The 51,420-nt window shown below is 64.7% G+C and carries 43 protein-coding genes, 3 tRNA genes and 1 CRISPR repeat array; of the genes, 21 read left to right on the forward strand and 25 right to left on the reverse strand.

Features of this window, described 5'->3' with window-relative positions:
• From JNK99_RS01630 to JNK99_RS01640, 3 genes are all read right to left on the reverse strand, one after another.
• Positions 1-90, reverse strand: a tRNA-Ser gene (locus JNK99_RS01630).
• 113 nt (positions 91-203) lie between these two features.
• Positions 204-1,487 carry a serine--tRNA ligase gene (serS, locus tag JNK99_RS01635; protein ID WP_291847670.1) on the reverse strand — a complete coding sequence of 428 codons (1,284 nt, stop codon included), beginning with the start codon at positions 1,485-1,487 and terminating at the stop codon, positions 204-206.
• Positions 1,488-1,584: 97 nt separating this feature from the next.
• Positions 1,585-2,901, reverse strand: coding sequence for a replication-associated recombination protein A (locus JNK99_RS01640; protein WP_291847673.1), 1,317 nt, complete (start codon positions 2,899-2,901; stop codon positions 1,585-1,587).
• Between the two features lie 334 nt (positions 2,902-3,235).
• Here JNK99_RS01640 and JNK99_RS01645 point away from each other — a divergent pair, with 334 nt between their 5' ends.
• Positions 3,236-3,454, forward strand: a complete 219-nt coding sequence (locus tag JNK99_RS01645) for a hypothetical protein (RefSeq protein ID WP_291847676.1) — start codon at positions 3,236-3,238, stop codon at positions 3,452-3,454.
• Positions 3,455-4,046: 592 nt separating this feature from the next.
• A complete protein-coding gene (locus JNK99_RS01650) occupies positions 4,047-5,762 on the forward strand; it encodes a hypothetical protein (RefSeq protein WP_291847679.1) in 1,716 nt (571 codons plus the stop codon).
• 119 nt (positions 5,763-5,881) lie between these two features.
• Here the strand turns inward: JNK99_RS01650 and JNK99_RS01655 are convergent, their stop codons facing one another.
• The 3 genes from JNK99_RS01655 to JNK99_RS01665 are packed head-to-tail and all read right to left on the reverse strand — an operon-like array spanning position 5,882 to position 8,451.
• Positions 5,882-6,631: an arginyltransferase gene (locus tag JNK99_RS01655; protein WP_291847682.1), complete on the reverse strand. Its 750-nt coding sequence runs from the start codon at positions 6,629-6,631 to the stop codon at positions 5,882-5,884.
• Between the two features lie 6 nt (positions 6,632-6,637).
• Complete coding sequence (gene aat / locus JNK99_RS01660) at positions 6,638-7,345, reverse strand: leucyl/phenylalanyl-tRNA--protein transferase (protein ID WP_291847684.1); 708 nt, start codon at positions 7,343-7,345, stop codon at positions 6,638-6,640.
• On the reverse strand, positions 7,342-8,451 hold the full coding sequence (locus JNK99_RS01665) for an ABC transporter ATP-binding protein (RefSeq protein ID WP_291847686.1): 1,110 nt from the start codon (positions 8,449-8,451) through the stop codon (positions 7,342-7,344). The genes aat and JNK99_RS01665 overlap by 4 nt, the downstream gene beginning before the upstream one ends.
• A 113-nt stretch (positions 8,452-8,564) precedes the next feature.
• On the opposite strand from JNK99_RS01665, the gene JNK99_RS01670 reads away from it, so the two are divergent.
• Positions 8,565-10,199 (forward strand): iron ABC transporter permease, encoded by a 1,635-nt coding sequence (locus JNK99_RS01670; protein ID WP_291847688.1) that lies wholly within the window; start codon positions 8,565-8,567, stop codon positions 10,197-10,199.
• A 22-nt stretch (positions 10,200-10,221) separates the two neighbouring features.
• Here the strand turns inward: JNK99_RS01670 and JNK99_RS01675 are convergent, their stop codons facing one another.
• Positions 10,222-11,247 (reverse strand): Fe(3+) ABC transporter substrate-binding protein, encoded by a 1,026-nt coding sequence (locus JNK99_RS01675; protein ID WP_291847690.1) that lies wholly within the window; start codon positions 11,245-11,247, stop codon positions 10,222-10,224.
• Positions 11,248-11,397: 150 nt separating this feature from the next.
• The gene (locus JNK99_RS01680) at positions 11,398-11,865 is read right to left on the reverse strand and encodes a C40 family peptidase (protein WP_291847694.1); all 468 of its coding nucleotides are present in this window, start codon (positions 11,863-11,865) and stop codon (positions 11,398-11,400) included.
• 390 nt (positions 11,866-12,255) lie between these two features.
• Here JNK99_RS01680 and JNK99_RS01685 point away from each other — a divergent pair, with 390 nt between their 5' ends.
• Genes JNK99_RS01685 through JNK99_RS01695 form a run of 3 tightly spaced genes read left to right on the forward strand, consistent with a single transcriptional unit; the run spans position 12,256 to position 16,368 of the window.
• Positions 12,256-13,251, forward strand: coding sequence for an oxidoreductase (locus tag JNK99_RS01685; protein ID WP_291847697.1), 996 nt, complete (start codon positions 12,256-12,258; stop codon positions 13,249-13,251).
• A 32-nt stretch (positions 13,252-13,283) separates the two neighbouring features.
• A complete protein-coding gene (locus JNK99_RS01690) occupies positions 13,284-14,426 on the forward strand; it encodes a diguanylate cyclase (RefSeq protein ID WP_291847700.1) in 1,143 nt (380 codons plus the stop codon).
• A 43-nt stretch (positions 14,427-14,469) separates the two neighbouring features.
• The gene (locus JNK99_RS01695; protein ID WP_291847704.1) at positions 14,470-16,368 is read left to right on the forward strand and encodes a propionate--CoA ligase; all 1,899 of its coding nucleotides are present in this window, start codon (positions 14,470-14,472) and stop codon (positions 16,366-16,368) included.
• A 68-nt stretch (positions 16,369-16,436) separates the two neighbouring features.
• Here the strand turns inward: JNK99_RS01695 and menD are convergent, their stop codons facing one another.
• From menD to JNK99_RS01715, 4 genes are all read right to left on the reverse strand, one after another.
• Entirely contained in the window at positions 16,437-18,152 is a 1,716-nt protein-coding gene (gene menD / locus JNK99_RS01700) for a 2-succinyl-5-enolpyruvyl-6-hydroxy-3-cyclohexene-1-carboxylic-acid synthase (RefSeq protein WP_291847708.1), read from the reverse strand.
• A complete protein-coding gene (locus JNK99_RS01705; protein WP_291847711.1) occupies positions 18,149-19,564 on the reverse strand; it encodes an isochorismate synthase in 1,416 nt (471 codons plus the stop codon). The genes menD and JNK99_RS01705 overlap by 4 nt, the downstream gene beginning before the upstream one ends.
• Complete coding sequence (locus JNK99_RS01710; protein WP_291847714.1) at positions 19,561-20,934, reverse strand: AMP-binding protein; 1,374 nt, start codon at positions 20,932-20,934, stop codon at positions 19,561-19,563. Before JNK99_RS01710 ends, JNK99_RS01705 begins: the two co-directional genes overlap by 4 nt.
• 115 nt (positions 20,935-21,049) lie before the next feature.
• Entirely contained in the window at positions 21,050-22,330 is a 1,281-nt protein-coding gene (locus JNK99_RS01715) for a DUF4384 domain-containing protein (RefSeq protein WP_291847717.1), read from the reverse strand.
• A 350-nt stretch (positions 22,331-22,680) separates the two neighbouring features.
• Between JNK99_RS01715 and JNK99_RS01720 the strand changes: the two genes are divergently transcribed.
• The gene (locus JNK99_RS01720) at positions 22,681-23,037 is read left to right on the forward strand and encodes a cupin domain-containing protein (protein ID WP_291847720.1); all 357 of its coding nucleotides are present in this window, start codon (positions 22,681-22,683) and stop codon (positions 23,035-23,037) included.
• A 167-nt stretch (positions 23,038-23,204) separates the two neighbouring features.
• Entirely contained in the window at positions 23,205-25,124 is a 1,920-nt protein-coding gene (locus tag JNK99_RS01725; protein WP_291847723.1) for an HDOD domain-containing protein, read from the forward strand.
• A 79-nt stretch (positions 25,125-25,203) separates the two neighbouring features.
• On the opposite strand, the gene fghA is transcribed toward JNK99_RS01725, so the two are convergent.
• The 6 genes from fghA to JNK99_RS01755 form a co-directional block, all read right to left on the reverse strand.
• Positions 25,204-26,061, reverse strand: a complete 858-nt coding sequence (gene fghA / locus JNK99_RS01730; RefSeq protein ID WP_291847726.1) for an S-formylglutathione hydrolase — start codon at positions 26,059-26,061, stop codon at positions 25,204-25,206.
• Positions 26,062-26,067: 6 nt separating this feature from the next.
• On the reverse strand, positions 26,068-27,180 hold the full coding sequence (locus tag JNK99_RS01735; protein ID WP_291847730.1) for an S-(hydroxymethyl)glutathione dehydrogenase/class III alcohol dehydrogenase: 1,113 nt from the start codon (positions 27,178-27,180) through the stop codon (positions 26,068-26,070).
• Positions 27,181-27,289: 109 nt separating this feature from the next.
• On the reverse strand, positions 27,290-27,739 hold the full coding sequence (locus JNK99_RS01740; RefSeq protein ID WP_366518682.1) for a DUF1178 family protein: 450 nt from the start codon (positions 27,737-27,739) through the stop codon (positions 27,290-27,292).
• 41 nt (positions 27,740-27,780) lie between these two features.
• Positions 27,781-27,867, reverse strand: a tRNA-Leu gene (locus tag JNK99_RS01745).
• A 69-nt stretch (positions 27,868-27,936) separates the two neighbouring features.
• Positions 27,937-28,012 (reverse strand) — tRNA-Gly (locus JNK99_RS01750).
• Between the two features lie 157 nt (positions 28,013-28,169).
• The gene (locus JNK99_RS01755; RefSeq protein ID WP_291847736.1) at positions 28,170-28,745 is read right to left on the reverse strand and encodes a hypothetical protein; all 576 of its coding nucleotides are present in this window, start codon (positions 28,743-28,745) and stop codon (positions 28,170-28,172) included.
• A gap of 256 nt (positions 28,746-29,001) precedes the next feature.
• Between JNK99_RS01755 and JNK99_RS01760 the strand changes: the two genes are divergently transcribed.
• From JNK99_RS01760 to JNK99_RS01770, 3 genes are all read left to right on the forward strand, one after another.
• Entirely contained in the window at positions 29,002-29,874 is an 873-nt protein-coding gene (locus JNK99_RS01760) for a CsgG/HfaB family protein (RefSeq protein ID WP_291847739.1), read from the forward strand.
• 327 nt (positions 29,875-30,201) lie between these two features.
• Positions 30,202-31,671, forward strand: coding sequence for a DUF1800 domain-containing protein (locus tag JNK99_RS01765; RefSeq protein WP_291847741.1), 1,470 nt, complete (start codon positions 30,202-30,204; stop codon positions 31,669-31,671).
• Between the two features lie 9 nt (positions 31,672-31,680).
• On the forward strand, positions 31,681-32,844 hold the full coding sequence (locus tag JNK99_RS01770) for a DUF1501 domain-containing protein (RefSeq protein ID WP_291847744.1): 1,164 nt from the start codon (positions 31,681-31,683) through the stop codon (positions 32,842-32,844).
• Here JNK99_RS01770 and JNK99_RS01775 read toward each other — a convergent pair.
• The 3 genes from JNK99_RS01775 to JNK99_RS01785 are packed head-to-tail and all read right to left on the reverse strand — an operon-like array spanning position 32,841 to position 34,721.
• A complete protein-coding gene (locus JNK99_RS01775; RefSeq protein WP_291847747.1) occupies positions 32,841-33,257 on the reverse strand; it encodes a biopolymer transporter ExbD in 417 nt (138 codons plus the stop codon). The two genes, JNK99_RS01770 and JNK99_RS01775, sit on opposite strands and share 4 nt — an antisense overlap.
• Positions 33,258-33,272: 15 nt before the next feature.
• The gene (locus JNK99_RS01780) at positions 33,273-34,004 is read right to left on the reverse strand and encodes a MotA/TolQ/ExbB proton channel family protein (protein ID WP_291847750.1); all 732 of its coding nucleotides are present in this window, start codon (positions 34,002-34,004) and stop codon (positions 33,273-33,275) included.
• Positions 34,005-34,016: 12 nt separating this feature from the next.
• Positions 34,017-34,721: an energy transducer TonB gene (locus JNK99_RS01785; protein WP_291847753.1), complete on the reverse strand. Its 705-nt coding sequence runs from the start codon at positions 34,719-34,721 to the stop codon at positions 34,017-34,019.
• Positions 34,722-34,960: 239 nt separating this feature from the next.
• On the opposite strand from JNK99_RS01785, the gene thpR reads away from it, so the two are divergent.
• Both thpR and JNK99_RS01795 read left to right on the forward strand, forming a co-directional pair.
• Positions 34,961-35,551 (forward strand): RNA 2',3'-cyclic phosphodiesterase, encoded by a 591-nt coding sequence (gene thpR, locus JNK99_RS01790; RefSeq protein ID WP_291847756.1) that lies wholly within the window; start codon positions 34,961-34,963, stop codon positions 35,549-35,551.
• Positions 35,552-35,690: 139 nt separating this feature from the next.
• Positions 35,691-36,611: a DMT family transporter gene (locus JNK99_RS01795; RefSeq protein WP_291847759.1), complete on the forward strand. Its 921-nt coding sequence runs from the start codon at positions 35,691-35,693 to the stop codon at positions 36,609-36,611.
• 148 nt (positions 36,612-36,759) lie between these two features.
• On the opposite strand, the gene JNK99_RS01800 is transcribed toward JNK99_RS01795, so the two are convergent.
• From JNK99_RS01800 to JNK99_RS01815, 4 genes are all read right to left on the reverse strand, one after another.
• The gene (locus JNK99_RS01800) at positions 36,760-37,176 is read right to left on the reverse strand and encodes a GFA family protein (RefSeq protein WP_291847762.1); all 417 of its coding nucleotides are present in this window, start codon (positions 37,174-37,176) and stop codon (positions 36,760-36,762) included.
• Between the two features lie 205 nt (positions 37,177-37,381).
• Positions 37,382-38,686: a HipA domain-containing protein gene (locus JNK99_RS01805; protein ID WP_291847764.1), complete on the reverse strand. Its 1,305-nt coding sequence runs from the start codon at positions 38,684-38,686 to the stop codon at positions 37,382-37,384.
• Positions 38,683-39,036, reverse strand: coding sequence for a helix-turn-helix domain-containing protein (locus JNK99_RS01810; RefSeq protein WP_291847767.1), 354 nt, complete (start codon positions 39,034-39,036; stop codon positions 38,683-38,685). Before JNK99_RS01810 ends, JNK99_RS01805 begins: the two co-directional genes overlap by 4 nt.
• A 6-nt stretch (positions 39,037-39,042) precedes the next feature.
• Positions 39,043-39,270 (reverse strand): hypothetical protein, encoded by a 228-nt coding sequence (locus tag JNK99_RS01815; RefSeq protein ID WP_291847770.1) that lies wholly within the window; start codon positions 39,268-39,270, stop codon positions 39,043-39,045.
• 23 nt (positions 39,271-39,293) lie between these two features.
• Between JNK99_RS01815 and csm6 the strand changes: the two genes are divergently transcribed.
• From csm6 to cas6, 8 genes are all read left to right on the forward strand, one after another.
• Positions 39,294-40,445, forward strand: a complete 1,152-nt coding sequence (gene csm6, locus JNK99_RS01820; protein ID WP_291847773.1) for a CRISPR-associated ring nuclease Csm6 — start codon at positions 39,294-39,296, stop codon at positions 40,443-40,445.
• A gap of 61 nt (positions 40,446-40,506) precedes the next feature.
• Entirely contained in the window at positions 40,507-41,676 is a 1,170-nt protein-coding gene (csx2, locus tag JNK99_RS01825) for a TIGR02221 family CRISPR-associated protein (RefSeq protein WP_291847776.1), read from the forward strand.
• A gap of 18 nt (positions 41,677-41,694) precedes the next feature.
• On the forward strand, positions 41,695-44,349 hold the full coding sequence (gene cas10 / locus JNK99_RS01830; RefSeq protein ID WP_291847779.1) for a type III-A CRISPR-associated protein Cas10/Csm1: 2,655 nt from the start codon (positions 41,695-41,697) through the stop codon (positions 44,347-44,349).
• A gap of 80 nt (positions 44,350-44,429) precedes the next feature.
• Positions 44,430-44,801 carry a type III-A CRISPR-associated protein Csm2 gene (csm2, locus tag JNK99_RS01835; protein ID WP_291847782.1) on the forward strand — a complete coding sequence of 124 codons (372 nt, stop codon included), beginning with the start codon at positions 44,430-44,432 and terminating at the stop codon, positions 44,799-44,801.
• Positions 44,802-44,820: 19 nt separating this feature from the next.
• Positions 44,821-45,531, forward strand: a complete 711-nt coding sequence (gene csm3 / locus JNK99_RS01840; protein WP_291847785.1) for a type III-A CRISPR-associated RAMP protein Csm3 — start codon at positions 44,821-44,823, stop codon at positions 45,529-45,531.
• A gap of 3 nt (positions 45,532-45,534) precedes the next feature.
• Positions 45,535-46,488 carry a hypothetical protein gene (locus JNK99_RS01845; protein ID WP_291847788.1) on the forward strand — a complete coding sequence of 318 codons (954 nt, stop codon included), beginning with the start codon at positions 45,535-45,537 and terminating at the stop codon, positions 46,486-46,488.
• The gene (gene csm5, locus JNK99_RS01850; RefSeq protein WP_291847790.1) at positions 46,485-48,125 is read left to right on the forward strand and encodes a type III-A CRISPR-associated RAMP protein Csm5; all 1,641 of its coding nucleotides are present in this window, start codon (positions 46,485-46,487) and stop codon (positions 48,123-48,125) included. Before JNK99_RS01845 ends, csm5 begins: the two co-directional genes overlap by 4 nt.
• The gene (cas6, locus tag JNK99_RS01855; RefSeq protein WP_291847793.1) at positions 48,122-49,150 is read left to right on the forward strand and encodes a CRISPR system precrRNA processing endoribonuclease RAMP protein Cas6; all 1,029 of its coding nucleotides are present in this window, start codon (positions 48,122-48,124) and stop codon (positions 49,148-49,150) included. The genes csm5 and cas6 overlap by 4 nt, the downstream gene beginning before the upstream one ends.
• A gap of 5 nt (positions 49,151-49,155) precedes the next feature.
• Positions 49,156-51,419: direct repeats of the CRISPR family, unit length 24 nt; unit sequence GTCAGTAACCAGCCCTGAAATCAA.
• Position 51,420: the final 1 nt, after the last annotated feature.

The following is a 51,420-nucleotide window of genomic DNA, read 5'->3' on the forward strand; positions in this document are numbered from 1 at the left end:
TGGCGGAGAGGGAGGGATTCGAACCCTCGGTAGGCTTCCACCTACGCCTGATTTCGAGTCAGGTACATTCGGCCACTCTGCCACCTCTCCGTCGGGCGCGAATATTAGCACAAGAACGTCTTTACACGCGCAGAGAGAATTGCCTTGTCCACCTGACGTGACCTTCCGCCGCAGCCAGCCGGCAATTCGACACGACCGCTTGATCAGCCGACGCCGATCCGCTCGAGCCCACTGAAGTATGCGCGCAGCACGTCGGGAATGGCGATACTGCCATCAGCGTTCTGGAAGTTCTCCATCACCGCGACCAGTGTGCGCCCGACAGCCAGACCCGAGCCGTTGAGGGTGTGCACCAGTTCCACCTTGTTGCGCTCGTTGCGGTGACGCGCCTGCATCCTTCGCGCCTGGAAGGCCTCGAAATTGGAACACGAGGAGATCTCGCGGTAAGCGTTCTGGGCTGGCAGCCAGACTTCGAGATCGTAAGTCTTGGCCGACGAGAACCCCATGTCGCCGCTGCACAAGGTGACTCGCCGATACGGTAGTTCGAGCATCTCGAGGATTTGCTCGGCATGGCCGGTGAGTTCCTCGTGTGCCGCCACCGAGTCGGCTGGCGCCACGATCTGCACCAGTTCGACCTTGTCGAACTGGTGCTGACGGATCATGCCACGTGTATCGCGACCATAGGAACCTGCCTCGGAGCGAAAGCACGGGGTGTGGCAGACGAGTTTGAGCGGCAGCTCCTCGGCATTGAGAATTTCGTTGCGCACGATGTTGGTGACCGGAACTTCGGCGGTCGGAATCAGGTACAGCGGCTCCGCGTCTGGGCGGAGAATCTTGAACAAGTCCTCTTCGAACTTCGGCAACTGCCCGGTACCGGTCAGGCTGGCGGCGTTGACCAGGTAGGGCGAGTAGACCTCCGTGTAGCCATGTGCCGCGGTATGTGTATCGAGCATGAACTGGGCAAGCACGCGATGCAGCCGGGCAAGCTGTCCTTTCATCAGTGAAAATCGTGTGCCGGCCACCTTCGCGGCGGTGGCGAAGTCAAGCTGCGCGAGTCCCTCGCCGAGATCGACATGGTCCTTGACCGGAAAATCGAAGGATCGTTGCGTACCCCAGCGCTTGACCTCGACGTTGTCGGCGTCCGACCGGCCGAGCGGAACATTCTCCTGCGGCAAATTCGGCAATACGGCAAGGAAGGCGTCGAACGTCTTGAGCAGTTCGCCCAAACGCACCTCATTGGCATCGAGTTCATCCTTCAGCGCCGCCACCTGCGCCATCACCGGCCCAGCATCTTCGCCACGACCCTTGAGCACACCGACCTGCTTCGAAAGGCTGTTGCGACTGGCCTGCAATTCCTGGGTACGCGTCTGTAACCGCTTGCGCTCGCTCTCCAGCCTATGGAACATCGGGCGGTCGAGGACAAAACCGCGCGTGGCAAGTCGGTCGGCCACCGCACCGATGTTGTTGCGCAGCAGTTGGATGTCGAGCATGCTCAGTCCTCAGGTTGATGGTCGCCCGGCGACCTGGATATCGGCGCATCCCGCCTTCCCGTTGGCAGACCCGGGGACGGGGGGAGTTTCCCCTCTCTCAATCCTTCTTTTTCCCTGCCAGGCGATCAAGCTCGCGCAGATGCGCAAGTTTCTCGCCAATCCTTATCTCCAGGCCTCGCGCTACCGGTCGATACCACTCGACCGGCGGCATGCCTTCCGGAAAATAGTTCTCGCCGGCGGCATAGGCCGCCGCCTCATCGTGCGCATAGCGGTAGTCCCTGCCGTAACCGAGATCCTTCATCAGTCGCGTCGGCGCATTGCGCAAATGAACCGGAACCGGCCGCGAACCATCCCCCCCGATGAAACTGCGCGCCGCATTATACGCGAGGTAGCCGGCGTTCGACTTGGCCGCCATCGCCAGGTAGAGAATCGCTTCAGCAAGCGCCAGCTCACCTTCCGGCGTACCGAGGCGCTCGTAAGTCTCTGCAGCATCGAGCGCAATGCGTGCGGCACGGGGATCGGCCAGGCCGATGTCCTCCCAGGCCATGCGCACGATGCGGCGCGCCAGGTAGCGCGGATCGGCGCCACCGTCGAGCATGCGGCAGAACCAGTACAGGGCGGCATCCGGCGAGGAGCCGCGCACCGCCTTGTGCAGCGCGGAGATCTGATCATAGAAGGCGTCACCGCCCTTGTCGAAACGGCGCAGGCTCTGTGCCAGAGCGTGGTCGATAAAATCACCGTCAATGCCGCGCAGCTCGCTTGCCCGCACTGCCGTGGCAACCTGCTCGACAAGGTTGAGCAGACGTCTGGCATCACCGTCGGCGAAACCGATCAGCCGCGCGCGTGCATCTTCCTCGACATCCAGGCCGGGCAGTGCCTGCCGGCAGGCTCTTTCCAGGAGCTCGCCCATCTCGGCGGGCGAAAGCGGTTGCAGCACGTATACCGCAGCGCGCGAGAGAAGTGCCGAATTGACTTCGAAGGACGGGTTCTCGGTCGTTGCGCCGACCAGCGTGAGCAATCCCGCCTCGACGTAGGGCAGGAATGCATCCTGCTGCGCCTTGTTGAAACGATGCACTTCATCGACGAAGAGAATGGTCCGCCGACCATTGTGAGCACGACTGCCCTGCGCCCGGGCCACCGCCTCACGAATGTCCTTGACCCCCGAAAAGACGGCCGACAAGGCGATGAAGTCCGCCGCAAAGGCGTCGGCCATCAGGCGGGCCAGAGTCGTCTTGCCAACGCCGGGCGGTCCCCAAAGAATCATGCTGTGCAGCTGCCCGGACTGAAAAGCCATCGCCAGTGGCTTTCCCGGCCCGAGCAGATGCCTCTGCCCAATCACTTCGGCCAGCGTCCGCGGACGCAATCGCTCGGCAAGTGGCACAGCCAAATAGTCTTCGGTGGAAAGGCCGTTCATTCTTGTTTCTTCCCTGAAGCAGCAGACTGGGCGGCCTGCGACAAGGCTCTTCGACGCATCAGCCAGCCATCCTGTTGCTTCGAATGCTAACAGCTTTCCCGCTCTCTGCCGGCAGCGAAGCGCGCCGGAACGCGCCAGGCGACGCACTACCGTCCGCCGTGACGGCCTGGTACGGCGATCCGGCAACACAGAGTGCCGGCTGCGCCCGCGGTTCATGGTGGCCAGCACACGGTTGCAATTGATCGGCAACGTGAAGTTCGACACGGAAAACATGACCGGTTGAGGCTATTCTGTATTCGTTGTTGCAGGGCGCATCGTGAGGAGGGCTCAGGAATTGAAACAGGCGCTGAAACAGGAAAGCGTTAGAAGCGGAGTCGACCGCCGCCAGCTCGACACCGGTCCGCGCGGCAAGCTTCCGGAACGTCGACGTCAACCGGAACGTCGCCTGCCCGAACTGACCGAGATACACGACATCTCGTTCGAAGGCTTTCAGCTCCTTCTGGCGGGTACTGGCAAAGCTGCACCAAAATCGCCTTCACCCTCGACCGGCTGAGCCAGCACACCGCGCGCCCATGACCCGCTCTGACGCGTCAGATTGCTGCCGATGGTCGGGTCGACAGACGCACAGGACACCTTCGGTCCCTCCTGCAGCCGAGAGGCCGGACGTTCGACCGGGTGGTACACCCGGTCTTTTTTTCGACGCTCATCCGCCGGCTCCAGATCCCGGCCAGGGCACGGCCGTCACCGCCCGCTGCCGGCGAGACGCCATCTGCCGCACCTCTTCATCGCCGGTTCGGGCTGGTCGCTCTCGTGATCGGGTGCAGGTCGGCGCCAGCGCAGATGCTCCAGAGGCCGGCCCCAGAACTTGATCCACCCAACGGTCTTGCTCGACGACCGCGATCTCCGGCAAGACATGGTTTGGATCGTCCCCTCTCCTCCCGTTGCGTGGTCTGCCACTTGCCGGGAAGCGGCTCCGTCTTCACTCACACAAGGGCGTTCGACAAGCCGTCGGCCCTCCAGATATACTCCACTCACAGGTCTGCGCGGCGCGCCGGACAGCGGCACCGGCAAGCTTTCTTCATCCGTACCGCCCGGCCCCGCTGCCCGATCCGGGTGAGAGCAGGTTTCCATAGCAGGAGAGCGACGTGGGCAGAGTTTCCAGCAGCTTGCGCATCGGGGAAAAAATCGGCGCCGGTTTTGCCGTGGTCGGTCTGCTGTTGATCGGCGTCATCTGGCACTATCAACTGACCCTGAAGTCGGTCCTTGCCGACCATCAGCAACTGCAACAAGTGTATGAAGTGCGCAAGTCACTGGCGCTCGAAATCGAGGTCGAGATGGCTGCCATACGCGATGCCGAGAAGAACTTCCTGCTGCGGCATCAGGAGCGCTTCGCCGACGAAGTCGATCGCCATCTGCAGAGCATGCACGATAAAGTGACGAGACTGGCAACGGTGGATCAGCAGTCGGGCCAGACGGCCAACCAGTTGCAGGCTCTGATGAACAGCTACGAGCAGAGTTTTCGGGCAGTCGCCGACGCTTGGCGGGCCATGGGGCTGGACGAGAACTCGGGTATCCAGGGCGCCTTCCGTCAGAAGATTCATCGCCTGCACGAGTTGTCCGCCCAGTACGACGTCGATCATCTGTTCACCGTCCTGCTGCAGATTCGCCGCAACGAAAAGGACCTTGCCCTGCGCCGCGATCCTGCTTACCGGGAGCGAGTTCGCAAGTTGCTCCCCGAGTTTCGCCAACTGATCGAGCAATCCCGGCTACCGGCTGCGGTGCGACAAAAACTGCTTGCCGAACTGACCATCTACGCCAGGGCCTTCGAGGACTACGCTGACAATGCCCTCGAGGCCGGCTACGATGGTGGCGGCAAGGGGCCGTTCCGTGATGCGGCACAGCGTATCGAAGCCATGCTCAACGCCCATTACGTGCCCCATCTGGAAACCAGCGTTCTCCAGCTACGCCGTCGGGAGAAGGATTTCCTGTTGCGCGGCGACGAATCCTACCCGCCCATGGTGGCCGAACTGGCACGGACGATTCGTTCGCAGATCGCCGAATCAGCCCTGGCTCAGTCCGATAAAGAGCTTCTCCTCGGGCTGCTGCGCGACTACCAGCGCAGTTTCCTGGTTCTTGTGTCGCAACGTGCCGACATCACCATCAGGACCGGCGAAATGAATGCCGCCGCCGATCAGGTTGCGCCACTGATCGAGGCCAACGTGGCACAGGCGAACCAGATGATGGCCAGCCGGGTCGCCGGGATCGAGCAAGCCTCCCGGGCCAGTGTGCGACTGGGCATCATCGTCACGGGCTGCGCGATTGGTCTCGCCGTCGTCCTGGCGGTCGTCATCACCGCCCGCATCGTCCGCCCCGTCCGGCAGATGGCCGGGCTGCTCGACGATCTGGCTTACGGCACACCGACCGGGCGGGTCCCGACGGTGCGCGGTGGACGCAACGAAATCAACGCCATGGGAGAATCGCTGAACGCCCTGCTCGATCATCGCGCCAGCTTCCTCGGTTGGTGGAAGGCATCGATGGAAGAGCTGCGTGCCCGGCGTGACGTGGAGAATGCGACCAACGACAATCAACGCGACAGCGCCATCATCGAGCTGCGCGCTGCCAGTATCGCGAAGATTCAGCAACTCAACGCACTGCGTGGCCGCCTGATGCTGCATGCGCAACGCATGGTCGAGCTGGCGCAGCGCTGGCGCACGAGCGGCAAACTGACCGCCGAAGACGCCCGGGCGCTCGAACACGCCACGCAGGGAATGGAAACGTTGTGCGCCGTCCTGGCGGTCGAGGAAGAGGCCCCCGTGCCAGCGGCTGCGACGGATGCCATCGAGCCGATGATCAGCCGATGATCCGGCGGCGACTACCTGCCGGCCGCCAGGCGCACGCGGCTCGGGCCGTCGCCACCGCACAGCCGGTTCGCGCGAGCGCCACGGCCTGACTGGAATGCACCGCATCTCCGGCCACACCGTCAGGCCATCGACCGAGTCCGAGTATCCAGATCAGTCCATTGCCCCGCGCTGAAACCTTCGATCGGTCTGAAGTTCGCCTTGTAGGCCATCTTCCGGCTATTGCGAATCCAGTAGCCGAGATACAGGTAGGGCAGATCGTTGGCGACGCACTGGGCGATCTGCCAGACGATGTTGTAGGTGCCCAGACTCGCCGCCGGCAGTGCAGGATCAAAAAACGTGTAAACCGAGGACAGACCGTCATTCAGCACGTCAAGGATGCTCACCATGCGCAGGACACCACACTCACTGAACTCGATCAAACGCGTGTCCACCCGGCTTTGCAGCAGGAAGTGGGTGTACTGTTCGTGGCTGTCCTGATCCATCCCGCCGCCGGCATGCCTGACCGACTGGTAACGCAGATAAAGCTGATAGTGGTCGTCGCGAAAGCAGAGCGGCAGCTCGCGCGCCTGCAGCCCGGCATGCATCCTGATGCTGCGGCGCTGACTGCGCGAGGGTTGAAACCGCTCAACCGGGACACGAACCGGAACGCAGGCCTGGCAGTGGTCACACTTCGGCCGATAGGTAAACACGCCGCTGCGCCGAAAGCCGCTGCGCACGAGTTCGCCATAAACCTCGGTGTTGATCAGGTGGCTGGGCGTCGCCACCTGCGAACGTGCCCACTCTCCCGCCAGGTAGCTGCAGTTGTAGGGTGCCGTGGCGTAGAACTGCAACAGGGAGAACGGCAGCTCGGAGTCGTTGAGTCGCGACATTGTCAGCTAGTTCCAGGGTTGGCTGGCAGCATCGGTCGGCCAGCGGCCGGGCTGCCAGGCTTGCACCACCAGCACGCGCAGGCGATCCATGAACAGCGCGCGCGGAATCTCCCGCGCGCCGAGCGAGGCGAGATGCGGAGTGCTCATCTGGCAATCTATCATGCCGAAGCTTTCCTCTTCAAGGAAGCGGGCGAGATGAGCAGCGGCGACCTTCGATGCATCGGCGGAGCGTGCGAACATCGACTCGCCGTAGAACATGCGGCCGATCGCCAGGCCATAAAGGCCGCCGACCAGCCTGCCCTCGAACCAGGTCTCGACCGAGTGGGCAATCCCTTGCTGGAACAGCTTCCAATAGGCATTCTGCATCTCGCTCGTGATCCAGGTACCGTCCTGGCCGGGACGTGGCGCCTCGGCACAGGCGCGGATGACGGCCGGAAAATCACTGTCCAGCCTTACCTCGAAACAGCCCGAGCGCAGGCGACGGCGTAGCGAGCGCGCAATGCGGAATTCCGCCGGAAACAGCACCATCCGCGGGTCGGGACTCCACCAGAGGATGGGTTCGCCGCTCGCATACCACGGGAAGATGCCACGCTGATAGGCGTCGAGCAAACGTCGGGGGGACAGGTCGCCGCCGGCACAGAGCAGGCCGTTCGGTTCGCGCAAGGCCCGCTCCAGTGGCGGAAAGGGTGCACCGCGTTCGAGCCAGGGAATCATCGATGGAACTGAACGGTCCGTGGCGTCACGGCAGGGCTACGCACCGGCGTCTTGAAGGCGACGACGTGGTCCACATCGAGACGAATGCCGATCCTTTCACCGATCGCGTGGTTGTGATGCGATGGAACCAGCGAAAGCACTTCGACACCGCTGGCCAGACGCAGGGTATAGAGAATCTCGGCACCCCGGAAGGCCTTGTGCCGTACTTCGGCCAGCAATCCAGCCTGGTCGTCGTGGATGATGTCGTCCGGGCGCAGCAGCACCTCAACGCCGCAACCCTTGCCGCAAGCCTCGCATCCCTGACTGCATTCGAGCGGCAAGCGCGATTCGAGAAGACCCAGTTCCACCTCCACACGACTTTCGTCGATCACCACTCCCGGCAGGAAGACGCCCTGGCCGACGAAATCGGCTACGAAATGGTTGGCTGGCTGATGATACACCCGGTACGGCGTATCCCACTGCTGAATGCTGCCACCCGCCATGACGCCCACTTCGTCGGCCATGGCAAAGGCCTCGTGCTGATCGTGGGTGACCAGCACCGCGGTGATCCTCTGACTCTTGAGGATGGCGCGCACTTCCAGCGACAGGCGTTCGCGCAGATCGACGTCGAGATTGGAGAAGGGCTCGTCGAGCAGGATCAGTTGCGGCTGCGGCGCCAACGCTCGAGCCAGCGCGACGCGCTGCTGCTGGCCGCCGGAGAGTTCGTGCGGATACTTGGTGCCCTGACCGCTGAGACCAACGGTGTCCAGCAATTCGCTGACCCGGCTGCGTCGCTCGCTACCGCCCAGGCGGGCAAGCCCGAAACCGATGTTGGCGGCAACCGTCAGGTGCGGGAAGAGCGCGTAGTCCTGAAAGACCATGCCGATCCGTCGCTGCTCTGGTGGGAGGCGCAGGCCGGCGCTGCTGACCAGACGGCCATCGACACGAATCTCCCCGGCGGCGATCTCCTCGAAGCCGGCGATGCAGCGCAGCAGGGTTGTCTTGCCACAACCCGAAGGCCCGAGCAAGCAGGCGATGCTGCCCGACTCGACGGCAAAGCTCACCCCATCGACCACGGTGTGTGTACCGTAGCGCTGAACGATTCCCTGCAGTTCAAGGTGTGCCATCGTGGTTTGCTCGTCAGGCATGGGCGGTCGACAAACCCTGTTTGCAACTCCGGCGACACAGGGGGCCGCGAATCCCGGCACGCCAATTATAATTCTCATTTACCCGTCCAGCCATGATCAGCCTGCGCCTCAATCCCCTGCTCCTCGTTTCGGTCACCATCGCCGCCCTGGTCGCCCTGCCGGTGGTCAGCGTACTGACCAACATCCTGAGCGGCGGCACCGGGGCAACCTGGTCGCATCTGGCGGCCACCGTCCTGCCGGACTACGTTGCCAATACCTTGCTGCTCTGCTTCGCGGTAGGTGCCGGCGTACTGCTCATCGGAGTCGCCACGGCCTGGCTGACGGCAATGCACGATTTTCCGGGACGCCGGGTTTTCGAATGGGCACTGGTCTTGCCGATGGCCATGCCGGCTTATGTTCTGGCCTACGTCTATACCGATTTTCTGCAGTTTGTCGGCCCGCTGCAGACCTTTCTGCGCGAGTTGTTCGGCTGGAACAAGGCAGATTACTGGTTTCCCGAGGTGCGCAGCCTCGGGAGCGCAGCGGCCATGTTCGTCTTCGTCCTCTATCCCTACGTCTATCTGCTGGCCCGTACTGCTTTCATCGAACGCACCAGCGGCATGCTGGAGGCCTCGCGAACGCTCGGCCTCGGACCCTGGCGCAGCTTTTTCCGGGTTTCGCTGCCGCTCGCCAGACCGGCCGTGGCAGCGGGTGCGAGCCTGGCCCTGATGGAAACACTGGCCGATTACGGGACCGTTTCCTACTTCGGCGTGCAGACCTTTACCACCGGCATTTATCGCGCCTGGTTCTCGCTCGGCGATCGCATCGCTGCCGCGCAACTGGCTGCCGCCCTGCTCGCCTTCGTCGTCCTTCTACTGCTTATCGAATGGCACTCACGCGGTCGCGCTCGCTTTAACGACACTACCGCGCGTCACCGTCAGTTCCCCGGTCGTCGACTGACCGGCGGGCGTGCCTGGCTGGCCACGGCGACCTGCGCCCTGCCGCTGGGGATCGGCTTCCTGCTGCCGGCCTGCCTCCTGCTGCGGCTGGCCCTGACCGACAGCGAGACGCCTCTCGGCGGCCATTTCGCCGCCCTGGCGCGCAACAGTTTCCTGCTTGCCGGCCTGACGGCGCTGCTTGCCTTGGCCCTGGCCGTACTGCTGGCGTATGGCGCGCGACTCTCGCGAGGAATGTTTGCCCCGGCACTGAACCGCCTGGTCGGTCTCGGCTACGCGGTGCCTGGTTCGGTGATCGCCGTGGGTGTGCTGATTCCGGTGACCCGCCTTGACCACTGGCTAGCCGAGCAGTGGCAGCACTGGTATGGCGACAACCCCGGACTGCTGCTCACCGGCGGCATCGCGGCGCTGGTCTACGCCTACCTCGTGCGCTTCCTGGCGGTCGCCCTGCAAGCCGTAGGCACCAGCTTGGCCAAGATCACGCGGAGCATGGATGACGCTGCGCGCAGCCTGGGGCTCGGCCAGACGGCGACCCTGCGCCGCGTCCACCTGCCGATTCTGCGCGGCAGTCTGTTCACCGCCTGCCTGCTGGTTTTCGTTGACGTGATGAAGGAGTTGCCGGCGACGCTGGTCATGCGCCCCTTTGACTTCGACACGCTGGCGACGCAGGCCTACACCCTGGCCTCCGACGAGCGCCTGGCGGAAGCGGCCAGCGTGTCGCTGGCCATTGTCGCCGTCGGCCTGCTGCCGCTGATTCTCCTGTCACACCAGATCTCGCGCCAGCGCCGCTGAGCAGCATGCGCCTGCCTGCTGCTCAACGATAGCCGGCCCGGTCGAAGATCATCTGCGCCTTGGCGCGATACGTCGCCAGCGACCCGACCGGCAGCGTGTCGGCCTTGAACTTGCCGAGTTCTTCCAGCGCCGGATTGGCCAGTTTGACACCGGGTACCACGGGCCACTCGTTGTTGCCGTCGGCAAAATAGCGTTGCGCCTCGTCGCTGGACAGGTACTCCAGGAACTTCACTGCTGCTTCCCTGTGCGGCGCCGTCTTCAGCACGCCGCCTCCGGAGACGTTGACGTGCGTGCCACTTCCTTGCTGGTCGGGCCAGATTACCCCGACTTTCTCCATCGTCTTGCGGTCCTCGGGCTTGTCCGAACGCATCAGACGGGCCAGATAATAGGTATTCGAAACCGCCACCGCACACTCGCCCGCCGCCACCGCCCGGATCTGATCGGTATCACCGCCCTTTGGTGCGCGTGCGAAGTTCGCTACGACCCCCCTGGCCCACGCCTCGGCTTTGGCCTCTCCCCGATGGGCAATGATCGATGCGAGCAGTGACAGGTTGTAGGGGTGTGAACCCGAGCGCGAACAGACCTTGCCCTTCAGCCGCGGATTCGCCAGATCATCGTAGGTCCTGAGTTCGTCCGGATTGACCATCTCCTTGGCGTAGATGATGACGCGGGCGCGCAGCGAAAATGCATACCAGTCGGCGGTCCGCAGATGCGCCGGGATGCGCGTCTCGAGCACGCGCGACTGAAGCGGTGCGAGCAATCCCATCTCGTGCGCGGCGGCCAGACGGGCCGCATCGACGGTCAACAGAACATCGGCCGGGCTGTTCGCCCCTTCGTTGCGTATCCGCTCGAGCAGTTCGTCCTCCTTGCCCTCGATACGCTTGACGGTGATGCCCGTCTGGCGGGTAAACCCGCTGTACAGGGCTTCGTCGGTCTGATAGTGGCGAGCCGAGTAAAGATTCAACACCTTTTCCTGAGCCTGGGCACTGGCCAGCGGCGCGGCAGCGAGAGCCAGGAGGAACAGCGAGCCGGGAAATCCAAAATTCATGGTCTTACCTCCAGTGGTAGCGTCGGATCATCGAGCTTCAGCTGGAGATGATAGCAAGCAGGCACCATATTGTAAATGCGAATCGTTCCTTTTTTCCGACAAAAGAAAGGCGACGCGATGCGTCGCCTGGAGCGTGCCCGAAAAGCTGTGTCAGCGTGCCAGCAGACGTCGTGCGCCGTTGTAGCGTTGCATCCAGTAACTCTGGCGCATGTCCTCCACGCGAATTTCGGCACCGGTGCGCGGTGCGTGCAGAAAACGGTTGTCGCCAAGATAGATACCAACATGCGAGAAGGCGTGGCGCATCGTGTTGAAGAAAACGAGGTCGCCAGGCTTCAATTCGTGACGGTCGATCACCGCACCAATCTCACTCTGTTCCCGCGCGCTGCGCGGCAGGAGGATGCCCATGGCTTCCTTGTATACGATCTGGACGAAACCGCTGCAGTCGAGACCCGTATCGGGATTGGTTCCACCGAAGCGATAATTGATGCCGATCAGTTCGAAACCCTTGAGGATCAGATCCTGAACGCTGTTGCTGTAGCGTTCAAGTAGCGAAGGTTCCTCACTGATGACTGGCGGTTCGCTGGCGTTGATCGGGCCAACCCATGACATGGCAATCATGGCGGCGCTCGCGAGAGCGCGGAGGAGTTGATTTCTGAGCATGGGGACGAAATTTATGTGAAAAATGTCACGCTGTAAACCCCCTGTCGAGTGATGCATGATCAAGAAGATGGATCAACTGAGCATTACAAGGCCATAACTTAAATGGGAAAATAACGCCAGACGAGGCTTCGGGCCGATGGTGCACCGCACATGGGATTGCTCCGCCAAACACGGTATAGTCGCCAGCCTCGCGACTTTTGGTGCAAGCGACCGGCTCGACCGGCCTTCGGCGCCGGGCGGCATGGCCAGAAAGCCCGGCCTTTGTGTTTATAATCGTTCCCTGGTTCATGGGCTGGAGCCCGGTCGCGACGGGTACTGCCCTTGTCCGATCCACAGTATGGAGTGCGCATGAGTCCCTTCAAGGCTTATCTGATCGAAGACCACGGTGGTCTGGCGCGAGGCGGCATGGTCACCTTCGACCCAGCCCGACTGGATCCGGGAGAGGTAGACATCAGGGTTGCTTTTTCCAGTGTGAACTACAAGGACGCCCTGGCGGCCACCGGTGCGGGGCGCATCATCCGCCGCTTTCCCTGTGTCGGCGGCATCGATCTCTCGGGAACCGTCACCGCCAGCCGCGACCCGCGCTTCCAGCCAGGCGACGCAGTCATCGCGACCAGTTTCGATATTGGTGTGGCGCACCACGGCGGCTACGCCGAGTACGCGCGAGTTCCTGGGCGCTGGGTGGTGCCGCTTCCTGCCGGACTGTCGCTGCATGATGCGATGGCCCTCGGGACGGCCGGGTTCACGGCGGCGCTCGGCGTCGTCCGGATGGAAGAGAATGGCCTCAGGCCGGACAGGGGTCCGGTCATCGTTACCGGAGCGACAGGCGGCGTTGGCAGTCTGGCGGTAAACATGCTGGCGGCACGGGGCTACCGGATCACCGCGCTGACCCGCAAGGAGAGCGAAGTCGATTATCTCAAGAGCCTCGGTGCAGCGGAGGTAATGTTCCGTTCGACGCTCGATCTGGAGCGCATCAGACCACTCGACCGGGCACTCTGGGCCGGCGCCGTCGACAACCTCGGTGGCGACGTACTGGCCTGGATCGCCAGCACCATGCAACAGGCTGGGACGATCGCCAGCATTGGACTGGCCGCCAGCCCTACCCTCAACACTACGGTCATGCCCTTCATCCTGCGCGGCGCCAGCCTGCTCGGAATTGATTCCGGCTATATTGGCGAACCGTATCGCAGTGGCGTCTGGCAACGCCTGGCCGGCGACCTCCGAGTGCCACACCTGCCAGCGATGACGCGCACCATCACCTTCGACGACCTGCCTGACATCTTCCATGACTATGTCGAGGGGCGTGCGCACGGCCGCGTCGTCGTCGCCATCGCCGGCGCCTGAAGCGGGCCGGACCGACGGAAGCGCGAGACTCGATGGACGACCCGGCTCAGCGACCCCGCATCCTGATCGTCGACGAATCGCGCATGGCACGCGCCGCCTTGATCAAGCGCGTTCGCGAGCATTACAGCTTTCGCGAGGAGGTCGATGGCGAGGCCGGCTGGCAAGCCCTGGTCCTCGATCACTCGATACAGTTGGTGATCTGTGCTCTGGCACTGCCGATGCTCGATGGCGACGGTCTGCTGGCCAGGGTTCGCTCATCGAGACTGACCCGGCTGCGCCAGATGCCGGTGTTGATCATCGCCGGCGACAATGAGGAAGCCAACGAACGAGCGCGAGCGCTGGGCGCTTCCGACTTCATCAGCCGCAGCGTCGGCACGGCCGAACTGTTGACCCGCATTGCCTCACTGCTGGCCCGCACCCAGGCGCAGAACGATCTGGCAGAGAGCGTCAACCGTACGGCGCAGCATCCCGCAACCGGGCTGCCAACCCGCCAGCACATCGAAGTACAGGCGGGGCAGGCGCTGGCCTATGCCAATCGCCATAATGCTCCGGCCAGCATCCTGGTCCTGGGTTTCGACCGGTTCGACGAGCTGCGGACGGAACACGGCGACGAGGTGGTGAGCAAGTTGCAGAGCAAACTGATCAGCATCCTGGCCCAGAAAGTGCGCAAGGAGGACACCCTGGGCCATTTTTCGGACAGCGAACTGGCAATCGTCTCGCCCGGCACGCCCTACCCCGCGTGCGAGGCTTTTGCCAACCGGCTGCGCGAGGCGTTTGCCGTCGCCCACATTGCGGTGCATGGCCAGCGACTGGATCTGTCAGTCAGTCTCGGCGTGGCGAGCAGCCCGAACGATCAGGTGACTTCGGCGGCCACACTGATCACCCTCGCCGGAGATCGGCTGAGAGCTGCCCAACAGGCCGGAGGCAATCGGGTGCTGGCCTGCGTCGACCAGGGGCTGAGCGAAATTCCGGTACCCCGGCTTGGCCACGCCATCGACCTGATCAGGGCCGGCCATGCGAAGGTGGTGATTCCGCATCTTGTGCCGCTCGGCAAGGAAATGCTGCCTCTCCTGGAATTGCTGGAAAGGGAGTGGAAGTTGGGTCTGCCTTTGGCAGATATTCGAAAACGAACGCTGGACCGGGAGCACGAAATCGAAGACACTCGGCAGGCCTAGTTTTCACTGGTGCAGGTGGTTCAATTTTTGAAGAGAGAGTCTTATGACGACAGTTCAAGAGTTTCACAAGAAATCAATAGAAGATCCGGACGCCTTCTGGGGTGAACAGGCCAAACTCATCGACTGGCACAAGCCGTTCACCAAGGTACTCGACTTTTCCCGCCCGCCGTTCGCCAAATGGTTTGTCGGTGGTGAAACCAACCTTTGCTACAACGCGGTTGACCGGCACGCAGCCAAGCGTCCACACGACCGTGCCCTGGTCTTCATCTCCACCGAGACCGACCAGGAAGTGGTCTACTCCTTCGCCGAACTGAAGAAGGAAGTGATGCGCACCGCGGCGATCATGCAGAGCCTCGGCGTCGGCAAGGGCGACCGGGTTCTGATCTACATGCCGATGATCGCCGAAGCGCTGTTCGCCATGCTCGCCTGCACACGCATCGGCGCCATCCACTCGGTGGTCTTCGGCGGTTTTGCTTCCGGCTCGCTGGCCACCCGTATTGACGATGCCGCGCCCAAACTGGTGGTATCCTCGGATGCCGGCATGCGCGGCGGCAAGGCGGTGCCCTACAAGGATCTGCTCGACGAGGCGATCTCCCTGGCGCAACACAAGCCGGCCAAGGTGCTGATGGTGGACCGGGGTCTCGACAAGAACTTCAACAAGGTCGAAGGTCGCGATGTCGATTATGCAAGCCTGCGCGCCCAGTTCATGGACGCCGAGGTCCCGGTCACCTGGCTGGAGTCATCCGAGCCATCGTACATCCTGTATACCTCGGGAACGACCGGCAAACCGAAGGGGGTGCAGCGTGACACCGGCGGTTACGCGGTTGCACTGGCGTCGTCGATCAAGAATATCTACTGCGGCAACGAAGGCGAAACCTATTTCGCGACCTCGGACATCGGCTGGGTGGTCGGCCACTCGTACATCGTTTACGGACCGCTGATCGCCGGCATGGCAACCATCATGTACGAGGGAACACCCTTGCGCCCCGACCCCGGCATCTGGTGGCAGATCGTCGAGAAGTACAAGGTCAGCGTCATGTTCTCCGCACCGACGGCAGCCCGCGTGCTGAAAAAACACGACACCTCGTACATGCACAAGTACGACCTGTCGACCCTGCGCCACCTCTTCCTCGCCGGCGAACCGCTCGATCAGCCGACGCACGAGTGGATCATGAACGAACTCGGACGGCCGGTGATCGACAACTATTGGCAGACCGAAACCGGCTGGCCCATCCTCTCGGCCATGCCGGGAGTCGAAAAGACCGAGATCCGCTACGGCACGCCGAGCTTCCCGGTATATGGCTACAACCTGAAGATCTTCCGCGAGGACGGCACGATCTGCGACCCGGACGAAAAGGGCATCGTCGGCATCCTGCCACCACTGCCGCCCGGTTGCCTGTCCACCGTCTGGGGTGACGACGCGCGCTTCGTGTCGACCTATTTCTCGCTCTTCCGCGAGCCGCAGGTATACTCCTCGTTCGACTGGGGCATCAAGGACAAGGACGGCTACCATTACATCCTTGGTCGCACCGATGACGTGATCAATGTCGCCGGCCACCGGCTCGGTACGCGCGAGATCGAGGAAGCCATCCAGGGCCATCCGGCGATCGCCGAAGTGGCCGTCGTGGGAGTTGCCGATCAACTCAAGGGACAGATGCCGATGGCCTTCGCCGTCGTCAAGAGCGTCGACAGCATCGCCACTCCGGAACTCGCAGCCGCACTCGAGAAGCAGGTCATGAAGCAGGTGGACGACAGCCTCGGGGCAATTGCCCGGCCGAGCCGGGTACACTTCCTCACCGTGCTCCCCAAGACCCGCTCGGGCAAACTGCTGCGGCGCTCGATCCAGGCACTCGCCGAAGGGCGCGATCCGGGCGACCTGACGACCATCGAGGATCCGACCGCCCTCGAACAGTTGCAGCGCGCGCTGGGCACCAAGGCCTGAGCCAGCGCAGAACCAACTGCTGCGCGTCGCATGCGCCTGCCGCCCCGCAACGGGCGGCAGGCGTTTTTCTAGCTCACCAAAGCCGCGGCCGCTGCCCAGAAAGCCCGCTGCCTGGCGACGCTCACCCGGCGATCGAGCACCAACTCAAGCAACCAGGGCCCGCCCTCTTGCAGAGCCTGGGCAAGCCCTGCCCGCAGTTCCACGAGGGAACACGTGCGCCGGTAAGCCAGGCCGAAGCATTCGGCGGCAGCCCTGAAATCAAGCCGCTGCGGCGTCAGCCAAGCGCGTTCGAATTCCGGCAGATTGGCCATCGGCAAGTACTCGAAGATGCCACCTCCCCCGTTGTTGATCACCAGCACGATGATGTCGTGCCCACCGGCAACGGCCAGTGCGGTCAGATCATGCTGCGCCGTCAGATCCCCGAGCAGTGCCAGACAGGGACCCTCGGTGGCAATGCCCAGCGCGGTTGATAGATTGCCGTCGATACCGCTCGCACCACGGTTGCCAAAGATGCGCAGCGGTTTGTCGCCGCTCCCCGAGAAGGCATCGAGCTCGCGAATCGGCAAGGAGTTGCCGCAAAACAGGCGATGACCGGCCGGCAACTGCTCGATCAGCGCCGGAATCAGTGCCGCGGCAGAGTTTTCGTGCGCACGGTGGCCGGCGGCCATCGCTTCCACCCGGGCTTCCGCCCGGGCAAATGACGCCCGCCAGGACGCGGGGCCGGGCTCCGGTGCAGCGGCCAGCAAGGCCGTGCAGACAGCAAGCGGATCGGCCTGGATCAACGTCGCCGTACGGTGCAGAGGATCCGGCCAGCGGTGATCGGGAGCCACCAGCATGTGCTGTGCCCCGGCCAGTGTGTTCAGCCAGTCCTGCAGCGAACGAGCCAGCGGAAAGGCACCGAAGCGCAGCACCCATTCCGGTTGCGCCCCGGCCAACCAGCCCGGCTGACGCAAGAAGGCATCGTAGCGCACGCACAGGCGGCTACGGTCGTGCTTGCCGAAACGCAGATTCGACAGCGCCTCGGCGAAAACCGGACAATCGAGCTGGCCGGCCAGGGCGGTCACCGCCTCGGCAAAAGGTGGGGAAAAATCGGCCCCGCCACAGACAATGACGCCCCGCCGGCGGCTGATCGCCGCCGCCGTGTGCGCCACCAGTGGCGCATCCGGCTGCACGAGCGGCGCTGCCAGACGAACCGCGGCGGCGGGCGGGGTACTCGGACCGGCTACCGCCACAGACGGGAGCAGCGGTTCGCGAAATGCCAGGTTGAGGTGCACCGGCCCCGGCGATGGCCAGCGGCTGTCGCGACACGCACGCGCTGCCAGATGCTGCATCTGGCTGACCGAGAAATCGGCGCCGGGTGGACCCGGTGCGAAAAATGCGCGCACGTGCCGCCCAAACAGTTGCAACTGATCGATCGTCTGGTTGGCGCCCCAACCGAGCAACTCCGGTGGGCGGTCCGCCGACAGCAGAAGCAGGGGAATGCCAGCGTAATCGGCTTCGATCACCGCCGGATACCAGTTGGCCGGCGCCGAGCCCGAGGTGCACAGCACCGCCGCCGGGAAGCCGCTGACCTTGGCCACACCCAGAGCGAAAAAGGCGGCGCTGCGCTCGTCGAGCACGACGTGACAGCGAATCGCCGGTTGCCGCAGAAAAGCCAGCGCCAAGGGGCTGGAGCGCGCCCCCGGTGAAAGGATCAACTCGCGCAAGCCAGCCATCGCCAGACCGTCGACCAGCGCCTGCGACCAGCACAGGTTGAGCCGACCGTCATCGGGCGTTGCACTCATCGGGTTCCGGTGCGCCCGGCGAGCGGAGGCCGGGCGTACCGTGCATGTTGCAGGGCATCGGCGATGACCGCCAGCTTGGCCTCGGTCTCAGCCAGTTCCTGCGCTGGCTGGGAACCGGCAACGATGCCGGCGCCGGCAAACAACTCCGCTCGCGTCCTCTCGATTCGCGCACAACGCAGGACGACGACCGCTTCGCCGTCGCCACAGCGGTCGACCCAGCCCAGGCCACCGCTGTACCAGGCGCCACGCTGCTCGCCGTGTGCCTGCAGCCACTCGCCCGCGACCGCTGCCGGCCAGCCGCCAACCGCCGGCGTCGGATGCAGTGCAGCGAGCAGGTCGAAGAAACCCACCCCCTGCCGCAGCCGACCACACACCGTCGTCCGCAGATGTTGCAGGCCGCGCAACTGCATGACCTCGGCGGCCTGCGGCAGCGCCAGCGAGGCGCAGAGGGGCACCAGCGCGGCGTGTACGGCATCGACCACCAACTGCTGTTCGCGCCGATTCTTCCCGTCCTGCAGCGTCAGCGAGCCAGGCTGATCAGTTGCCGCCGCACCCAGCCAGGCAGTACCCGCCAGAGCGTCTGCCTGCACCCGATCACCGCGCAGCGCCACCAGGCGCTCCGGCGTCGCGCCAAACAGGCCTTGTCCCTGATGGCCAACGCCATAGATCGTGCATTCGGGGTACCTGCGCAAGAGCAGCGCGAGTAGCGGGGCAACGGCAATCGTCTCGTCGGCATCGATGTTCAGGCTGCGCGCAAGGACCAGCTTGTCCAGCTTGCCGCCCGCAATGTCCGCCAGGGCAGCGCGTGCGCGCGCCAGAAAAACCTGCTCCGCCAGCACATTGGCCCGACGCCGCAAGGCGGATACGGGCGGTGAATCGTCCAGTGGTCTGCTGGCCGCCTGCAGTTCGCCAAGCCAGCGTTTGACCGCTCCCTCCGCCTCGGCTCCGACACAACTGAAGGTCGCCGTACGCCGGCCGCCGCGATTCTGCAGCAGGATGGCAGGTACCAGCAGGCGTGCATTCGGCCACTGATCGACGCTTTCCGGAGCAAAGGCAAAGCCGACATGCGCCAAGGGCTGGACATCCGTGCGCGCCTGATCGTCATGCCGCCAGACCGCAGAAAGTCCGGCGAAGGCGGCCTGCAGTGCCGGGAAGCGTGCCGCGCCGGCCGTGCAGAAACTCATCGCGCGCCCGATCGCCAGCCGGCATTCGCCAGACCCGCTGGTGGGCGCCCGCGCCCACCAGTTGACATGGTTGCGCGTCAGGTCGACACCCAGCCAGTCATCGCCGCCCTGACCGAGGTCGAGCGTAATGCTCAGCAGACCACTCGCCGGTGTGCCGGCCAGGCCGGCGACCAGACGGCGCTGCAACAGGCCGATCAATCGCCTGTCGAGCAGTTGCCCCAGGCTCATGACAGGCCCAGTGCCAGGCGCTGCAGATGCGCGCGCTCGAGCTTGCCCATGCTGTTGCGCGGCAGGCAGCCGATCCGGCGAATTCGCCGCGGCCGCTTGGCTGCCGGCAGGTGTTGCCGCAGCCACTGGTCGACAACGTGTGATTCGGCCGGCCCGACGATCAGTGCGACCAGCGCGTCACCCCACACCGGATCGGCAACAGCCGTCACGGCCACGTCGCTGACGCCGGGACAGGCGGCCAGACAGTTCTCCACCTCGTGCGGGTGGACATTGACCCCGCCGCTGACCAGCACGTCATCGGCGCGACCAAGAACCGTGAGCCGGCCGGCCGCATCGAAGCGACCGAGGTCGGCGGTGGGCAACCAGCCATCGTCAAGCCCGTAGCCGCGACGGCGTTGCGGATTGAGATAGCCGGCCATCACCTGCGCGCCCTTCAAATGGATACGTCCGTCGGCGGCGATCCGCCCCTCCAGTCCCGGCAGAAATTCGCCGACCTGACCCGGCTGCCAATCGTTGCCGGGGCACGTCAAGGTTGCCGCCTGTGCCGCGCTCTCGCTCATTCCCCAGGTCGGGCAGATCGGCCAACCCGCGGCCAGCGCGGTTTCAAGCAGCGGCCGCGACAGGGCGCCCCCGCCAATCAGCGCATGGCGCAAGTCGGCGGGTGGCGACCGGCCGGCCGCCACTTCGAGCAAGCGCGCCAGCATCACCGGCACCAGCGAGATGTGCGTCACCGCGTGTTGGTGCAGATCGCGCCAGACCGCCGCCGCCGAGAAGCCCTCGTGCAGCAGCAGAGTGGCGCCGGCGCGCAGGCAGCGGTAGAGCAGCGAGATGCCGCCGATGTGGTACAGCGGCAGGCAACCCAGCCAGACATCACCAGCCGCCAGTGGCAAGCGCCAGTTGGCAGCCGCAGCGGCGGCATCAAGGTTGCCGCGGGTCAGCATCACGCCCTTCGGCACGCCTGCGCTGCCGCTGGTGGCGATGACCAGAGCCAGATCATCGACCTTGCCGGCAATCGTGCAGGGCGCCGCAAACGAGAACCATTCGGCAGGCAATACGGTCAGGCGTCGCAATCGCCCGCCGGCCAAAGCCCGCCAGTGCGCCCAGGCGGCGTCGGGCAGCCGGGGGTCGAGCGGCAGCAACACCGCTCCGGCGGCGGAACAGGCGAGCGCCGCCAGGGCCAGTTCGACCGGGCCTGCGGCAAACCCGACGATCTCGTCCACCGCCACGCCCTCGCTCCGCAGAAAGCCACCGCCGTGGCCAGCCAGCTCGGCGAGCTGGCCGTAACTCCAGGCGCCACGCGGCGTCCGCAGGGCCATGAGCGCTGCTTGGTAACGCGCGCCATGGTCCAGCCAGGAGGCGAGAAGAGTCATCGCCGAACGTCGATCCGCCTGTGCATGGGTCGCAAATTATACGCAGGGAGGCAGCGCCCCACCTTTGCTGTCGATCAAGAAACGGCGGCACTGGTTGCCGCGATGCGCGCAGTCCCTATTCGCCGACACGAATGTCGATCGGCGTCAGCTCTTCGTCGCCAGGCGGCGATTTCGGTATCGGCCGACCCTCGAAATAGAGCGCGATCTCGCGCTCACGACGGATCTTCAGCCCGCGATGCTCCTTGCCGTGGACCATCGTCCAGCGTCGCAACTGAAACGGTACACGGTCATGTTCGCCCGCGTTGACCGCCTTGAGCAGAGTCGATTTCTCCAGCTTGGCCGCCCCCACGTTGTACGTGAAATCACACAGGGCGGCATACTGCGCATCATTGAGATTGGTCGTCACCAGGCTCGTCACCGCCCGTTGCGCACGCCGCAGATCCTCGGCCAGCAGTGCCTCGGCTTGCGCTTCGCTCAGGCCACGGCGCAACGCGGGTTTCTCGCTCCCATCGCAGGCGGCCTTCCTGACCAGGTGACCATGGCCGATGCTGCAATAGCGCTCGACGTCATTGTACAGACGCGGCACGAAACCTTCGGACAGCTTGGTCAGCCGGATGCCCTTGTCGTTCACGCGGCGCAACCATACGCTCTTCTGCAACTCGCGCTCCCCCTCGGGTTCGAGCAGAATGCCGGGTGTCAACCGCTCCTCGGGCGGTACGGAGCCCGAGATCGGCGTCAGATCCGGCGCATCACAGGAGGCGCCCGTTGCACAGACCAGTTCGTAGGTCATGCCGGCAAGTAGCGGCGCAGCTTGTGGAGCGGCCACGAAGCTCCGCGCCGCCAGTTTCTCGAGCTGGCGGCGACCATTGGCAGAAAGACCGGCGAACGCTTCCTTCAGCTTGTCTGCCTCGTCGCGCTCGCCCACCCCGCTCTGGTACAGGTCGAGCGGCTCCTGGCTGAGAAAGGCCGCCACCAGCGTGGCGCCCTGCCGTTTGTCGGCGACCAGATCGAACTTCATCTGCTCGCCCGGAATCGTAAACGGCCCGGCAGGAACGCGATTTTCGCTGCGATACTGGTTTGGAAACAACACGTTCGCCACGTCATCCGGACTGATGCGGAGCACGTTGAGGTAGCCTTCACGCGGCACATCGACCGTCACCGTCACCCCCTCTCCTTCCCGGTAGAGGGCCTTGTTCAGACGTACCGACAGCCCCCCGGCCAGGGTGACCGCATCCCCGATGCTGCGCCGAACGAGCGGCCGCGTCGCAGACGCCGGGTCGCCGCCCGCAATGTCCGGCTGCTTCACCCCTTCCTGCGCCGAAGCGCCCCCGCCAGGCACAAGCAGCAAGCCGATGATGGCGCAGGCAAACAGTTGTCGACTGACTCCGTGATTCATCTTTCTCCCCTTGTGGCAACCCGTGTCGTTGGCTCTGATCCGCACAAGTATAGCGACGCCACGCGAAAGCCCCAACAGCAAGCCTCGTGCAGGGTGCAGCGAGCCTGTCCGCAACGCGTGATCAATGAATCAGGCAGTCGTCGGACAGTCCCCGTTCGGGCTGGGACACCGCCGCCAGCCCGGAAGCGTGCCGCGACAGGATCTGGCCAAATGTCACATGGCCATCGACGCACATCGCCCGTGCGTTACACTTGCCCGATGCGCCGACATCATCCCCTCGAGGCTCCCTGGCTCGCCGCCCCCGCCGGCTGGGTGGGCCAACCGATCCAGGCACTGTCCGGGAAAACCCGATGAAAACCAGCTATCACGACATCCCCGTCCATATCACCAAGGACGGCTCCGAGATCCGGGAACTGATGCATCCGGCCGTTCATGGAAATCAGCGCCAGAGTCTCGCCGAGGCAGTCATCCAGCCGGGCCAGCAAACGCTGCTGCATCGCCACCCGGTCAGCGAGGAGCTTTACCACGTGACAAGTGGCAGCGGGCTGTTGAGCCTGGGCAGCGAGACGCTGAGCATCGCGGTCGGTGACACCGTGCTGATCCCGCCGGGAACACCGCACAGGGTGCTCGCGACCGGCATCGAGGCCCTCCACCTGCTGTGCTGCTGTAGCCCCGCCTATCGCCACGAGGACACCGAGTTGCTGTGAGCGACCTGCACCAGGCAGCAAGGGAACTCTCCGGCGGCCACGAGGTGCCCGGCAACCGGCCGGTGCCGGCCTGGCCGAGGCAGGCGCCAATCCGCAGCGGAGCGCCGCCCGGTAGTAGAGCCTGTTTTGTAGCATAATCCTGCGGAAACTCCGGACCCGAGGCCCGCTTGATCAAGTTCGTCGACCCAGACCGCTATGTTTCGATGAAGGCAACGGGCAAGCTGCCTTCGCCGAAGGGCGTTGCCTTTTCAATCATCAAACTGCTGCAGCGCGACGATTTCCGGGTATCCGACCTGGTACAACTGGTGCAATCGGACCCGGCGATCGCCGGGCGCCTGCTCAAGTTCGCCAACGCCGCCGCCTTTGGCCGCACCCGGCCAATCGTCTCGCTGCAACGCGCCATCGTTGCCCTCGGTGCCTTCCGTGTGCGCGACCTGGTGATCGGTCTTTCGGTGATGCACAGCCATACCAGCGGTCAATGCACGGCGTTCGACTACGCGGCATTCTGGGGACACTCGCTGGCCACCGGCATCGCCTGCCAGGAACTCGCCCATTTTGCGCAGATTTCAAGCGAGGAGCTGTTCACGGTCGGCTTGCTGGCACGCGTCGGCGAGCTGGCCATGGCCTCGCTCTACCCCGATGAATACGCGGTCGTGCTGCGCCAGGCAAAGGAAAGGAACCAGAATCTGGCAGCACTCGAAGAGGAATGTTTCGCCATGGATCACCAGCAGCTCGGCGCCACGATGCTCGCCGAATGGGGGCTGCCGGAGATGCTGATCCAGGCCGCCTACCATCATGAACAACCCGATGTCGCAGGTTTTCGCGACGGCTCGCGCGTCCAGACGCTGACCCACTCGTTGCACTTCGCCCGCGCCCTTTCCGAAGTCTGCATGGCCGACGAAGAAAGCCGCTGGAGCCTGCTGCCCGGGCTCCTGACGCGCGCCGCACGGCTCGGCATCAGCGGTGACGCACTGAACGACATGGTCGACCGGATGGTCCGCCGCTGGCGCGAATGGGGCGTCATGCTGCAGGTGCGCACTCAGGAAATACCGCCTTTTGCCGAGATTCTTGCGGCTAGCCCACCCACCCGGCGAGTCAGCTCTCCCAGTCAGGAACCCGATGGCAAGACGCCGTCGCCGCGCCTGCACGTCCAGTTGGTCGGCATCCCGGTGGCGGAACTGCCCAGCCTGATGCAGCAGATCGAGAGTCTGGGTCACCAACCGGTGCTGGTCGACAGCAATATCGAAGACCTCAAGCAGGTGTTGCGTCAGCCGGCCCAGATCGTGATTGCCGACATGGCGATGCCCGGGCTGAAACCGGCAGTGTTCTGCCGCATCCTGCGCCAGACAGCTGCCGGCAAGGAGAGCTACGCACTCCTGCTGGCCTCACCGGGCAGCGAAGCGCACATTCTCGAAGCCATCGACGCCGGCGCCGACGACGTCCTGGTCAAACCGGTGAGCATCCAGACCCTGCGCGTGCGCCTCAACACGGCAACCCGCATGCTGCTGCTGCGCGAAGAAATCCAGCGCGAGCGGCGCGGCATCATGCGTTCGACCGATGAGTTCGCGGTCGCTCACAAGCGCCTGCTGCAGGAAGCGCTCACCGACGCCCTGACGCAACTGCCGAATCGTCGTCACGGCCTCGACTACCTCGCCTCGGAATGGGCATTTGCCCAGTCCAACAGCCTGCCGATGGCTTGCCTGCTGCTCGATATCGACCACTTCAAGCAGATCAACGACACTCACGGCCATGCCGCCGGTGACGCCGTCCTGCGCCAGCTCGCCGACCTGCTGAAGCGCGCCTCACGGGTCGAGGATCTGGTGTTTCGCTACGGTGGCGAAGAATTCGCAGCCGTGCTGCCCAATGCCAGCGCGCGCGCCGCCGTCCAGATCGCCGAGCGAATCCGCACGGTGGTCGAGAAATACACCTTTCTCTGGAATCATCAGTCAATCCCGATCACCCTGAGCATCGGGGTCGCCAACCTGAGCAGCGGCGACAAGGACAGTCAGGCGCTGATCCAGGCCGCCGACGCAGCGCTCTACGAGGCCAAGCGAGGCGGGCGCAACCGCGTCGTGGTCGCCGCCTGAGCAAGAGCGGACGCCAAGCCGGTGCGGCCGGGATGCCTGAATGCCCGCCCGAGCCCAGCGCAGGGCACCGAACGCGGCGTCAGGCGAGCAGCGCTGCGGCGTGATGACGCAAGTGGTCGTCGATGAAACTGGCAATGAAATAGTAGCTGTGGTCGTAGCCTGTCTGCAGGCGCAGGGTCAGCGGATGCCGCGCGACGGCGCAGGCCTGGCGCAGGGCCTCCGGCCGGAGCTGCGTCGCGAGAAAATCGTCGGCGGTGCCCTGGTCAACCAGCAAGGGCAGGCGTTCGCTCGCCATCGCGATGAGTTCGCAGGCGTCCCACTCCATCCAGGCCGCACGGTCGGCGCCCAGATAATGGGTGAACGCCTTTTCCCCCCAGGGACAGGCGAGCGGATGGCAGATCGGCGCGAAGGCGGAGAGCGAGCGATAGCGGCCCGGGTTGCGCAGCGCACACACCAGGGCACCGTGGCCACCCATCGAATGACCGCTGATGGCGCGGCATGCGTCGATTGGCAGACTGGCCTCGACCAGTTGCGGCAGCTCGTGCACGACGTAATCGTGCATCCGGTAGTGTCTGGCCCATGGCTCCCGGGTCGCGTTCAGGTAGAAGCCGGCACCGTGACCGAAATCCCATGCGCCGTCCGGGTCGCCGGGCACCTCGACGCCCCGCGGGCTGGTATCGGGCACCACCAGAGCGATGCCAAGTTCGGCGGCAAGTCGCAGCGCACCCGCTTTCTGCATGAAGTTCTCGTCGCTGCAGGTCAGGCCTGACAGCCAGTAGAGCGCCGGTACCGGCCGGCGTTCTGCCTGCGGCGGCAGATAGACGGCAAAGACCATGTCACAGCTCAGGCTGGCCGAGCGGTGACGATAACGCCGGTGCCAGCCGCCAAAGCAGCGATTGACACCCACCTCCTCCAGGCTTCGTGCCGCTTCGGACATCGCCATTCAGAAGACGATCACCGTGCGAATGCTCCTGCCTTCATGCATCAGGTCGAAGGCGCGGTTGATCTCCTCCAGCCCCATCCTGTGAGTGATGAAAGTGTCGAGCGGAATCTCGCCGCGCTGCGCCCGTTCGACGTAACCGGGCAACTCGGAGCGCCCGCGCACACCGCCAAAGGCCGAACCGCGCCACACCCGACCGGTCACCAGTTGAAAAGGTCGCGTCGAGATCTCTTCGCCGGCACCCGCCACACCGATGATCACCGATTCGCCCCAGCCCTTGTGGCAGCATTCGAGCGCCGAGCGCATGACCTTGACGTTGCCGATGCACTCGAAGGAGTAATCGACGCCACCATCGGTCAGGTCGACGATCACTTCCTGGATCGGGCGATCGTACTCGGCCGGGTCGATGCAGTCGGTGGCACCAAGCTGTCGGGCGATGGCGAACTTGTCCGGATTGACGTCGATCGCGATGATGCGCCCGGCTTGTGCCATCGCTGCCCCGATCACCACCGAGAGGCCGATCCCGCCGAGGCCGAAGACCGCCACCGTTGCTCCCGGCTCGACCTTGGCGGTGTTGACCACCGCGCCGATGCCGGTGGTTACCCCGCAACCCAGCAGGCAGACCTTGTCCAGTGGTGCATCGCGCGCGATCTTGGCCAGGGAAATTTCCGGCAGGACGGTGTACTCGGAGAAGGTTGACGTCCCCATGTAATGAAAGATCGGCTGGCCGTTCAACGAGAAGCGGGTGCTGCCATCGGGCATCAGCCCCCTGCCCTGGGTGGCACGAATCGCCTGACAGAGATTGGTCTTCCCCGACCGGCAGAACTTGCACTGTCCGCACTCCGGGGTGTACAAGGGGATGACGTGGTCGCCGACGGCAAGCGAAATCACCCCCGGCCCCACCGCTTCCACTACGCCGCCGCCCTCGTGCCCGAGGATGCTCGGAAAAATCCCTTCCGGGTCGGCCCCCGAAAGGGTGAATGCGTCCGTGTGACAGACTCCCGAGGCAACGATGCGCACCAGCACCTCGCCCTGCCGTGGTGGTTCGACATCGACCTCAGTGACTTCCAGAGGTTGCCTGGCAGCCCAGGCAACCGCAGCGCGCGCCTTGATCATCAGCGATTCTCCTCGAACTTTGCTGCAATGACGGACTGCTACAAGCCGGCACCTGCCGCGCAGGCACCGACAGACTCAACAACTGACCAGCAACGCCGGACCCCGGCAATCAGTGCAAATCGCCCGACTTGAGGCGTGCCAGGCGAAATACCTCGATCCCCTCGTCCAGCAGCTCTTGGTACTCCTCGGCAGTCGCCACACCCCGGATCGAGCGCTCGGGCGCTTCAACATAGTGAATTTTCCTCGCCTCCTCCGCAAATTCCTCACCAACGTCCTCACAATTCGCGAGCAGCATTTCGGTCAGCCGCCGAAAGGCGGTCAGTGCCCCGGCGCGCATATCGGGTAGCGGGGGCAGCGTCATCGGTTGGAGTGCCGTGGGGTTCTCGATTGTGGTCGACCGACCAACATGGACGGTGGACGGAACCCGACGAATTTCCGGTGAGCCGCAATGCGGACAGTCGACCAAGCCTGCGGCAAGCTGGCTATCAAAATGCTCACGCGAGCGAAACCAGCCCTCGAAACGATGGTCGTGTTGGCAGGCAAGGTCATAAATGATCATCGAAGCCCAGAGCAGGCAGCTCACAGTAAGGGGTGGGGGGGTGGTACCCGGAGCCGGGGTCGAACCGGCACAGCCGCAAAGCCGGGGGATTTTAAGTCCCCTGTGTCTACCTATTCCACCATCCGGGCGACGCAATTCATTATACCTGCCCGAAAATTGAAGAAGGGAAAGTGCCTGCGCACTTTCCCTTCGGGATCTGGAGCGGGAAAAGAGTCTCGAACTCTCGACCTATACCTTGGCAAGGTATCGCTCTACCAACTGAGCTATTCCCGCAAAAAACCTGACGCCATCTTTCAGCCTTTCCGACACCTCGATCAAACCGGGGACCAAAAGCAGCAGCGGCGGCGATTATCCTGCAGGCTGGCGAATCCTGTCAACCCTGATGGCGCTGCCAACGGCGCAGAGCCGCATTCGGCCCGACGATCCTGCCTCAGTTGAGGCTGCTGCTCCGCCAGTACTTGGTTCCGGTGAGCGTCGTCTCGAACATCAGGCCGTTCTTGGCCAGACCATATTTCTCCACCTGCTCCCCGAAATCGCCGCCGGCCGCCGCGCTTGCCCCCTTTTCGGCCACCGACACCGCGGCTGTGCCACCGCCACCGAACTCCCAGCCGTGCTCCACGAAGTAATCGAAGGATTGCTGTGTCTTGAAGATCAGCAACAGGCGAACATCCTTGACACCAAGCCCGAGGCCCGCCGAAGCCTGCCCCATGTTCATGAAGGTTTCCTTCCTGTTGCGCTTGTTGACCGCGATGCCGCTGCCACCCGCGCCCCCCACGAAGAAGATGGTGACCCCATAGTCGGTGAACACCGCATAGCCAGGCGCTGCCGCAACTTTCGCCTTGAGCTCGGGTTTCTGCCTGTAGATGGCAGCCAGCGCCTGATCGCGCATGCTGCGGATTTCGGCGCGCTCCTTGGCGATCTTCGCCTTGTCTTCGGCGAGCGCCGGGCCCCAGGTAAAACCGATGGTCAGGCAGGCAAGCAGGCAGCGGAACAGAAGCTGTTTCATCGGAAACGTTCCTTTCGACAAAGAAGTGGATGGCCCGGCCCGACAGCCGGAGGCAAAGGCAGCGGTGCGGCAGACCCCGGCCCGCCACTGGAGTATAGAGCCCCATCGCCGGCCGTCAATCGACTTTGCACCGCGCACGAAGTGACGCCGGTTCGGTGTCGCCGCGGATTTTTGGCATAATGCCTGCCCATGCAGGATCGCTGGCGATGGTCGGCGACCCTTGATGCAACCACAACCGGATTGAGAGGAGAAACGAATGTCCTTGTCGAGTTCGCACCGGCCAGCCCGGATTGTCCTGGCTGCCGTCACCACCGCGCTGCTTGGCGCCTGCTCCAACATGCAGATGGGTTCGCCGGATGCCAAGACCACGGCTACCGGCTCAGCCGGTGGCGCCAACGCCGAGAACGCCAATAGCCAGCTCGAGAAGTGCAGCAGTTCCCTCGGCACGGTCGCCGTCTACGAGGATACGAATGCGCCCTGGTATGGCTACCTGACCGGGCAGATGAAACTCGGTTCGACCAGTCCGGTTCTCAAGTTGTTGATCCAGCAATCGAACTGTTTTGTCGTCGTCGACCGCGGGCGCGCCATGAACAACATGATGCAGGAACGTGCGCTGGACCAGAGCGGTGAGCTGCGCAAGGGCTCGAAGTTCGGCAAGGGTCAGATGGTTTCGGCAGACTACACCATGAGCCCGACCATCACCTTCAGCAACAACAATGCAGGAGGCATGGGCGCCGGCCTGGGTGGCTACAGCGGACGGGCCGGCGTGCTGGGCGCCTTCGCCGGCAGCATGAACGTCAAGGAAGCCAGCACCCTCCTCACCCTGGTCGACAACCGCTCCGGCGTGCAACTGGCGGCGGCGGAAGGCAGTGCCAAGAACATGGATTTCGGTGCGATGGGCGCCCTGTTTGGCGGTGGCCTCGGTGCCGGGGGAGGCGGCTACGCCAATACCGCCGAAGGCAAGGTCATCGTCGCAGCCTTTACCGACTCTTACAACAATCTGGTCCGGGCCGTGCGCAACTACAAGGCGCAGGAGGTCAAGGGCGGCCTGGGCACCGGCGGACAATTGGGCGTGCAGGGCGCCGCCGAGGCACAGGGTTCGACCGCCAAGCGCAAGAAGCCGCAGTAGCACCCACCCCTGACGCGGCGCGCGCTGGCGCGCCGTAACACCCGTCCCTTTCCTCGGCACCAGGCAGCCGCCGGTACTACACTGCCGGGGCAATCCGCTGGTCGTGCGGCACTGCCAGGCGACTGCCCATCCGCTGCACGCCATCAAGCGCGTGTGACACGGCTTGCAACAAATGCGCTGACCGGCGTGCCCCGGGTCACCACGCGCTGCGTTATGCTGAAAGCTGATTGGCGGCGTCTCCGACTCACGCGGATTCCGACCCGACGCAGCGGGCGGGATTGGCCCGGCATGCGCACCGCCACGACTTCCCGCTCAAAGGCTGCCGTGATGAGGTATCTGCTGCTCCTGACCTTGCTCCTGCCGTCCCTCGTCAGTGCTGCCGCACAGGGCATGGACGATGCACGGCATCTGCTCGGCCGGGCCGGCCTGGGTGCCAGCCCGCGCCAGATCATCGAGTTCTCGGGATTGTCCCGCGTGCAGGCGGTGGACCGCTTGCTGGCGACAACGCACCACGCAGCGCTGACGCCGCCACCCGAATGGGTGAGCGAAGCGATCACTCCGCGCCACGTGCTGCGCGACATGTCGCCCGACGAGCGCAAGGACTTCGAACACCGGGAACGACAGCGTGGCCTGCAACTGCGCGGCTGGTGGCTGCAGGAGATGCTCGGCACGCCTTCGCCACTCACCGAGCGGATGACGCTCTTCTGGCACAATCATTTCGTGTCGGGCCAGCACAAGGTCCGTCAGCCCCAACTGCTCTACCAGCAGAATGCCTTGCTGCGCCGCCACGCCACGGGCAACTTCGCAGAACTGCTGCACGCCGTCGCCAAGGACCCGGCCATGCTGATCTATCTCGATTCGGCAAGCAACCGCAAGGACCAGCCGAACGAGAATTTCGCGCGCGAGGTGATGGAACTGTTCACCCTCGGTGAAGGGCATTACGGCGAGCAGGACATCCGCGACGCCGCACGCGCCTTCACCGGCTGGTCGGTCGACCCCGACAACGGCGAATTCCGCTGGCGGCCGGCGCAGCACGACATGGGCGAGAAAACCGTTCTCGGACACAGCGGCAACTTGACCGGCGACGAAGTGCTCGACCTCCTGCTTGCCCAGCCGGCAACCGCCGACTTCATCGTCGCCAAGCTGTGGCGCGAGTTCGTCTCGCCAGGGCCGGCAAATCCGCAGGAGCGGCGCGAACGAGCGCAGGTTGCGGCGCGCTTCCGCGCCAGCGCTTACGACCTCGAGACCGCCCTGCGCGCGCTCTTCCTGACACGCAGCTTCTGGGCGGCGAGCAACCGCGGCACGCTGCTCAAGTCGCCGGTCGATCTGGTGGTGGGCACCATCCGGCAGTTCGAAATCCCGGTCAGCAACCCGCTGCCGCTGGTGACGGTGACCACCCAGCTCGGCCAGAACCTGTTCGCTCCACCCAACGTCAAAGGCTGGCCCGGCGGCACGGCGTGGATCAACTCGCAAACGCTGCTCGGCCGCAAGCAGTTCGCCGAACGTGTCTTCCGCGCCGACGGGATGCCCCGGTTGGAGCATCCCGCGCAGGGTGACCGCCCGACCGCAACGGCAATGGCCACCAGTCCAGGCGACCAGCGTGGCATGCCGCGCACGCCCTACGAGATCGTTGTCGACGCCGATGGCTGGCTGGCGAGCCTTCCCGGCAGCGCATCGCCAAGCGAAATCGAACGCTTCGTCCTCGCCCGACCGCCAGCCGGTACGCTTCCGGTGGATGCACGTGGCCGGGAACTGCTGCGCCTGCTCGCCCTCGATCCTGCGTATCAACTGCGCTAGGAAAAGAGCATGAGGCGGCGTGATTTCCTCAGACACTGTAGCGACGCCGGCCTGGCACTGCTCGCACCGTCTCCTGCACGCGCGCGGCCCGCCGCACGCTACGACCAGCTTCTCATCCTGGTCGAACTGAAGGGCGGCAACGACGGGCTGAACACGCTCGTACCGTTCGCCGACCCGACCTACTACCGCCTGCGCCCGCGCATCGGGCTCAAGCGCGAGACGGTGCTGCAACTCGACGAACGCTGCGCGCTGCATCCGGCGCTCGAACCACTGCTTGCGTTGTGGCAAGCGCGCGAACTGGCGATCGTGCAGGGCGTCGGCTACCCGAAACCCAACCTCTCGCACTTCCGGTCGATCGAGATCTGGGACACCGCAGCCAGGTCCGACCAGTATCTCGACAACGGCTGGCTGGCCCGCGCCTTCGCTGTCGCGCCCGTACCATCCTCTTTTGCTGCCGACGGCGTGGCCGTCGGCAGCAACGATTTCGGGCCCCTGGCGGGTGGCAACGCGCGCAGCATCGTGCTCGCCGACCCGGCGCAGTTTGCGCGACAGGCCAGGCTGGCGCAATCGGCGCAGTCGGCACGTGCGCCGGCCAACGCTGCGCTGGCCCACATCCGGAAAGTCGAGGCGGATGTCCTGCACGCGGCGAACGGCATCGCGTCGCGCGTCGAACTGCGCACCGCTTTTCCCCCCGGCCCATTCGGCAATGCGACGCGTGCAGCGGCACAGATCGCCGCCGCGCCGGCCGGCGTGGCCGCCTTGCGACTGACCCTCGGCAGCTTCGATACCCACCAGAACCAGCCCGGCACACATGCGGCCCTGTTCAAACAACTGGCCGAGGGTCTGGTCGCGCTGCGTGCCGCGCTGCTCGAACACGGGCGATGGGAGTCGACGCTGATTCTCACCTATTCCGAATTCGGCCGGCGGGCACGGGAGAATGCATCCGGCGGCACCGACCACGGCACTGCCGGCGTCCACTTCGTCCTGGGCGGCCGCGTCGCTGGCGGCCTGTACGGTGCCACGCCCAGTCTCGACCACCTGGACAACGGCAACCTGGTGCACTCCGTCGACTTCCGCTCGGTCTACGCCAGCGTTCTGGAACACTGGTGGGGCATTCCTGCGGCCGGCATCCTCGCAGGCCGCTTCGCTCCGCTCGAACTGCTGCGCAGCTAGCGCACCGGCCCGGTGACGAAAGCGATGCGTCCGAGGCCGGCGCGCTGGGCATCGGCCAGCACCTCGGTCACCTGCTCGTAGGGCGTTGCGCGATCGGCGCGCAACTGCAGCTCCGGCTGCCCGCCGCCCGCCGCCAGCTCGGCCAGGCGCTGCGCCAACCCGCTCCGCGCCACCTCCTGGCCATCGAGCAACACCCGACCGGAAGCGTCAATCGCCACGCTGACCACGCGTGACGGCTCGTCGGGCCGCTTCGCGTCGACCCGTGGCAGATCGACCTGCACCGCCTGATGAAAGAGGGGTGCGGTAATGATGAAGATGACCAGCAGCACGAGCATCACGTCGACCAGCGGCGTGGTGTTGATCTCGGCCATCGGCTGATTGCCGCCCTCCCGGTCAAACGAACCGAACGCCATCGTCGAGCGCTCCCCTCAGGCAGCCACGCTGACGCGCTCGACGGAATCGACCAGCCGGTCGCCCGGCCGGCCCCGGAGACCGGTGGTCAGATAGGCGTGCAGGTCGTGCGCAAAGCCGTCCAGGCGAGCCAGGGTCAGCCGGTTGAGTCGATTGAAGGCGTTGTAGGCCAGCACGGCCGGGATGGCGACCAGGAGACCGGCGGCGGTCATGATCAGCGCCTCGCCAACCGGTCCGGCGACCCGGTCGAGCACCACCTGGGTGGCGCCGGAGAGGCCGATCAGGGCATGATAGATTCCCCAGACCGTCCCGAACAGGCCGATGAAAGGCGCCGTCGATCCCACCGAAGCGAGCAAGGTCAGTCCCGATTCGATCCTCGCCTGCGCTTCGACGATCTGGCTGCGCAGCGCACGCGTCACCGAGTCGCTGGCGCTGACGCCGGCACCGATGCCGCGTGCCGCGTGCTGCCGATGCAGTTCGGCGGCGTTGGCACCGGCGATCGCCAGATTGCCGAGCATGCCGCTGGAGTCGGCACGGCCGAGCACCGCGATTGCCACCGGCAGGCTGGGTGCCGCCCAGAACGAAGCCAGCGCACGCACCTGGCAACGCCGGGCCTGCCAGACACCATAGGCCTTGCCGACGATCACGTACCAACTGGCGAGCGAAAGCAGGACGAGAAGAATCGCCACAGCATGCGTCAGCACATCGCCCTGCGCCCAGAAATGGGCCAAACCCGTCTCGCTTCGCACTTGTTAACCCCTTCAACTGTCCAGAGTGAACTGCAACGGCACGAGAACCGCAGAGTCGACCATCTGGCTGCCCTGCCGTGCCGGAATGAATCGCCAGCCCTCGACGGCGGTACGGGCCGCCTCGTCGAGACGCGGGAAGCCGCTCGACTGCTTGACCTCGACGCTCAGCGGCAAACCCTGTGCGCTGACCCGCACCCGCAGAACGACCTTGCCCTGTTCGTTCAACCGGCGCGAGGTCGCGGGATAGACCGGCTTCGGATTGTGCAGGTAATCGACGTCAAAACGCGCCGCAATCAGCGGCGGCGGAGACGCTTCGACCAACGGCACCGCCGCTGATTGCGCCGCCACGGCCGGCGCAGGCGGCGCCGCCAGGGCAGGCGCCGCGCTCGACAGCGGGACCGGCACCGCCGCCTTGCGTGGTGCCGGCGGAACAGCGGCCGGCCTGACCCGTGCCGGTCTGGACGGTACTGTCGGCGTTCGGGCTTCCTCGATGGGGGGCTCCCGCGGGGCGAGCTGCAGCACGCGGACGCTCGGCACGGGAGAAAACTCCCGCGGCGTCGCCTGCCGCAGCTCGCCGAAGGCCAACAGCAATCCCAACAGGTGCAGGCCTCCCACCGCCAACACGATGCCGGCCCGGTGCCAGAACGGCGGCCGCTCCTCCTGGGCGGACTCGAAATACGCGCAGCAACTGCTCGACGAGCTCGACGCCTGGCTCAAGTCTGTCTCGGACGAAAATGGGGCAGCGCGTGGGCCGCGCGCAAAGGGCGTCATTGTAGCGTCCCGTCTGCGGCGCGACCTGCGTCATATTGTCTCAGACGACGGGCGGGACTGCCCTGACGCGGCACCCGTCGTTGGCGCCCGGTCGGGCCGAGCCAGGCCGATGGCACAATGGCGTCGGTACCGGGCAGGCATCCGCCGGCCGACCGCGACCCTCTCCGACGAGGAATCAACGACCCATGGCACAAGATCGCGCGACAGGCAGCCCGACCGCTCCGCAGACCGGCACGGCGATTGCCGAGGCCGGCCGGCCTCGCCGACTGGTGGACCCGTGCCGGCTTTTCCTGGCGCTCTGGCCGAGCGCGGACGAGCAGGCGCAACTGCTCGCTTACCTGCGACAGTGGTCATGGCCGGCGGGATCGGCGCCGGTCAGGGCGGACCGTCTGCACCTCACCCTGCACTTCATCGGTTCGGTCGAGCGCCGCCGCCTCGCCGAGCTGCGCACCGGTCTGCGGGTGCCGCTGAATCCGTTCGAACTGGGACTGACCCGACCCGAATCCTGGCCACGCGGCCTGATCGTGCTGCGCGCGGCACCGCTGACCGAGCCCCTGCAGCAACTGCACGCCAGCCTGGGCGAAGCCCTGCACAGCCTTGGCCTGCCGCCCGAAACGCGCCGCTTCCGGCCGCACGTCACACTCGCCCGGCGCGCCGCCGGCGCCATTCCTCCGCTCGCCACCCCCGATCTGGACTGGCGGATCGACAGCTATGCCCTCGTCGAATCACTCCCTGGTGCTGCCGATGGCTATCGCATCCGGCAGCACTACGCCTGAGGACACGCCGAGCGGCACACCGCCAAGGGCGGGCAGCCGGCCCCCCCGCACTGCGCCGATGCAGGCAAAACGGCCGATATCCGGCACAATGGCGACCTTTGTCCCCGGCCCGCCACAGCGCGCGCCAGAAAGCACTCCCATGTCGCACCGCCGTGCGGTCGCCCTGATGATACTGGTCACCCTGCTCTGGAGCATCGCCGGGGTAGTCTCGCGCCACCTCGACAGCACCGGCAGCTTCGAGGTCACCTTCTGGCGCAGCCTGTTCAACGCGCTCGCACTGGGCATCGGGCTGACCAGCCTGCGCGGACCCGGCCTCTGGCGGGGACTGGCGCAGGCCGCGTGGCCGATGTGGTTCTCCGGGCTGTGCTGGGCAGTGATGTTCACCGCTTTCATGCTGGCGATCACCCTCACCACGGTCGCCAACGTGCTGGTGACGATGGCCATCGGCCCCCTGGTCACCGCCTTGTTCACCCGTCTTTTCCTGCATCACCGCCTGCCGGCCCGCACCTGGCTGGCGATTGCCGTGGCCGGCCTGGGCATCGCCTGGATGTTCGGGCAGGAGGCCAGCGCCGGCCTGTCGCTGACCGGCACCCTGGTCGCCCTGGCCGTGCCGCTCGCCGCCGCGCTCAACTTCACGACCATGCAGCATGTCGCCCAGCGCCAGACCGACCGGGACAGGGCGGAGGCGCAGGACCTGTTGCCGGCGGTGCTGATCGGCGCCCTGCTGTCGGCCGCCTGCACCCTGCCCGTCGCCTATCCGCTGCAGGCATCGACCCACGACCTGGCGCTGCTCGCGCTGCTCGGCGGCGTGCAACTGGCGATACCCTGCCTGCTCGTCGTGCGCCTGTCGCGCGAACTGGCGGCGCCCGAAATCGCACTGCTCGGACTGCTCGAAGTCGTCTTCGGCGTCACCTGGGCGTGGCTGGGCGCCGGCGAGCGGCCGGCCGACAGCACCCTGATCGGCGGCGCCCTGGTACTCGGTGCACTGGCCGCCAACGAGGGGCTGGCACTGCTCGGCCCGGCCACCCGCCTGCACGCCAACGCCCGGCGGGCACCGTGACCGGCCCCGGCAGCGGTCACGCCCGGCGGAATACCCGTTCGCTCGTGATACTTGAACCTCGCGCCGGCGGGCGTCCGGGCAAGGGAAAGCGGGGCATGACTGCTCGTCCCGCTGCTTGCGCGGCGCGCCGGATCGCCGCGGCCGGCGATCAGTCGCGCGGCGGCATCTCGGGAAACTTGGGCAGCTTCGGGTCCATGAAATCCCAGGCCGGGGCACGCGAGGTGAACAGGTCGATGGCCGGCTGGAACAGGCTCGGGTCGTCCAGCGTCCCGGCCCGGATCGCCAGCAGGCCAGGCATCTGCTCCACCGTGCCGAACAGTTGCGAACCACAACCCGGACAGAAGCCGCGGCTGACGGCGCGACCGCTGCTGCCCTTGTTCGTGAAGTACTTCACTTCGCCAGTGATGGTGACGGCGGCGCTCGGAGCGAACAGGGTCGGCGCGTAAGCGCTGCCGCTCGCCCGCTGGCAATCGCGGCAATGGCAATTGCCGGTCATCACCGGCGGGACCGAGGATTCGTAACGGACGGCACCGCACAGGCAACCGCCGGTCAATGATGTGCTCATGACAGCTCCTTTCGGGTTGGGAAACCGCTTGCTCGAGGGTGTACGGCATGCCGCGCCAACCGGATGCCGCGGCCTTTCCGGTGCATCGGCGCAGATGACACCCGGCCGGCAGCGATGTTCGCACAGGCGCCCCCGGCTGACCAGGGCCCGAGCCGTCCGGCGCCGCCATTTCCGCCAGCAGGCACGGGTGACCTCCGTCGACGCTTCATCCGGCGGCAAGGTTCAAGCGGTGGCTTTGGGCAATCCTGTCCCGCCATTCGCCGGCCAGCCCCGCTTGCGCGGCGAACTCTGGCCAGCGCCGCACGGCGGCCGTCACCTGCCCGACGATCGTCTCGGCACGGCCGCGTTTCATCAACGCAGACTTCGCGCAGGCCGGGAAATCCTCCCGCGTGAAGCCGTCCCGTTTGCCGTTCAGCGTCATCTGGTGCGTCGACGTCCACGTACCCGACGGATTGTAACTGTAGGTCACGTCGAACGCCGGCGCCAGCGCCCAGCGCCCCTGCCTGTCCATCAGGAAGGCGATGTTCTTCACATGATCGTCCTGATTGCGCGCAACGATGTTGAACACCATGCGCCGGAACTGTTCCTCGACCGCCGCCATCGGCAGGTCGAGCTGGCGGATGATGAGCAGCGCCTGTTCATACGAATAGGCTCCGGCCTGGTTGAAGTCGAAATGCGCCAGCGCGCACAGCGACTGCATGTGCAGCTTTTCACCGCCCGCCAGCCGGTCGAAGCGGCGGGTCATGAAGTGTCGTCGGCCGTTCTCTTCCAGCAGGCGGCACTCGCTCATCGCAATGCCCGCCGCCCTGGCCATCAGATGATAGGCGTACTCGATGGCGCCATAGCCTTGCGGATCATCCAGCTCCTTGTCCCGGTTGCCGGAGACGCCGTCGAATTTCAACAGCCAGTAGTCGAAACCTTCGCCCGCCGCGATCTGCCCCGAACGCACCTCGTTCGTTTCGCGATTCCAGGCGATCACCGCCTTCGCCCGCGCCCCGCCGGCCGACGTGCCGACCCTGAGAATGTCGTTCAGCGCCTTCTCGCGTGCGGCGCCGGCAAAGGTGGCCTGCAGGTCGTTGCGGTGCGTCAGGACGTCGGACGCCAGGCGCACCAGGGCATCGATTTCCACCCTGGCCGCCCGGCGCGGCCGCGGTCCCAGCACCGGAGAAAACTCCAGCGCCCCCATGCCGCGCGTACCGGTATAGCACAGGCGCTCGATCGGACCGAAGTGTTCCGGCCGGCGCCCCTGCGTCGCCAGCCAGGCATTGATCAAGGCATTGCCGAAGCGGTCCGGCAGCGAATCGGCCAACAATCCCGGCAGCCCGTGAAAGGTGGTGCGCGGCAGCGCGGGAAACTCGTACACCCGGTCGCTCAAGGGCATGACCAGCGGAGACAGCTCGATCCCGCTTGCCGCAAACCGCGGGTCATACTGAAAGGCGGCGTGCTCACGCCCCTCCTCCAGCGCAACCGCCCCGATGGTGCGCCCCCAGAGCTGCACCCTGGCGATCATGAGCCATCACCCCAGGTCCATTTCTTCACCTCCCCGGCCACCGCCTGGCGACCCGTCGCCCGCTGCCGCTTGCGGCCCCGCATCTGCAGTTGCGCGATCGGACCGGGTATGCCCTCGGGGACCAGCGCATCCAGCCCCTCCAGCAAACCCAGCACCCGGCATACCCTGACGAAACCCGACAATTGCGTCGCCGTTTGACCGGACTCCAGCCGTTCCACCGTGCGCTTGGCCACCCCCGCCGCCTCGGCCAGAGCCGCCTGCGTCAGGTTGCGCGCCAGCCGCGCGCCTGCCAGCCGTTGCCCCAGTTCCTGGAGAATGGCCTCATTGGTCAGCGTTGTCGAGATCTTCATGATGCGTCACCTCAGGCGATTTAGCGCAATATTGTAGATTTGTTCGCCACCAATGGCGAACGATATCAAATCGTCCTTGGTGACGGAAAGTCGGCGGATCCGCCGCCTGACTCGCCGTTCAGGACGAGTCGTTGCAGCCCACTCGAAGCGACTGTCGCGGTGGTGGTCGCCTCCCTCACGGCAAGCTTGCCATTCGCCGCTCGCCAGGACAAAAAGGAAGACAATGATCGCCATTCCAGAGCCGGACGGTCAAGATCATGCCCAACACCAGCGAACACCCCAACCAGTACCCGCGGCGCATTCTCGTCGCCGTCACCGGCCTGTCGCCGCAGATCGTCACCGAGACCCTGTATGCCCTCGCCGCCGCCCCCGGCACTGCTCCTTTCGTTCCCACCGAGATCCATCTCATCACCACCCGCAGCGGCGCCGAAAAGGCGCGCCTCGCGCTGCTCTCGGACGAGCCGGGCTGGTTCCACCACCTCTGCCGGGACTATGCGCTGCCTCCCATGCGCTTCGACGCCAGCACCATCCACGTCCTCGAAGACGGTAACGGCCAGGCGCTCGAAGACATCCGCTCACCCGATGACAACCGCCACGCCGCGGACGGCATCACCGAACTCGTGCGCGAGTTCACCGCCGATCCCGACTGCGCGCTGCATGTCTCGATCGCCGGCGGCCGCAAGACGATGGGCTTCTTTCTCGGCTATGCACTCTCCCTCTACGGCCGGCCACAGGACCAGCTCTCGCACGTGCTGGTTTCCGAACCTTTCGAGTCGAGCATCGGCTTCTACTACCCGACGCCGGCCAGCCGCGTCCTCGAGCTGCCCGGTGGCCGGCTCGCCGACACGGCCAGCGCGCAGGTGACGCTTGCCGAACTGCCTTTCGTCAGTCTGCGCCACGGCCTGCCGGAGGCCCTGCTCACCGGCCACGCCAGCTACAACCAGACCGTCGAAGCCGCGCGCCACGCACTGGCTCCGCCTGAACTGCGGATCGACCTCGCCGCACGGCGCATCCGTGCGGCCGGCAAGGTGTTCGCCCTGCCGCCGGCCGAACTCGCCTTGCTCAGCGTCTTCGCCCGCCGTGCGCTGTGCGGCGAGCCGCCGCTGCCCGCCCCCGCCAAGGAGAGCGGCGACATCGACTGGAAGAGGCGCTACCTCGTCGAACTGCGCTGGATCGACGGCCCGCTCGGCGAGCGCGACGACACCGAACGCGCCTTGAAGAAGGGCATGGACGGCAGCTACTTCTCGACCCATCTCTCGAAGCTCAGGAAGATTCTCAAGCGCCAGCTCGGCCCCGCCGCCGAGCCTTACCTGATCAGCGACGGCGGCCGCCGGCCGCGCCTCTACCGGCTCGATCTGCGCCCGACGGCGGTGTGGTACGGCGACATCGAAACGGCAGAGCACCAATAAGCGGCGCCGTTTGCCCTCTCCCCGATTATCCGACTGACTCACTCACTAAAGGCAGACCACCATGACCACCCTCATCAGCTTTCTCGGCAAGGGCCGTGCCGACCCGAAAACCGGCTACCGCACGGCGAACTATCGCTTCGACGCCGGTTTCTCTCGCACCGTCCCGTTCTTCGGTCTTGCCCTGACCGACTATCTCAAACCCGACCGCCTCATCCTGGTCGGTACCGCCGGCAGCATGTGGGACGTCTTTTTCGAGCGCGAGGGAATCGACGACGAGGCGGTGCTGCACCTGATGGCAGCGACCGAAAACGGCGAGGTCGATGAACAACTCCTGGCACTGCCACGCCAGCAACTGAGCGAAAGACTCGGCATCCCGGTCGACTGTCTGCTGATTCCCTATGCACGCGACGCCGCCGAGCAGGCCGGGATCCTGCATCGCCTGGCGACCGTCGTCGAGCAGGGCGAACACTTGAGCATCGACGTCACCCACGGCTTTCGTCACCTGCCGATGCTGGCTCTCGTGGCGGCGCGCTATCTGTCCCGGATCGCCGGCGTCAAGGTCGAAGAGCTGTATTACGGCGCCCTCGAAATGCAGACCACCGATGGCGAAACGCCGGTCCTGCGTCTCGGCGGCCTGCTCGACATGCTCGACTGGGTCGATGCCCTGGCCTCTTATGACAAGGACGGCGACTACGGAGTCTTCGCACCGCTACTCGCGGCGGACGGCATGGACAAGGGGCGTACCGATCTGCTCGCGCAGGCCGCCTACTTCGAAAGAACGAGCAACCCGGTGCGCGCACGCGAGACGCTGACCAGCGTCTTTCCCTCGGTCGAAGCGCATCAGGGCGCGCTCGGCAGCCTCTTCGGCGATACGCTCAAACAGCGGATCGGCTGGTTTCGCGGCGCCATGCGGGAAGACTGGGAACTCTCGCTCGCCGCGGCCTACCAGGCCCGGCGCGACTACCTGCGTGCGGCAACCTTCATGTATGAAGCCTTCACCACCCGCGCCTGCAACGACCGACGTTACAATCCCAACGACTTCGATCGCCGACGCGATGCCTATCACGAGGCGCGCGAACAGCAACCTGCCGTCCGGCAACTCGAACATCTGCGCAACGCCCTGGCGCACGGCGTCCGGCCGCGTTCCAACCAGGACACAAGAACGCTCGATGACGAAAATCGCCTGCGCAGCAAACTCGAAATGCTGCGCAAGGACCTCTTCAAGCTGTAACCGGGAGACCGTAAAGCCATGAACCTCCTCGAACAGTCCGCGCGTGTCGCGCTCGCCGCCTTCATGCACGACATCGGCAAACTGGCCGAACGCGCCGGAATCGACCACCACGGTCGACTCGATTCCCACAAGACGCTGTATTGCCCCTGGCACCAGGAAGGCGCCAACCCCCGCCGCGGCTGGCACAGCCACATCCACGCCGCTTACACCGGCCTGGCCTGGGATACCCTCGAAGAAACCGGTCACTTTCCAGACCTGCGCCGCAACTGCCTGCCGTTTTCGACGGCGGTCGACGGCAACGCGACCGACTCGGCGGTCAATGCCGCGAGCGCGCACCATCGCCCGGACACCTTCCTGCAATGGATCGTCGCGACGGCAGATCGCGTCGCCTCCGGCTTCGAACGCGACGAGTTCGACCTCAAGTACAACCGCAGCAAGGAGCACGACAACCATTACCGCGCCCGCCTGCTGACGCTCTTCGAACAAATTGGTCGGGCGAGCGTCGAGGAAGGCAAACTCGCATGGCGCTACCCGCTGCAGCCGCTTTCGCCAGCCAGCATCTTCCCGCAGGCCACCGCCGCGTGCACACCGCACGACAACGCCAGCGCGCGCCGCGAGTATCTCGTCTTGTGGGAATTACTGCTCGAAGGCGTGCAGCGCATCCCGAAGGAGCATCTGGGCGCGCTGCCGCTCTGGCTGGACCACTTCGACAGCCTGTGGCTGACCATCACGCACGCCATTCCGGCCGCCACCGCTTTCGGCGTCAAGCCCGAGGTCTCGCTCTACGACCACAGCAAGGCGGCTGCCGCACTGGCCACGGCGCTGTGGCGCTGGCATCACGACCAGGAACAGGAAGACGCGCGCGCGGTTCGCGAAGGCTGGGCGGAACAAAAGATCCTGCTCGTTCAGGGTGACTTCTTCGGCATTCAGGACTTCATCTTCGCCGAAGGCGGCGCGACGCAGAAGAACGCGCACAAACTGCTGCGCGGCCGCTCGTTCCAGGTTTCCCTGCTCGCCGAATGCGCTGCCCTCAGACTGCTCGAAGCGCTCGAACTGCCGCCGACCGTGCAGATCATCAACGCCGCCGGCAAGTTCCTGATCGTCGCCCCGAATACCTCCGGCGCGCATGCCGCGATCGCCCGCTGCCGGCAGGAACTCAGCGACTGGTGTCTGGCCCACACCTACGGCGAGATCGGCGTCGGGCTGGCCAGCACGCCGGCCTCGTGCAACGATTTCGCCGCCGGCCGCTTCGGCGAACTCACAAAACGCCTGTTCGCAGCGCTCGACACTGCCAAGCACCGGCGTTTCGACCTCTGCGCCACCGATGCGCCCAGCATTTTTGACGGCTTTCTCGACCGCTTCGACAACACCCTCGGCGTCTGCGCCATCAACGGCCGTCACCCGGCCGATCGTGCAGCGTCGGCACACCGCGACTACCCGTTGTCGACGCTCGCCGACGACCAGATCCGTATCGGCGAGCAACTGACCCGGCACGCGCGCCTGCTCGTCGCCCGCCAGGCCGAGAGCTTGCCTGTCCTCGGCCTGGATTACTTCGGCTACCGCCTGGCGATCGTCCCGAATGCCGAGGAATCCGGCAAGTACGGCGAGCTGGCGCGCAACGGCACCCTGCTGCGCGTCTGGGACTTCGACGCCGCCGAAGCCGATGGCACGCTCTGGCGTGGCTATGCACGGCGCTTCGTGAACAGCTACGTGCCGCGCTTCGACACCGGCGATGCACAGACCGCCGGCAAATACGACCGATGGGAAGCCGAAGCCGAGGGACAGCACGCGGCCGCGATCAAGACATTCAACCTGATCGCCTGCGAAGATCGCCAGCAGACCGACACTGGCCGCTGGCAGGGCGAAATCGCGCTGCTCACGATCAAGGGCGACATCGACAATCTCGGCGAGATCTTCCAGAAAGGCCTGGAGAAACCGACCTTCGCCAAAATGGCGTCGCTGTCGCGACAGATCAACGCCTTCTTCGCGCTCTGGCTGCCCTGGTTCTGCGAACATGGCCACGACGACAACGGCGTCGCCCGCTACCGCAACACCTACACCGTCTTCGCCGGCGGCGACGACTTCTTCCTGATCGGCCCCTGGGATTCGACGCTCGCACTGGCAACGACGCTGCGCGAGAATTTTGCGGCCTACGTCGCCAACCCGCAGATCACCTTCTCGGCGGGTCTCTCGATGAATCACCCAGCCACTCCGATCCGCCAACTCGCTCGCAGTGCCGAAGAAGCGCTTGCGGCAGCCAAGACACATCCTGACAAGAACGATCCTCGCAAGAACGCCGTCACACTCTGGCAACGCCCCGTCTCATGGGCTGACTGGCAGACGTTGATGGGACAGCGCCAGGCCGCGCTCGCGGCACTGATCGAGCCCGCCGGCAGCCACGGCGCAACCTTCTCCAGCGGCATCCTCTACACCCTGCTGCAGCTTTCCGACCGCGCCGAGAGTCAGCGGCCCGAGGACGCCATCTGGCGCTCGCAACTCCATTACCGGCTGGCGCGCTTCTTCCGCGACCGCGTCAAGGGCGACGAGGCCGCGCGCGGGCGCCGCGAACCATTACTGGCCGACGCCATTCGCGAAATCGGCGGCGCGCTGGGTGCCCACAAGGGGGCTTACCGCCTGCCGCTGTCGGTATTGCTCTACCGGCAGCGCGAGTGATCAAGAAACCGCTATGGCAAGCTTGCCGTAGCAGACCCTGCTGCTGACTTCCCGCACAATGACCTCAAGGAGAACCCACGATGCCCATCAATCTGGCTGCCATTCCCCCCGACGCCGAGCTGTTCAACAAGGAAGCCGAGACCGTCGCCATCCGACTCGATCTGGCTGCCCGCCATCTCAACAAGCCGACGCAGATTCGCCGCTTCTACGACGAACTCGTCGGCTGGCAGGAACGGATCGACGGCGACGACGAGAAATTCCGCCAGTACGAGGCATTCATTCGCATGCTCAACGCCAAGGTCGCCTACGCGAAAGGGCGCCAACTGGTCGATGAACAATTCGTGTCTTGGTTCCGCGAATGCCTCAGAACCACCACCAGTGCCAAAGCACTCGACCACTTCCGCCTCCACTTCGAAGCCGTTCTCGGCTTCCTCAAGGCGCTGCGCGCCTGAACCTCCGGAAAGCACAACCATGCAACTGACCCGAATCAAACAACTCACCGCCACCCTGACGCTCAAGACCGGTCTGCACATCGGCGCCGGCGACACCGAGATGCGCATCGGCGGCACCGACAACCCGGTGGTCAAGAACCCGCTCGACGGCCAGCCCTACATCCCCGGCTCGTCGCTCAAGGGCAAGATCCGCTCGCTGCTCGAATGGCAGCTCGGTCTGGTCAGCGCCAGCAACGGCCATCCTTTCTCGTTCCAGCACCTGGCAAAGAACGACACCCCGCAGGCGCGCGACCTGCTGCGCCTGTTCGGCGGTGCGCCGGGCGGCGAAGTCGAGAAACTGGTCAGCGAAATCGGCCCGACCCGCATCGCCTTCTGGGACTGCGCGCTGAACGCCGAGTGGCTGGCGAAGGCCCGCGCGCGCAACCTGCTGACTACCGAAGACAAGAGCGAGAACTCGATCAACCGCATTGCCGGCGTCGCCGAAAACCCCCGCTTCACCGAGCGCGTCATCGCCGGCGCCGAATTCGATTTCCGGCTGTCGCTAAAAGTCATCGACGACGAGGATCTGCTGCCGCTGCTGTTGCGCGGCCTCAGGCTGCTCGCCGCCGACAGCCTCGGCGGCTCGGGTTCGCGCGGTTACGGCAAGGTGGCCCTGACCGGTCTGGCGCTCGACGGCGCCTCGATCCAGGCCGATTTCGACGCCCTGCTCCTTTTCCCGACGGGCGCCTGAAGCATGCCGTACGCTCTCCATCGCGCCACGCTGGCGCTGCACACCCCGCTCGGCACGCCGCTCGCCGGCGACACGCTCTTCGGCCAGCTCTGCTGGGCGCTGCGCGAAGCCGCCGGCGAGGCCGAACTGAGCCGCCGCCTCGCAGGCTACACCGAGGGGTGCCCCTGGCTGGTCGCCTCCGACGGTTTCCCGGCCGGCTACCTGCCGCGGCCGACGCTGCCGCAGCATTTTGCCCCCGCTGCCGACAACCCGGCACAGCGCAAGGCAGCCAAGCGGCAGCGCTGGCTGGCTGCTGCACGCAGCGGCGAGAGGCTGGCCATCCAGCTCGCCAGTGCTGTCGATGACGCCACCGCCTACAGCCAGGCGCCACAACGCCAAATGCGGGCGCACAACACACTCAACCGCCTGAGCGGCAGCACCGGCGAAGGCGCTTTTGCCCCCTACAGCGTGCCGCAGACCTGCCACGCTGCCGGACAGCGCATCGACCTCTATCTGGTGCTCGATAGTGAGCGTGTCGCGTCGGCGGAGGCAGCCAACCTGCTCGCGGCGATCGGCAGTCACGGCTTCGGCCGCGACGCCAGCGTCGGCCTCGGCAAGTTTACGCTGGAGAACATCGAGCCCACGACCTTCGCGGTTCCCGCGGGTGCCAATGCCTACTGGACGCTCGCCCCCTGCGCGCCGCAGGGCCAGGGTTTCGTCGGCGCCTCGAGTTACTGGCGCGTACTCACCCGCTTCGGCCGCCACGGCAACGCTCTGGCGATCGCCGGTCAGCCCTTCAAGACACCGGTGCTGCTCGCCGCCAGCGGCGCCGCGCTGGTGCCGGCGAGTGGCTTTGCCGACCGCGCATTCATCGGCCAGGGTCTCGGTGGCGCCGGCAGACTCTCCAAGGCCGAAGCCGCCACCGTGCAGCAGGGCTATTCCCCCGTTGCCTTCCTCGCTCTGGAGTCCGCACCGTGACCAAGCACACACGCCCCCTCACCCGCTCGCTGGCGATTTGGACGTTGTCGCCGGTGCATGTCGGTTGTGGCGAAGTCTATGAGCCGAGCGGCTTCGTCATCCACGAGGGCCTGCTGCACGTCCTCGATCCAGCCGACCTCGCCGATTCATTGAGCGACGACGAGCGCAAGCGCCTTACCGCGACGGCCAAGCAGCCCGAGCCGATCGGTGCCATCCAGCGCTTCTTTCGCGATGGCGCCGCGCGTTTTGCCGAACTCGCCACGCAGCAAGTAGCCGTCGCCGGGGATCTGGCCCGTGAATACGCAACGAAAGCCGGCAGGCCGACACATCGCGACCCCGGCGGCGAGCCGACCTACAACCTTTTCCCGATCGCCCGTACCGCCTTCCGGCCTTTCGATGGCACCCCATACCTGCCCGGCAGTTCGCTCAAGGGCAGCATCCGCACCGCCTGGCTGAACCACTTGAATGCCAATTCGCCACTCAACCCCGCCGAAAGGGCAGACAGGCAAGGTGCTGCGCGCAGCCTCGAACAACGCCTGCTCGGCTACGCCGCCGGCCAGTTCGAAAACGATCCTTTCCGTCACCTCGCGCTCGCCGACGCGCACCCCGAGGACGACAGCACGCCACCGCCGACGCGCGTGCTCTACGCGATCAGCAAGAAAAAGCGCCCGCCACGTGACGACGAACGGCCGTCGCCGGAACTCAAGGTGTTTCTCGAAACGATCCCTGAAGCGCTGCCGGCGTCCTTCCTCGGCGAGATGCGCTTCGGCCCCAGCGCGACGATTCCCTGGGAAGCCCTCTGCGACGCCTGCAATGGCTTCTACCGCCCGCAGCTCGAAGCCGAACTGCAGCACCCGGTACTCGGCGCATTGCTCGACAGCGAGTGGGCGCGGCTGATCTACCGCCTGCTCGGCGAAGAACTCGACGAACTGATGGCGGCGCGGCAGGGTTTCCTGCTGCGCGTCGGCCGCCACTCGGGTGCCGAATCGGTCACCCTTGGCGGCCTGCGCAACATCAAGATCCTCGGTCCCCGCGTCGACGGCAAGCAAACTTCCGACTTTCGCCCAGCCACCACCGAGAAGCGCTACGCCAGCCTGACACGATCCGGCAACAGCGGGCTGCTGCCTTTCGGCTGGATCTGGGTCGATGCCTGCGACGACCGTCACCGCCACCTCTCGGACGCCGTGCAACAGCAACTCGCTTCGCGCAGTGGCCTCCTGCGTGAAGCGCATCAGGATCGCCTGCTGCGCCTCCGGGAAAAACAGGCGCAGCGCGCCGCCACTGCGGCCACCATCGTCAGCGAGAAGCAGGCCAGGGCTGTCGCCGCGCGTGCCGAAGCGGAAGCGGAAGCGAAACGCCAGTGCGAACTTGCCTTGATGAATCCGGACCTGCGCCGTATCGAGGAATTCAAGACCGACTTCGCCGCGCGTGCCAAGCAGTTGCGTGGCAAACAGGAAAACGCCAACGCCGTTTTCCATGCCAAGGCGAAGGCGCTCGCTCGCGACGCCGCCGCCTGGCCACAGGCCGAGCGACGGGCCGCCGCCGACGCCATCGAGCACTGGCTGCCGCAAGTCGTCAAGGTCGACATCAAGGATGAACGCAGGAAGCTCAAGCTTGCTGCGCTGCGTGCCCCATGAGTGCCGCCATTTCCTTCCCGGTTGCCCGCTACCGCTTCGAGTTCCAGGTCAGACAGTCGATCCGTCTGCCCGACTATGCCGGGTCGATGCTGCGTGGCGCCTTCGGCCACGCCCTGCGCCAGCTTGCCTGCATGACGCGGCAGAAGGAGTGCGCCGGCTGCCCGTTGCTCGCCACCTGTCCCTACCCGGCGATCTTCGCTCCACCACCTCCGGCAACGCACAGCCTGCAGAACTTCACCCAGATTCCCGCGCCGCATGTCATCGAACCACCCGCCTGGGGCAGCCGGATGCTCGCCACCGGCGAGACGCTGGCCTTTCACCACGTACTGATCGGCCGGGCGCTGCAGGAATTGCCGCTGATCATCCTGGCCTGGCGGCGCGCCCTCGCGCGCGGCCTCGGTGCTGCCGACGGCACGGCCGATCTGCGCCGCGTCGTACACTGCAGCGACAGCGGCGAGCACGAGATCCATCGCCCGGAGGTCGGCAGCATTGCGCCTCACGTGCAAACGATCACCCTGCGCGCCGACCCCAAGCAGCTGGTGATGAGTTCCACGACCCTGTGCTTCAGCACACCGCTGCGTCTGCAACACAACGGCCATGCCCTCCCCCCGGGAAAGCTGCAGGCACGTACCCTGCTGCTGGCCATCATCCGCCGCGCCAATCTGCTGGCCGAGTTCCACGGCGACGGACCCTTGCTGGAGGATTTCGCGGCGCTGAGTGCCGCGTGTGCCGACATACGCGACGAGAAGCGCCTCACCTGGCTTGACTGGACACGCTACTCCTCGCGCCAGAAGCAGAAGATGAGTCTCGGCGGGGTCGTCGGCACCTGGCGGCTGGAAGGCCCGCTCGCCCCATTCCAGCCCTTCCTCGAACTTGGCGCCTGGCTGCACGTAGGCAAGGAGACCGCCTTCGGCCTGGGCCGATACACCCAGACACGCGGCACGCCGCAAGACATCCCGGAGGATCAGGCGAAAAGTTGCGAACGCCCTCGCCAAGTGTCTGAAAAGGAAGCTAGAATCTCGTAGGCGCGGTCAGTAACCAGCCCTGAAATCAAAGGGATTAAGACCGCTCACTCGTTGTCGCCTTCGTCGGAATCTTCGGTCAGTAACCAGCCCTGAAATCAAAGGGATTAAGACCCTGGCGTCGAAACGGCCGAGCGCAACCGCGCACAGTCAGTAACCAGCCCTGAAATCAAAGGGATTAAGACATCGCTGCCACACTCGTGGCAGCGGTCATACGCCAGTCAGTAACCAGCCCTGAAATCAAAGGGATTAAGACCTGGTGGGGAATCGCTCAGTATCCTGCGGTACCGTCAGTAACCAGCCCTGAAATCAAAGGGATTAAGACGCCATATCCATCGCGTATTCGTAGTCGATCCGGGTCAGTAACCAGCCCTGAAATCAAAGGGATTAAGACCGCGTTGAGCATGGCCAGCCGATAGGTCTGCCAAGTCAGTAACCAGCCCTGAAATCAAAGGGATTAAGACATAAGAAACAGAGACCAATGAGCATACGGAATTGTCAGTAACCAGCCCTGAAATCAAAGGGATTAAGACGTTTGCGAGTGTGGCGAATTCGTTCATTTTATGTCAGTAACCAGCCCTGAAATCAAAGGGATTAAGACTGATCTTGTGTGTGTTATGGCAGAACGGGCGTATAGTCAGTAACCAGCCCTGAAATCAAAGGGATTAAGACCCTGATAGCTCGTCGAACCGTTTGGCGAAATTGTCAGTAACCAGCCCTGAAATCAAAGGGATTAAGACAACCACTTGTTGAACGGGTCGATCTTCCATTTCTGGTCAGTAACCAGCCCTGAAATCAAAGGGATTAAGACTCGATCCGGCCGACGATGCCGAACGCGGCCAGGAGTCAGTAACCAGCCCTGAAATCAAAGGGATTAAGACATCGCCGAAACGGCTTTGGTTTTTGATCCGTCCGTCAGTAACCAGCCCTGAAATCAAAGGGATTAAGACCAATCCAGTCTGCCCAGTTGTCATTGATGGTCTGTCAGTAACCAGCCCTGAAATCAAAGGGATTAAGACGCCGCGCTGGCCGTAGGACATTACGGGGCGGGCGGTCAGTAACCAGCCCTGAAATCAAAGGGATTAAGACCCAGCTCGCCGGCGGTCCAATCCCGGACGAAACGGTCAGTAACCAGCCCTGAAATCAAAGGGATTAAGACGCTGTCGGTGGTGATTATGGTCTTCATGGTTCGCTGTCAGTAACCAGCCCTGAAATCAAAGGGATTAAGACCCAGCCGCCGCGGCACCCTTTGGTGCAGCGTACCCACGTCAGTAACCAGCCCTGAAATCAAAGGGATTAAGACAGTAGCGGGAGGCTTCGCGCCTCTCGGCGGCGCGTCAGTAACCAGCCCTGAAATCAAAGGGATTAAGACGGCTTTCCGAAATGCTCTTCGCGGGTGACAAACGGTCAGTAACCAGCCCTGAAATCAAAGGGATTAAGACGGGCTGCGGTTTGGGTGGTTACTCATCAAGTTCGGTCAGTAACCAGCCCTGAAATCAAAGGGATTAAGACGTTCGATGCAATCGATGGCTTGGTTGGTTTTCATGAGTCAGTAACCAGCCCTGAAATCAAAGGGATTAAGACGTGGTCTTGTCAACCATCAGGTCGGCACGGATCGTCAGTAACCAGCCCTGAAATCAAAGGGATTAAGACGGTGTCTTGCCCCTCGAAGTGCTCCACCAACATGTCAGTAACCAGCCCTGAAATCAAAGGGATTAAGACCTTTGTCCGGCCGCTCTGCCGGGCGAACTGACTGGGTCAGTAACCAGCCCTGAAATCAAAGGGATTAAGACTTTTTTCAGGCTGATGGTGGTGCTCATGGTCCTCGTCAGTAACCAGCCCTGAAATCAAAGGGATTAAGACATCGGATCGGTGTCGTTTTGGTTGCCTGGTTCCGGTCAGTAACCAGCCCTGAAATCAAAGGGATTAAGACTTTCCTCGGCCGCGTGACTTTCCATTTTTGCCGGGTCAGTAACCAGCCCTGAAATCAAAGGGATTAAGACGTGGTCAGCACGGCCGTTGCCGTGCCGTGTTTCGGTCAGTAACCAGCCCTGAAATCAAAGGGATTAAGACCTGTGGAACCGCCGTGCTTCCAAGTGCTTCAGCGGCGTCAGTAACCAGCCCTGAAATCAAAGGGATTAAGACCTTATATCCAATGCGAATCATAGCTGCTCTATGTCAGTAACCAGCCCTGAAATCAAAGGGATTAAGACAGATTGTGTTGATCTTGCTTGTGTCAGCTTGTGGCGTCAGTAACCAGCCCTGAAATCAAA

The sequence above is a fragment of the Accumulibacter sp. genome, from assembly GCF_016789985.1.
GTDB lineage: Bacteria > Pseudomonadota > Gammaproteobacteria > Burkholderiales > Rhodocyclaceae > Accumulibacter.

Bases quoted from the DNA above. Each gene is read 5' to 3' on its own strand.
- JNK99_RS01755 (WP_291847736.1), bottom strand. From the start codon at position 28,745: ATGAAACAGCTTCTGTTCCGCTGCCTGCTTGCCTGCCTGACCATCGGT.
- thpR (WP_291847756.1), top strand. From the start codon at position 34,961: ATGGCACAAGATCGCGCGACAGGCAGCCCGACCGCTCCGCAGACCGGC.
- JNK99_RS01740 (WP_366518682.1), bottom strand. From the start codon at position 27,739: ATGATCATTTATGACCTTGCCTGCCAACACGACCATCGTTTCGAGGGC.
- JNK99_RS01760 (WP_291847739.1), top strand. From the start codon at position 29,002: ATGTCCTTGTCGAGTTCGCACCGGCCAGCCCGGATTGTCCTGGCTGCC.
- csm2 (WP_291847782.1), top strand. From the start codon at position 44,430: ATGCCCATCAATCTGGCTGCCATTCCCCCCGACGCCGAGCTGTTCAAC.
- JNK99_RS01680 (WP_291847694.1), bottom strand. From the start codon at position 11,865: ATGATTGCCATGTCATGGGTTGGCCCGATCAACGCCAGCGAACCGCCA.
- JNK99_RS01685 (WP_291847697.1), top strand. From the start codon at position 12,256: ATGAGTCCCTTCAAGGCTTATCTGATCGAAGACCACGGTGGTCTGGCG.
- JNK99_RS01795 (WP_291847759.1), top strand. From the start codon at position 35,691: ATGTCGCACCGCCGTGCGGTCGCCCTGATGATACTGGTCACCCTGCTC.
- JNK99_RS01735 (WP_291847730.1), bottom strand. From the start codon at position 27,180: ATGATCAAGGCGCGCGCTGCGGTTGCCTGGGCTGCCAGGCAACCTCTG.
- JNK99_RS01675 (WP_291847690.1), bottom strand. From the start codon at position 11,247: ATGAATTTTGGATTTCCCGGCTCGCTGTTCCTCCTGGCTCTCGCTGCC.
- csm6 (WP_291847773.1), top strand. From the start codon at position 39,294: ATGCCCAACACCAGCGAACACCCCAACCAGTACCCGCGGCGCATTCTC.
- JNK99_RS01690 (WP_291847700.1), top strand. From the start codon at position 13,284: ATGGACGACCCGGCTCAGCGACCCCGCATCCTGATCGTCGACGAATCG.
- JNK99_RS01800 (WP_291847762.1), bottom strand. From the start codon at position 37,176: ATGAGCACATCATTGACCGGCGGTTGCCTGTGCGGTGCCGTCCGTTAC.
- JNK99_RS01665 (WP_291847686.1), bottom strand. From the start codon at position 8,451: ATGGCACACCTTGAACTGCAGGGAATCGTTCAGCGCTACGGTACACAC.
- fghA (WP_291847726.1), bottom strand. From the start codon at position 26,061: ATGTCCGAAGCGGCACGAAGCCTGGAGGAGGTGGGTGTCAATCGCTGC.
- JNK99_RS01775 (WP_291847747.1), bottom strand. From the start codon at position 33,257: ATGGCGTTCGGTTCGTTTGACCGGGAGGGCGGCAATCAGCCGATGGCC.
- JNK99_RS01710 (WP_291847714.1), bottom strand. From the start codon at position 20,934: ATGACTCTTCTCGCCTCCTGGCTGGACCATGGCGCGCGTTACCAAGCA.
- serS (WP_291847670.1), bottom strand. From the start codon at position 1,487: ATGCTCGACATCCAACTGCTGCGCAACAACATCGGTGCGGTGGCCGAC.
- JNK99_RS01815 (WP_291847770.1), bottom strand. From the start codon at position 39,270: ATGGCGATCATTGTCTTCCTTTTTGTCCTGGCGAGCGGCGAATGGCAA.
- JNK99_RS01845 (WP_291847788.1), top strand. From the start codon at position 45,535: ATGCCGTACGCTCTCCATCGCGCCACGCTGGCGCTGCACACCCCGCTC.
- cas6 (WP_291847793.1), top strand. From the start codon at position 48,122: ATGAGTGCCGCCATTTCCTTCCCGGTTGCCCGCTACCGCTTCGAGTTC.
- JNK99_RS01655 (WP_291847682.1), bottom strand. From the start codon at position 6,631: ATGTCGCGACTCAACGACTCCGAGCTGCCGTTCTCCCTGTTGCAGTTC.
- JNK99_RS01810 (WP_291847767.1), bottom strand. From the start codon at position 39,036: ATGAAGATCTCGACAACGCTGACCAATGAGGCCATTCTCCAGGAACTG.
- JNK99_RS01640 (WP_291847673.1), bottom strand. From the start codon at position 2,901: ATGAACGGCCTTTCCACCGAAGACTATTTGGCTGTGCCACTTGCCGAG.
- JNK99_RS01765 (WP_291847741.1), top strand. From the start codon at position 30,202: ATGAGGTATCTGCTGCTCCTGACCTTGCTCCTGCCGTCCCTCGTCAGT.
- JNK99_RS01770 (WP_291847744.1), top strand. From the start codon at position 31,681: ATGAGGCGGCGTGATTTCCTCAGACACTGTAGCGACGCCGGCCTGGCA.
- JNK99_RS01715 (WP_291847717.1), bottom strand. From the start codon at position 22,330: ATGAATCACGGAGTCAGTCGACAACTGTTTGCCTGCGCCATCATCGGC.
- aat (WP_291847684.1), bottom strand. From the start codon at position 7,345: ATGATTCCCTGGCTCGAACGCGGTGCACCCTTTCCGCCACTGGAGCGG.
- cas10 (WP_291847779.1), top strand. From the start codon at position 41,695: ATGAACCTCCTCGAACAGTCCGCGCGTGTCGCGCTCGCCGCCTTCATG.
- csx2 (WP_291847776.1), top strand. From the start codon at position 40,507: ATGACCACCCTCATCAGCTTTCTCGGCAAGGGCCGTGCCGACCCGAAA.
- JNK99_RS01805 (WP_291847764.1), bottom strand. From the start codon at position 38,686: ATGATCGCCAGGGTGCAGCTCTGGGGGCGCACCATCGGGGCGGTTGCG.
- menD (WP_291847708.1), bottom strand. From the start codon at position 18,152: ATGAGTGCAACGCCCGATGACGGTCGGCTCAACCTGTGCTGGTCGCAG.
- JNK99_RS01695 (WP_291847704.1), top strand. From the start codon at position 14,470: ATGACGACAGTTCAAGAGTTTCACAAGAAATCAATAGAAGATCCGGAC.
- JNK99_RS01705 (WP_291847711.1), bottom strand. From the start codon at position 19,564: ATGAGCCTGGGGCAACTGCTCGACAGGCGATTGATCGGCCTGTTGCAG.
- JNK99_RS01720 (WP_291847720.1), top strand. From the start codon at position 22,681: ATGAAAACCAGCTATCACGACATCCCCGTCCATATCACCAAGGACGGC.
- JNK99_RS01670 (WP_291847688.1), top strand. From the start codon at position 8,565: ATGATCAGCCTGCGCCTCAATCCCCTGCTCCTCGTTTCGGTCACCATC.
- csm3 (WP_291847785.1), top strand. From the start codon at position 44,821: ATGCAACTGACCCGAATCAAACAACTCACCGCCACCCTGACGCTCAAG.